This window comes from Actinosynnema sp. ALI-1.44, from assembly GCF_001984155.1.
Classification (GTDB): domain Bacteria; phylum Actinomycetota; class Actinomycetes; order Mycobacteriales; family Pseudonocardiaceae; genus Kibdelosporangium.
The window spans coordinates 1-57,671 of the sequence record NZ_MTQO01000031.1 but is presented as its reverse complement, the minus strand read 5'-3'; the positions used below and the strand labels follow the sequence as shown (position 1 = coordinate 57,671).

Genomic DNA, 57,671 nt, shown 5'->3' with positions numbered 1-57,671 from the left:
TTCACCACTCCGACATCGCTTCCGTACGACCGCGTCTCCTCGCGGGCCCCGCGTTCCGCGGCCCAGGTCCCGTTCGAGCTCGACGAACCGGCCTCGGCGCGGCTCTACGAGTTCGCCAAGCGGCACAGGCTGACGCTGAACACTGTCATCCAAGGCGTCTGGGCGCTGCTGCTGTCGCGGTACAGCGGCCAGCGCGACGTGTGTTTCGGTGCGACCGTGTCCGGGCGTCCGGCGGACCTGCCCGACGGGATCACGGGCATCCTGATCAACACGCTGCCGGTGCGGTCCGGTGTGGACTCCTCGGCGACGGTCGCGGACTGGCTGCGGCAGTTGCAGGAGCAGCAGACCGAGGCACGGCAGTTCGAGCACCTGCCGCTGTCCCGCCTGCAGGCGTGCAGCGGCGTGCCCGGCGGGACGGAGCTGTTCGACAGCATCCTCGTCTTCGAGAACTACCCGGCGGACTCGGTGCACGGTCTGCGGATCACCGACATGACCGCGATCGAGGCGACCAACTACTCGCTCAGCGCGACGATCTACCCGGGCAGGCGGCTGAAGATCGTGCTGGGGTTCGAACGGGACCGCTTCGACGAGAACACCGTCGACCGGATCAGCGAACACCTCGGTGTCCTGCTGGACGACCTGGTCGCCGACCCCGGCCGTCGCCTCGGTGACCTGTCGATCCTCACCGCGACCGAGCGCGCCCAGATCGAGTCGTGGAACGAAACCGGCGACGACGTCCCCGACGTCACGCTGACCGAGATGTTCGAACGTCAGGTCGCGCGGACACCGGACGCGGTGGCCGTGCGGCACACCGACGGAAACCTGACCTACACCCAGTTGAACGCGCGAGCCAACCGGTTGGCGCGCGACCTGATCGCGCAGGGTGTCCGACCGGAGAAGACGGTCGCGCTGTCACTGCCGCGCACCGCCGACATGGTCGTCGCGGCACTCGCGGTCCTCAAGGCAGGCGGTGGATACGTGCCGGTCGATCCCACGTACCCACCCGACCGCAAGGACATGATCCTCGCCGACGTGGAACCCATCTGTGTGCTGACGGAGGTGATCGAAGACACCGCGCTGCCGTGCGAGAACGTGACAGACGAGGAGCGGATCGAGCCACACCGACCCGGCCATCTCGCCTACGTGATCCACACCTCAGGATCGACCGGACGTCCCAAAGGCGTCATGGTGTCGCACCGCAGCGCGGTCAACCTGATGCGCTGGGCGGCCACGAATGTCGGCGACATGTCGCACGTGCTGGCGTCGACGTCGTTGAACTTCGACGTGTCGGTGTTCGAGATCTTCGCGCCGCTGATGTCCGGTGGCAGCATCGAACTGGTCCAGGACCTGCTGGTGCTGGCCGAACGGCCGTGGCAGGGCAGCATGGCCAGTGGTGTGCCGTCGGTGTTCGCCAACCTCCTGGACGGGCCGGGTCTGCGCGTGGACGCGGAAACCCTGGTCCTCGCTGGGGAGGCATTGCCGCAACGGGTGTACACCGCGCTGCGGGAGGCGGTTCCGGGAGCGAGGATCGTGAACGCCTACGGCCCCACCGAGGCCACGGTGTACGCGACCGCGTGGTACTCCGACGGTGCCGACATGCCGACGATCGGCCGCCCGGTGTCCAACGCCAGGGCCTATGTCCTGGACGGCAGGCTCCGCCCGATGCCCGTCGGTGCCGCGGGCGAGCTGTACATCGGGGGTGCGGGCGTCGCGCGGGGCTATCTCGGCAGGCCCGGTCTGACCGCGAACAAGTTCCTGCCCGACCCGTACGGTTCGGACGGCGACCGGATGTACCAGACCGGTGACGTGGTGCGCAGGCGCCCCGACGGGACGATCGAGTACCTCGGCCGATCCGACCACCAGGTCAAGGTCCGTGGCTTCCGGATCGAACCCGGCGAGATCGAGACCGTCCTGACCGGACACCCGAGTGTCGCGTCCGCCGTCGTGGTGGCCCGCTCCGACCAGGGCCGCAAGCAGCTCGTCGGCTACGTCGTCCCGGCGAACGGCCAGGTCGACGTGGACGCGCTGCGTGCGTTGACCGCGAGCACCTTGCCGGACCACATGGTCCCGGCCGCGTTCGTCTCGATCGACCGGCTGCCGCTCAACAACAACGGCAAGCTCGACCGCAACGCCTTGCCCGCGCCGGACTGGAGCCAGACCGCACGAGCCGACCACGTGGCCCCGCGCACCGACACCGAACTCCTCGTCGCGGAGATCTGGTCAGCCGTGCTGGGGGTCGACCGGATCGGCATCGACGACAACTTCTTCGACCTCGGCGGTGACTCCATCCAAAGTGTCCTGATCTCCGCGCGGACCAACTCGGCGTTCGACGTGTCGCTGACACCGAGGGACGTGATGACCGCGCAGACCGTGGCTGCGCTCGCCGAAACGGTCGAGGAGCACATCCTGCGCGAGCTCGAGCGCATCGCCGCGGGCGGGGAGTGAAACCATGACCTCACGATCGGACCGGATCTCCGCGCTGCCCGAGCACCTGCGGGAAGCGCTGCGCAAGAGGCTGGCGGGCAAGGCGTCGTCGGACACCATTCCCCGCGCGAACCGCGACGGGCACCTGCCGTTGTCGTTCTCCCAGCGCCGGCTGTGGTTCCTCAGCGAGTTCCAGCCGGACGAAACCGAGTACAACAGTGCGTTCGCGCTGCGCCTGACCGGCCAGTTGGACGTCGACGCGCTGGCAGCCGCACTTCAGCAGCTGTCACGTCGACACGAGTCCATGCGGACGACGTTCGACGAGGTCGACGGCGAGGGCGTACAGATCGTGCACCCCGCCGTCGACCTCCCTCTCACCATTGTGGACAGCACGCCGGACGACGTGGACGACGTGCTGCGATCCGAGTTCGGCAAGCCGTTCGACATCCGGCGGGGGCCGCTGTTCCGCGCCGCGCTCGTCCGGCTGTCGGGCAGGGAACACATCCTCCTGCTCAGTTCGCACCACATCGTCGTGGACGGTTGGTCGATGGGCGTGCTCGCCGATGAGCTGAGCGTTCTCTACGCGGGCGGGACACTGCCCGAGCCGGAGTTGCAGTACGCGGACTTCGCCGTGTGGCAACGGGAACAGGACCTCGCCACGCACCTCGAATACTGGCGGCAGCACCTCAGCGGGATCACTCCGTTGGAACTGCCGACCGACCGGGCACGGCCAGCGGTGCGCACCTCGGCCGGTGCGACGCACGAGTTCACGATCCCGGCCGAGCTCACCGCCCGGCTGGCCGATCTGGCCAGGGCGTGCGACACGACCCTGTTCTCCGCACTGCTCACGGGATGCCAGGTGCTGTTCGCGAGGTACGCGGGGCAGGAGGACATCGCGCTCGGCACGGTGACCTCCGGTCGGGGCCGCACCGAACTGGAGCGGCTGGTCGGCTTCTTCGTCAACACCGTCGTCGTCAGGTCCACAGTAGACACGGCGCGGAGTTTCGCCGAGTTGCTCGGCGACGCACGTGACACCGTGCTCGACTCCTTCGCCCACGACGCGGTGCCGTTCGACCAGCTCGTGCACGCCGAACGCGATCTGAGCCGCAACCCGCTGTTCGACGTGATGGTGCTGCTGCAGAACGCCGACAAGCCGCTCCCCGCGTTCCCCGGGCTGCGGGTGGAGGAGGTCGGCCTGCCGCGGTGGGCGTCCAACTTCGACATCACCGTGGAGTTCCGGGAGCGCGACGGCCGCGTCGAAGGTGTGCTCGAATACAACACCGACCTGTTCGAGGCGGCCACAGTCGGCCGGATGGCCGCACACCTGGTCGCGCTCCTCGACGCCGCGACGGTCACCCCCGACGTCTCGGTCGGCGACCTCGCTCTCGGTGAGGTGCCGGACGGACACGGGGAAACCGTTGCCGTGCCGGACGTGACGTACCCGGCGTTGTTCGAGGCGCAGACGCAGCGGACACCAACCAAGCGTGCGCTGGTTTTCCAGGACCGCGAGTACACGTACGCCGAGCTGAACTCATGGGCCAACCGCATCGCGCACTGGCTGACCGCGCAGGGCGCGGTACCGGAAAGCGTTGTCGCGCTGGCGTTGCCGCGAACCGCCGAGATGGTCGCGGCGATCCTGGCCGTGTTCAAGACGGGCGCGGTGTACCTCCCGGTCGACCCCAAGCAACCCGCGGACCGGATCGCCGAGATCGTCGAGGACGCGCGCCCGGTGGTCGTGGTGACCGAACTGCCGGACCTGTCCGGCCAACCGGACACCGACCCGGTCAACTCGGCCCGGCCCGACAACGCCGCCTACGTGATCTACACGTCAGGCTCGACCGGCAAGCCGAAGGGCGTCGTCGTCGAACACCGGCAGCTGGTGAACCTGGTGGTCAACCACCGCGCGGAGTTCCCCGCCGACATGCGGGTCGCGCTGACCGCGGTGTTCTCGTTCGACACCTCGCTGGAAGGCCTGGTGTTCCTCGCCGACGGACACGAGCTGCACCTGATCGACGAGACCGTCCGGCTGGATCCCGATGCTCTCGTGGACTACGTGGCCACCCGGCGGATCGACTTCATGGACCTGACGCCGTCGTTCCTGCAGCAGCTCATCCCGGCGGGTTTGCTGGACCACGCCCGGATCCTGATGCTGGGCGGCGAGGCGCTCGGCGAATCGCTCTGGCGGCAGCTCGCCAAGTCGGACGTCCGGGCCTACAACTTCTACGGCCCAACGGAATGCACGGTCGACGCGTTGTCCCGCGAGGTGACGGGCGACCGGCCGGTCATCGGCCAACCACTGCGAAACCTGACCGCGTACGTGCTGGACGACCGCATGCGTCCGCAACCCGTCGGTGTGCCGGGTGAGCTGTACCTGGCGGGCGCACAGGTCGCCCGCGGCTACCTCGACCGGCCGGGGCTCACCGCCGACCGGTTCGTGGCGAACCCGTTCGAACCCGGCACGAGGATGTACCGCACGGGCGACCGCGCCCGGTGGACCGACGCCGGGATGGAGTACCTCGGCCGCACGGACGACCAGGTCAAGATCCGCGGTTTCCGGATCGAGCCGGGCGAGGTCGAGGCCGCGCTGCTGCGTCACCCCGGGGTGGCCGAGGCCGTCGTGGTGGCCAGGGAGGACAAGGGACATAAGCGTTTGGTCGCGTATGTCGTACCGGTCGGTGCGCTGGACCTGCGTGGCTGGTTGAAGGGAATCCTGCCCGACTACATGGTCCCGTCGGTGTTCGTCGAACTCCACGAACTGCCGCTGACACCGAGTGGGAAGGTCGACCGGCGCGCGTTGCCGGTCCCCGAGTTCGGCACGGCCGATCGCGGCGTCGTGGCGCCGCGCACCGAGGTAGAACGGGAACTGGTCCGCATCTGGAGCGAGGTGCTCGGCGTCGGCCCGATCGGTGTCGACGACAACTTCTTCGGCCTCGGCGGCGATTCGATCCTGAGCATCCAGGTGGTGGCCAGGGCACGCCAGTCCGGTATCCGGCTGACGTCACTGGACATCTTCCGCCACCAGACCATCGCCGAACTCGCGACCGGCGTGCGGATCACCGACAACGCCGCCGCGCCAGTGGTGGAACCGGTCGGTCCGGCGCCGCTCGGACCGATCCAGCGCTGGTTCTTCGAGACCCATGGCGAGCTGGCGCACTACACGATGTCGGTCCTGCTCGACCTCACGCCGGACGTGGACATCTCGGCGCTGCGGACGGCGTTCGAAGCTGTCGTCGCCCACCACCCCGCCCTGACCACGTCTTTCGGCGACGGCCAGCAGGTCGCGGGAGCCGGGGCGGGAACGTTCGAGGTCGGCACACCGCTGACCCGGGACGGCCTCGACCTCGCCACCGGCCGGGTGATCAAGGCCGTCCTGGACGGGACGCGGCTGTTCATCACCGCACACCACCTGGTGATGGACGGGGTGTCGTGGCGCATCCTGCTCGCCGACCTGGAGACCGCCTACCAGCAGTCGCGGGCCGGCCAGCCGATCGACCTGCCCCCGGTGAGCACGCCGTTCGGTGGCTGGACTCGCCGCCTGACCGGGCACACGGCCGCGGGCGGGTTCGACGACGCCATCGCCTACTGGCGTACCGACACTGAGCACGCCGCGCTTCCCGTTGACGCGAACGGCCGCAACACAGCCGGTTTGGCGCGCAGCATTCAGGTGAAGCTCGACGCCGCTGACACCGAATCGCTGCTGCACCGCGTCCCCGACACGTATCGCACCCAGGTCAACGAAGTGCTGCTCAGCGCGCTGGGCCGGGTACTCGCGCAGTGGACCGGACGGGACGACGTGGCGATCGCGGTGGAAGGGCACGGCCGCGAGGAGATCTTCGACGACGTCGACCTGTCCCGCACGATCGGCTGGTTCACCACCCAGTTCCCGGTGGCACTGCGGATGCCGGGCGAAGATGGTGACGACCTCTGGGGCGACACGCTCAAGTCTGTCAAGGAACAACTCCGCGCGATCCCGCACCGCGGCCTGAGCTACGAGGCCCTCAAGTACCTCGGTGGGCAGTCCTTCGCCGACCTGCCCCAGATCTGCTTCAACTACCACGGCGCGTTCGACGTGACCGGTGACGCGGGTCTGGTCCGCGGCAGGCTCGACAGCCCGGGCCGGGACATCCCGGCCAACGAGCCGCGGACCTACCTGCTCGACGTCACCGGGCTTGTCGAATCCGGTGAGTTGAGGCTGACCTGGGAGTACTCGCCCGAGGTGCACGACGAGCACACCGTCCGGGCGTTGGCGGAGCGCTACCTCGACGCGTTGCGCGCGATCATCGAACACTGCGCGTCGCCGGGCGCGGGTGGGCGTACGCCGTCGGACTTCCCGCTGGCGAAGCTCACCCAGGACCAGGTGGACCGGCTAGGGCCGAATGTCGACGACGTGTACCCGTTGACGCCGCTGCAGGCCGGGATGTTGTTCCACAGCCTGGTCGAGACGGACTCGTACGTGGACGAGATCCAGATCGTCCTCGACGGCGTCACCGACCCGCGGGCACTCGGTGCGGCGTGGCAACGTGTGGTCGACCGAACTCCCGTGCTGCGCACCAGCGTCCTGTGGGAGGACGTCGACCAGCCCGTGCAGGTCGTGCACCGCGATGTCGTCGTGCCTGTCACGTACGGGAAGCCGGAACCGGGCGGGTTCGACCTCACCCGGCCGCCGCTGACCAGGATCGCGATCGAGCAGACCGCCACCGACCAGGTCACGGTGACCTGGACATCGCACCACATCCTGCTGGACGGGTGGAGCACCGCGCAGGTCTTCGCGGAGGTCTGTGACGAGTACCGCGGTGCCGTGACCACTACCCGGCGGCCGTTCCGTGACTACCTGCGTTGGCTCGGAACACAGGACCATCAGGCGGCGCACCAGTACTGGCGGGATGTGCTGTCCGGAATGGACGGTAAGACGCCGCTGCCGTACGACCGGCGGCCCCAGGGGGCGCACCAGGCCGAGTCGACGGAGTCGGTCAAGCTGACGATCGCGGGCGACGGCCTGCGCCAGATCGCCCAGAGCAACGGGCTGACGATCAACACCATCGTCCAGGGCGCGTGGGCGTTGCTGCTCGGCAAACACAGTGGACAGTCCGATGTGGTCTTCGGGACGACCGTGTCCGGTAGGCCGGCGGAACTGGCGGGCGTCGAGTCGATGGTCGGCATGTTCATCAACACCGTGCCCGCCCGCGTCGACCTCACCACCTCGCAGAACGTGGCGACCTGGCTGCGTGACCTGCAGTCGGCCCAGAGCGAGTCCCGGCGGCACGACTTCGTTTCCCTGGCGCGGATCCAGTCCGGCGGCTCGCTGTTCGACAGCGTCGTCGTGTTCGAGAACTACCCCCTCAGCGACGCCACGACCGAACCACGCGTGGTCGAGGTCCGTGCCAGGGACAACACGACTTTCCCGTTGACGCTCTCGGCTCACGTGGCCGATCAGCTCCACCTGGACCTCGCCTACGACCCGCGGCTGTTCGACCGCGAGACCGTCCAGCGGATGGCCGACCGGCTCGAAGTGATCATCACGGGCCTCGACCCGACGTCCACGCTCGACCAGGTGCCGTGGACGACCTCGCACGAGCAAGAGCTCGTTATGGCACAGGGGGCCGGTGCCCGGATCGAAGTCCCGGACCTGACATATCCGGAGATCTTCCGCGCCCAGGTCACGCGTACACCGCACCGGACGGCCCTGGTTTTCCACGAACACCGGTACACCTACGCCGAGCTGAACGCCGAAGCGAACCGGCTGGCGCACTGGCTGATCGCGCAGGGCGCCGGTCGTGAACAGGTCGTGGCGCTGCGCCTGCCGAGGACCGCGGACATGATCACGGCGATCCTCGCGGTGTTCAAGGCAGGAGCGGTCTACCTGCCGATCGACCGGGAGCTCCCGCAGGCCAGGGTGGACGCGATGACTGCCGACGCTCGCCCGGTCGTCACGTTGGAGGCGTTGCCCGAGCTGGACGGCTGGTCCGATGTGGAACCTGTGCCGCCACAGGGACACCACGCGGCGTACATCATTTACACCTCCGGCTCGACCGGCGTGCCCAAGGGCGTGGTCGTCGAACACCGCAGTCTTGCCAACCTCGTCGCCAACCACCGATCGGTGTTCCCGTCGGACATGCGGGTCGCGTTGACCGCGGCGTTCTCGTTCGACACGTCCCTCGAGGGTTTGGTGTTGATGGCGAGTGGGCATGAGTTGCATCTGATCGACGACGAGGTGCGTCGGGATCCGGACGCTCTGGTCGGTTATGTGGCGGCACATCGCATTGACTTCATGGATTTGACCCCGTCGTATTTGAGGCAGTTGATTCCTGCGGGTTTGTTGGATCACGTGCGGGTGTTGATGCTGGGTGGGGAAGCGCTGGACGAGGCGTTGTGGCGTGAGTTGCAGGGCGTTGAGGCGTACAACTTCTACGGCCCGACTGAGGCCACAGTGGACGCCCTGTCGTGCAGGGTTCGCGGCGACCGGCCCGTGATCGGGCATGCCGTCGCCAACCAGGAGATCTACGTCCTGGACGCCCGGATGTCCCCGGTGCCGCCCGGTGTGCCCGGCGAGCTCTACCTGGCCGGGTCGCAGCTGGCGCGTGGCTACCTCAACCGACCGGGCCTGACCGCGGATCGGTTCGTGGCGAACCCGTTCGAGCCGGGCCGGATGTACCGGACCGGCGACCTGGTCAGGTGGACCGGCTCCGGCATCGAGTACCTCGGCCGCACCGACGACCAGGTCAAGATCCGCGGGTTCCGGATCGAGCCGAGCGAGATCGAGGCACGGCTGGCCCAGCACCCGGACGTGCGGGCCGCCGCCGTGATCGCCCGCGACAGCAGGTTGATCGCTTACGTGGTCGGCCGCACGGATGGCCTGCGCACCTACCTCAGCGGAATCCTGCCCGACTACATGGTCCCGGCGACGTTCGTTTCCTTGGCCGAACTGCCGCTCACCACCAGCGGGAAACTGGACAAACGTGCTCTGCCGGAGCCGGATTTCGCGGTGTCCGACGACTACGTGGCGCCGGTCGGCCGTGTGGCCACGGCGGTGGCCCTGATCTGGGCCGACGTGCTCGGCGTGAGCCGAGTCGGTGCCGAGGACAACTTCTTCGAGCTCGGCGGCGATTCCATCCTGAGCATCACCGTGGTCTCCCGGCTGCGCGCGGAGTTCGGCGTGCAGCTGTCGCCGCGCGTGATCTTCCAGAACCCCACCGTGGCGACACTCGCCGCCACGATTCCGCTGGACGGGCACGTCGAGTCGATCCCGCAGGCACCTCGTGACGTGGTGCCGCTGTCGTTCGCGCAGCAGCGGTTGTGGTTCCTCGACCAGTTCGAACCGGACAGCGCCGAGTACATCACCCCGACCGTGCTGCGGTTGCGGGGAGATTTGGACGTCGCCCGGCTCAACCGGGCGCTGACCGGACTGGTCGCGCGGCACGAGTCACTGCGCACGACGTTCCAGGCAGAGCGCCAGGTGATCCACCCGCCGACGGTCGTCGAGGCCCCGGTGATCGACGTGGCCGAGACGGACCTCGACCGCGTCCTGGCCACCGAGAGCAGGCGGCCGTTCGACCTCGGCGAAGGCCCGCTGTTCCGGGCGACGCTCCTGCGGCTGTCCGATGTGGATCACGTGCTGGTGTTGAGTCTGCACCACATCGTCACCGACGGGTGGTCGACCGGTGTACTCACCCGCGACCTGAGCGCGCTCTACAACGGTTCCCCGCTCGAGGACCTGCCGATCCAGTACGCGGATTTCGCGGCCTGGCAACGGGAAAGGCTGTCCGAACCGGTCATGTCCGGTCAGCTCGACCACTGGCGGCGGACGCTGGACGCGATCGAGCCGCTGCGGTTGCCGACCGACCGGCCACGACCGCCGGTGTTCACGGCCGCGGGCGCGATGGTCGAGTTCGCCGTCCCGGCCGAAGTGGTGGCGCGGCTGCGGGAAGCCGGGCGGGCCAAGGACAGCACGTTGTTCATGACGCTGATCGCCGCGTGCCAGGTGCTGCTGGCCAGGTACACCGGCCAGCACGACATCACGATCGGGACCGTCGCCTCCGGCCGGGAACGCGCCGAACTCGACGAGGTCGTCGGGTTCTTCGTCAACACGCTCGTCCTGCGTTCCACAGTGGACCTCTCGGTCACGTTCGACGAGTTCCTGGGGTCGGTCAGGCAGACCGTGCTGGCGGCGTTCGCCAACCAGGAAGTCCCGTTCGAACGGGTCGTCGACGCCGTCCAACCGGTCCGCGACACCAGCCGCAACCCGTTGTTCGACGTGATGGTCCTGCTCCAGAACACCCCGGCGTCCGCGCCGGAGCTGCACGGTCTGGCCGTGGAGGAAGTGACGGTCCCGGTCGGCTCGGCGGCGTGCGACCTGACGTTCGAGTTCGAAGAGCGCGACGAGCGCCTGCTCGGCGCGATCGAGTACAACACGGATCTCTACGACGAGTCGACCATCCACCGCATGGCCGGTCACCTGGTCGACCTCCTCACCGCGATCGCGAGCCACCGGCGGCTGGCAGAGCTGCTCACCGGGGACGACCGCGTCCCCACCACCACGCACCCGGTGCCCGACGGGACCTACCCGCGGCTGTTCGAAGCGCAGGTGGCGCGGACACCCGACAGGACCGCGCTGGTGTTCCAGGACGAGGTCCTGACCTTCGCCGAGTTGAACGCCCGCGCGAACCGGCTGGCGCACTGGCTGATCGCCCAGGGCGCCGGTCCGGAGCAGGTCGTGGCGCTCGCCTTGCCGCGCACAACGGACATGATCGTGGCCATCCTGGCTGTCTTCAAGGCCGGTGCGGTGTACCTGCCGCTCGACCCGGACCTGCCCGACGACCGCAAGGAGTTCGTCCGCCAGGACGTCAAGCCGTTGCTGGTCCTGGATCATGTGCCGGATTCAGGCGACACGAGCGATCCGGCGACGGCACTGCGGAGCGACCACGCCGCGTACATCATCTACACCTCCGGCTCGACCGGGCAGCCCAAGGGTGTGGTCGTCGAACACCGGCAACTGGTCAACCTGCTGGCCAACCACCAAGCGGAGTTCCCGCCGGACATGCGGGTCGCGTTGACCGCGGCGTTCTCGTTCGACACTTCGCTTGAGGGCCTGGTGTTGTTGGCCAGTGGGCACGAGTTGCACCTGATCGACGACGAGGTACGCCGGGATCCGGACGCCCTGGTCGGCTATGTCGCGTCACATCGCATCGACTTCATGGACTTGACCCCGTCCTACCTGAGGCAGTTGATTCCTGCGGGTTTGTTGGATCACGTGCGGGTGTTGATGCTGGGTGGGGAAGCGCTGGACGAGGCGTTGTGGCGTGAGTTGCAGGGCGTAGAGGCGTACAACTTCTACGGCCCGACTGAGGCCACAGTGGACGCCCTGTCGTGCAGGGTCGCCGGTGACCGGCCGGTCATCGGTCTGCCACTGCGCAATCTGCGGGCGTACATCCTGGACGACTACCTCCAGCCGGTTCCCGAAGGCGTCCCGGGTGAGCTGTACCTGGCCGGAGCGCAGGTCGCGCGTGGCTACCTCAACCGGCCGGGCCTCACGGCGTCCCGGTTCGTGGCCGACCCGTTCGAGCCGGGCCGGATGTACCGGACCGGTGACCGGGTCCGGCTGACCGGTTCGGCCGTCGAGTACCTCGGCCGCACCGACGACCAGGTCAAGATCCGCGGGTTCCGGATCGAGCCGGGTGAGATCGAGGCCCGGCTGCTCGACCACCCGCGGATCGGCGCGGCGGCCGTCGTCGCACGGGACAACCGGCTGGTCGCGTACGTGGTCGGACCGACCGAGGGGCTCAGGGAGTACCTCGGTGCGACGCTGCCGGACTACCTGGTGCCGTCGGTGTTCGTGTCTCTTGCCGAGTTGCCGTTGACCATCAGCGGCAAGCTCGACCGGCGCGCCCTGCCGGACCCGGAGATCACGGTGGACACGGTGCTCGTCGCACCGCGCACCGCGACCGAACGGGTGCTGGCGGACGTCTGGGCCGAGGTGCTCGGGGTTCCCGAGGTCGGCGTGGACGACAACTTCTTCGCACTGGGCGGCGATTCGATCCTGAGCATCCAGGTCGTGTCGCGGGCCCGGCAGGCCGGGCTGAAACTGACGTCCAAGGACGTGTTCCTGCACCAGACGATCGCCCGGCTGGCGGCCGTCACCACGGACGCCGCCCCACGGCGGACGGCCGAGATCTCCGGACCGGCACCGCTCACGCCGATCCAGCACTGGTTCTTCGACCACGGAGCGCCCAGGCACTTCACGATGTCGATGTTCCTGGAACTGGCCGACGACGTCGACGAAACAGCGCTCCGCCAGGCACTGACCGCGATCGTCGAACGCCACGAGGCGTTGCGCACCCGGTTCTTCGTCGACGAGTCCGAGTGGCGTCAGGACGCCGGACCGGTTGCCGAGTTCTTCAGCCACGCCGGGGAAGGATCGTGGGACGACGTCGCGCTCGACGCACAGTCCAGTATGGACTTCGAGCGGGGGTCGATGCTCCGTGCGGTCCTGTTCCCGGGGAACAAGCTGCTCCTGACCGTCCACCACCTCGCGATCGACGGCGTGTCCTGGCGCATCCTGCTCGCCGACCTGGAGACGGCATACGACCAGATCGCGACCGGGCGGCCGGTGGATCTCGGACAGCCCGGCGTCTCCTTCCGCCACTGGGCGCACCGGCTCACCGAGCACGTCCGGTCCGGCGGATTCGCCGACAGCGTCTGGGACCAGGCGCCGACGGGTGTTCCGGTTGACCGTGCGGGCGAGAACACCGCGGCGTCGGCTCGCCACGTCCAAGTCCGGCTCAGCCGCGAGGAGACGTCGGCGTTGTTGCACGACGTGCCCGGCGTCTACCGGACACAGGTCAACGACGTCCTGTTGAGCGCGCTGGGCCGGGCGCTCGCGCGGTGGACCGGCCGGGACGAAGTCGCTGTGACGCTGGAAGGTCACGGCAGGGAGGAACTGTTCGACGACGTCGACCTGTCCCAGACGGTCGGCTGGTTCACCACCCAGTTCCCCGTCACACTGCGGATGCCTGAAGCCGAATGGGGGCACACGCTCAAGTCCGTCAAGGAACAACTCCGCGCGGTCCCGGACCGTGGCCTGAGCTACGAGGCGTTGAAGTACATCGGCGGCCGACCCCTGGGCGACCTGCCCGAGGTGTGTTTCAACTACCACGGCCAATGGGGTGCCGCGGAGGAACAAGGGCTGGTGCGCGGAGCGATCCCCGCGATCGGCGCGGACCTCGCACCGGACCATGATCGCGGTTTCCTCGTGGACATCACAGGCGCGATCGAAGACGGCGAACTGCGCCTGGACTGGGAGTACTCCGACAACATCCACGACAACGCCACCATCCGGGCGGTCGCCGAAGACGCACTGACCGCACTGCGGGAGATCATCGAGCACTGCGCGCAGTCGGCAGGCGGGTACACGCCGTCGGACTTCCCACTGGCCGGGGTGACCCAGGAACAACTGGACCGACTGGGCCCGGACGTCGAAGACGTCTATCCGCTGACGCCGTTGCAGGCGGGCATGGTGTTCCATGGCCTGACCGACACCAACGCGTACTTCAACGAGACCAAGGTGCGGCTCACCGGAGTGACCGACGTCCAGCGGCTCATCGACGCGTGGCAGGCGACGGTCGACGCTCACCCGATCCTGCGTAGTTCGGTGCTGTGGGAGGGAGTGCCCAAACCGCTCCAGGTCGTCCACAAACGAGTCGTGTTGCCGGTCAACACCGATCACCAGTTGGACCTGACCACGGCACCGCTGATGAGCCTGACGATCACGCCGTTGCCGGGTGATCAGGTCGACCTGGTCTGGACCGCGCACCACCTGCTGCTGGACGGGTGGAGCAACGCGCAGGTCTTCACGGAGGTCATCGAGCGGTACACCGGTCAGCACGAAGCGGTGCACCGCCGACCGTTCCGCGACTACCTGGACTGGCTCGACCGGCAGGACACCGACGAAGCCGACCGGTACTGGCGCGGAGTGCTCGCCGGGATCGAGTCCCCGACGCCGCTGCCGTTCGACCGGCCACCGACTGCCTCACACCAAAGCGAATCGACCGCGGCCGTCGCCATCGAGGTGTCCGCCGACAGGCTCAACGACGTCGCCCGCCGACGCGGGCTGACGGTGAACACGTTGGTCCAAGGCGCGTGGTCCTTGCTGCTGTCGCGCTACGGGCGTGTGCGGGACGTGGTGTTCGGCACCACTGTGTCCGGGCGCCCCGCCGAACTGCCCGGTGTCGAGTCGATGATCGGCATGTTCATCAACACCGTCCCGACCAGGATCACGGTCGACGGCAGGCAGCCGCTGGTGCACTGGCTCGGCGCGATCCAGCAGGCGCAGGCGGAATCGCGGCGCTTCGAGTTCAGTGCGCTGAACCGGCTGCACTCGTTGTCCGGCGTGCCGGTCGGCGCGAGCCTGTTCGACAGCATCGTGGCGTTCGAGAACTACCCGATCGGCGAGGAGACCATTCCCGGCGCGCCGGGCGTCGAAGAACTCGACGGCATGGACACGACGAACTTCCCGCTCGCGGTCCGCGCCTACCTGGATGACCGGCTCCACATCGAACTCGCGTACGACCCGCACCTGTTCGACGAGCTGACGATCCAGCGCCTGGCCAAACGACTTCGCCTGCTGATCACGTCCATTCCGGACAATCTGGAACAGCCGGTCGACGACCTGCCGTGGATGGCCGACACCGAGCGGGACCGCGTACTGGCCGAGTGGACCGGCGATGTCACCGACCTGCCGGAAGCGTCCATTCCGGACCTCTTCCGGGCGCAGGTCGCCCGGACACCGGATGCGCTCGCGGTCGACCAGTTGACGTACCGGGAACTCGACGCGCGTGCGAACCGCCTGGCTCACCGCCTGCGGGTCCCACCGGACGGGCGCGTGGGCGTGCTGATGCAACGTTCAGCGGACCTCGTGGTCGCGTTGCTCGGCATCGCCAAGGCGGGCGGTGCCGCACTGCCGCTGGACAGCCGGGCACCGCTGGACAGGCAGCGTTCGCTGCTGACCGAAAGCGGTGCGACGGTCCTGGTCACTGACAGCCAATGGCAGGCAGCGGCCGAACAGATCCACAGCGGAACGATCATGCGGCTCACCGACGACGGCCCCGAGAGCGATCCCGGCGTCGCCGTGCGGCCGGACCAGCTCGCGTACGTCATGTACACGTCAGGTTCGACAGGAAAGCCGAAGGGTGTCGCTGTCCGGCATCGTGACGTTGTCGCCTTGGCGCAGGACAAGCGGTTGCGCGGGCACGAGCGAGTGCTTTTCCACTCACCCCAGGCGTTCGACGCCTCGACATACGAGATCTGGGTCCCGTTGCTCAACGGTGGTTCAGTGGTCGTCGCACCGCCAGGCGAGATCGACACCGCGTTGCTCCGGCGCATGATCACCGATCACGGCGTGACCGCGCTGTGGCTGACGGTCGGGTTGTTCCGGATGGTCGCCGCGGACGACCCGAGCTGCCTCACCGGAGCCCACGAGGTGTGGACAGGCGGCGAAGCCGTGCCCGCGTCGGCGATCCGGCGCATCCGGGCCGCGTGCCCGGATGTCACTGTGGTGGACGGATACGGGCCGACCGAGACCACGACCTTCGCCACGTGCCACCCGGTCGGCGACCTCGGCGACACCGTCCCCATTGGACGGGCTTTGGACAACACCCGCACGTACGTGCTGGACGACCTGCTGCGGCCGGTCCCACCTGGCGTGCCAGGGGAGTTGTACATCGCGGGCGCCGGGCTCGCCCGTGGCTACCTGAACAGGCCTGGCATGACCGCGCAACGGTTCGTCGCAGATCCGTTCTTCCCGTCGGAGCGCATGTACCGGACCGGTGACGTGGTGCGGTGGACCGGTGTGCTCGAGTACCTGGGCCGAAGCGACGACCAGGTGAAGATCCGCGGCTTCCGGATAGAACCGGGTGAGGTGGCCGCCGTGCTGTCGGCGCACCCGAGCGTCACGGACATCGCCGTGATCGCCCGCGACAAGAAGCTGGTCGCTTACGTCGTCCCGGCGGTGGATCCGGCGTTGCCCGACTTCGCCACGAGGATGTTGCCCGACTACCTCGTGCCTTCGGCGTTCATCGGGCTCGACAGGCTTCCGGTGACCCGCAACGGGAAACTGGACCGCCGCGCGTTGCCGGACCCGGCGATCGAGCAGACCGGCTACGTCGAGCCGGAGACCGCGGGCGAGCGCGCCATCGCCGGGATCTGGGCCGAACTGCTCGGCCTGGAGCGTGTCGGTGCGCACGACAACTTCTTCGAGCTCGGCGGTGACTCGATCCTGAGCATCCAGGTCGTGTCCCGCATCCGGGCAGCGCTCGGCGCGGACGTCTCGGCACGCGCGGTGTTCGACACCCCCACGGTCGCGGGGCTCGCGGCGGGCATCGCGCGGGAAGCGACGGCCGCGATCCCGGTGCGCTCCAGGGACGACGTGCTGCCGTTGTCGTACGCCCAGCAGCGGCTGTGGTTCCTGCACGAGTTCGCGCCGGACAGCACCGAGTACGTCACGCCACTCGCGGTGCGACTGCGCGGTGAACTCGACCGGGAAGCGTTGTCACGGGCCCTGAACCGGCTGGTCGACCGGCACGAGTCGCTGCGGACGACCTTCGAGTCCGTGGACGGCAAGGGCGTCCAGGTCGTGCACGGGCACGGGAACACCCCGCTTCCGGTCGCCGACGTGTCCGACGCGGAACAGGCGCTGGCCGAGGAAAGCCACCGGCCGTTCGACCTGACCACGGGACCGCTGCTCCGGGCCAGGTTGCTCCGGGTCGCTCCGGACGAGCATGTGCTCGGCCTGATCATGCACCACATCGTCACCGACGGCTGGTCCGGCGGCGTGCTGATCCGCGACCTCGCCGAGCTGTACCGGGCCGAGCTCACCGAGTCCCCGGCGGACCTGCCGGACCTGCCGATCCAGTACGCCGATTTCGCCGCGTGGCAACGGGAGCAGGACAGCAGCGGGCACCTGGACTACTGGCGTGCGCGCCTGGACGGCGTCGTGCCGGTGGAACTGCCCACGGACCGGCCCCGGCCGCCCGTCCACACCGACAACGGCGACATCGTGGAGTTCGGCGTGTCACGCCAGACCGCCGACAGCCTGAAAATGCCGGACACCACGCTGTTCATGGCGCTCGTGGCGGCGTGCCAGCTGGTGCTGCGGCGGTGGAGCGGCCAGGACGACATCGCCGTCGGAACGGTCACCTCCGGCAGGCTCCGCGCCGAACTGGAACAACTCGTCGGGTTCTTCGTCAACACGCTCGTCCTTCGCTCCACTGTGGATGGCGCAGGCAGCTTCGCGAGCCTGCTCGCCCAGGTCCGGGAGACCGTCCTCGAGGCGTTCGCCCACGAGGACGTGCCGTTCGAGCACGTGGTCGACGCGGTCCAGCCCGACAGGGACACCAGCAGGACGCCGCTGTTCCAGGTCATGGTCGTCCTGCAGAACACGCCGGAAGGCGCGGTCGACATGCCCGGTCTGACCGCCGAGGACGTCGACCTGCCCGTGGTGACCGCGAGCTTCGACATCACGTGCGAGTTCAGGGAAACCTCCGACGGCCTGCACGGTGTCGTCACGTACAACACGGATCTGTTCGACGAGTCCACGATCCGGCGGTTCACCGAACACCTGACCATGGTCCTCGAAGCCGTTGCCGTGCAGCCGGATCGTCCACTCGACGAAATCCCGGCGCTCACACCGGCCGAACAGAACCGGCTGGCGGAGTGGAACGACACCGCGCACCCGGTGGTGCCGGTGACGTTTCCCGAACTGGTCGAGGCGCAGGTGGCCCGCACACCCGACGCGGTCGCGCTGCACTTCGACGGTGGGACCATGACGTACGCGGAGCTCAACGCCCGCGCGAACCGGTTGGCCCGCCACCTTCTCGAGCGCGGCGCCGGGCCGGAGCGGATCGTCGCCGTCATGGTGCCGAGGTCCGTGGAGATCATCGTCGCCGAACTCGCGGTCGCCAAGACCGGTGCGGCGTTCCTGCCCGTGGATCCCGCCTACCCCCAGGCGCGGATCGACTTCATGCTCACCGACGCCGACCCGGTCCTGGTCCTCACCTCGGTGCCGGACGTCGACGGGGATTCCGAAAATCTCGTGGTCGAGCGGCGGCTGGAGCACCCGGCCTACGTGATCTACACGTCCGGGTCGACCGGGCGGCCGAAGGGTGTCGTGGTCAGCCACGCGGGTCTGGCGTCGTTCGCCGCCGCGCAACACGCGCACTTCGACGTACGACCGGGGGATCGGGTGCTTGAGTTCTCGTCACCGAGTTTCGACGCCTCGGTGCTCGAACTCTGCATGTCCCTGCCGCGCGGTGCGAGCCTCGTCGTGCCCCCAGCCGGGCCGCTGCTGGGTGATCACCTGGCGGAGGTGTTGCGGGACAACAGGGTGACGCACGCGCTGATCCCACCGGCCGCGTTGGCGACCGTGCCCGACGTCTCATTGCCGGACTTCCGGTGCCTGATCGTCGGGGGCGACGCGTGCTCCGCCGAACTGGTCGACCGGTGGTCCGGGGGACGGCGGATGATCAACGCCTACGGCCCCACCGAGTCCACTGTGGTCACATCGTGGAGCGCTCCGCTCGTGCCCGGCGGCACACCGCCGATCGGCTGGCCGATCTGGAACACGCGGGTGCACGTGCTGGACGGGCGACTGCGGCCGGTCCCCATCGGTGTCAGCGGCGAGCTGTACGTCTCCGGCCAGGGGCTGGCCCGCGGCTACCTGAACCGACCGGGACTGACCGCCGAGCGGTTCGTGGCGGACCCGTCCGGCGACGGCACCCGGATGTACCGGACCGGGGACCTGGTCAGGTGGACCACGGGTGGCGTGCTGGAGTTCCTGGGCCGCGCCGACGACCAGGTCAAGATCCGTGGTTTCCGGATCGAACTCGGTGAGGTCGAGGCGGCACTGCGCTCGCATCCGTCGGTTCACTCGTGCGTGGCTGTGGTGCGCGAGGACGGCGGCCACAAGCGTCTGGTCGCGTACACCGTGCCCGACGTCCCCGACGGCATCCGGGAGTTCCTCGGCCGGAGCCTGCCGGAGTACCTGGTCCCCGCGGTGTTCGTGCCGCTGGCCGAGTTGCCCGTCAGCCCGAACGGCAAGGTCGACCGGACGGCGTTGCCCGCGCCCGAGGCTGAGGCCGAGCCGGACGGCGGCTACGTCGCGCCCACCGGGCCGGTGGAGACGGCGTTGGCGGCGATCTGGGCCGATGTGCTCGGACTGCCCCGGGTCGGCGCGCACGACAGCTTCTTCAAGCTGGGCGGCGACTCGATCCTGAGCATCCAGGTCGTGGCCAGGGCACGGCAGGCCGGGCTGAAGATCGCGACCAAGGACGTGTTCCTGCACCAGACGATCGCGGCCATGGCGCCGCTGGTGACCGTGATCGAGGCGGCGGAGGACGACCGCGCACCGGTCGTCGGGCCGGTCCCGCTCACCCCGATCCAGCGCTGGTTCTTCGCCGAACGGGAGGGCAACCCGCACCACTTCAACCAGTCGCACTTCGTCGAGCTGACCCCGGACGTCAACCTCGGCGCGTTGCGCGGCGCGTTGCAAGCACTGCTGGTGCACCACGACGCGCTCCGGATGCGGTTCACCGTCACGGACGGCGTGTGGTCACAGGAGAACGCGCCGATCACCTCGGTCGAGGTGCTTGAGGTCGTGACCGGTGGCGACTGGGAGGAAGTCGCTGACTCGGTGCACGCGAGCTTCGACCTGGGCAGCGGCCCGCTGCTGAAGGCCGTGCTGTTCGACGGCCCGGCGCCGCACCTGTTGTTGGTCGCACACCACCTGGTGGTCGACGGGGTGTCGTGGCGTGTGCTGCTCGACGACCTCGACACGGCCTACCAGCAGGCGCTCCGCGGCGATCCGGTCGACCTCGGCCCGAAGACGACCTCGTTCCTCGACTGGTCGCGCAGGCTCACGGAGCACGTCGACAGCGGTGGGCTCGACCAGGAAATCGACTTCTGGTCCGGGGTGCGTGTGATCGACCTGCCCGTGGACCAGGAGATCGACAGTGCCACGGACCCGGTGGACTCGGTCGGGACGCTGCTGAGCGCCGAGGACACCGACGCCCTGCTACGCGGCGCACCAGTCGCGTACCGCACCGGGCTGCACGACGTGTTGCTGGCGGCGTGCGCGTGGGCGTTCGGGGAGAACGGCACGGTGTCGATCGACCTGGAAGGCCACGGCCGGGAGGACGTCCTCGACGACGTGGACCTGTCTCGCACAGTCGGCTGGTTCACCTCGATGTACCCGGTCACCGTGACCGTCCCCGGCGGCAGTTGGCGCGACATCGTCAAGGCCGTGCGCAGGCAGTTGCGCGCGGTGCCCCGCAACGGTTTCGGCTACGGCCCATTGCGTTACCTGACCGACCGGCTGCCGCCCGTGGCCCGCCCGCGCATCTCGTTCAACTACCTCGGCCAGTTCGACTCGGGCAGTGCGGAGAAGGGCGGCGGGGAGCCGGGATCGGGGCTCTACCGGGCGGTGAAGACGTCGATCGGCCGGGATCAGGACGAGGCTGCCCGGCCGGAGCACCTGATCGACGTCGTCGGCGAGATCGGCGACGGCAGGCTGGGCTTCACCTGGTACTTCCGGACCGACGCCTTCCGCCACACCACCGTGACCGACCTGGTCGAACGGTTCACATCCGCACTGCGTGCGATGGCTGAGGAGTGCAGATGACAGTCGTTCCCCTGCGGCGCAACCGGAACTACACCCTGCTGTGGACCGGGCAGGCGGTGTCCGAGGTCGGCTTCAGCACGACCATGATCGCGTTCCCGTTGCTGGTGCTGGCGATCACGGGTTCACCGGCGGCGTCGGGTCTGGTGCTCGGCGCCGACGCGGCCGCGCAACTCGTGGCCGGGCTGCCTGCCGGTGCGCTCGTCGACCGCTGGGACCGCAAGAAGATCATGCTGTGGTGCGAGGCCGTGATGGCACTCGCGGTCGGCAGCCTCGCACTGGCCCTGTGGTGGGACAACGCTTCCTTGGCACACATGGTGCTGGTGGCGGTGGTGCTGGGCGTGTGCCGGGCGTTGTTCGAACCGGCCGAGGACGCGTGCCTGCCCCGGCTGGTGCCGGACGAGCAACTGGCCACGGCGATCTCGTTGAACGCGGCTCGGTCGTCGGTCGGCCAGATGGCCGGGACCGCGCTCGGCGGGGTGCTCTTCGCGATCGGCCGGGTCGTGCCGTTCGTGGTCGACGCGATCACCCACCTGATCTCGTTGGTGTCGCTGGTGTTTCTGCGCGTCCCGCCGCGTAAGGTCGAACGCACGCCGATCGGCAACATCGGCAAGGAGATGGTCGAAGGGCTGCGGTGGGTGTGGAGCCACCGGCACGTCCGGGTGACGGCCTTGTGCGCCGTGAGCCTGAACTTCTTCTTCAACGCCTTCTACATCGTGATCATCGTGCTGGCGGACGGCAAGGGAGTGCCTGCCGGGCAGATCGGCCTGATGGCCGCCATGCTCGGCGTCGGCGGTGTGCTCGGCTCACTGGTCGCGCCGACCCTGCACCGCGTGCTGCACCCCTGGGTGTCCATCATGGCCGTGTTCTGGATGGTCACGGTGCTCACACCGTTGACGCTCCTGGCGCACAACGGATACCTCCTCGGCGCGCTGTTCGCCGGAATGTCGTTCCTCGCGCCGACCGCCAACACGACCATCAACACACACCAGCTGTTGCTCACCCCTGACGAGCTACGCGGGCGACTCAGCGGCGTGATGAACGTCTTCGTCGGCTCCGCGGCCGCCGCCGGGCCCGCCGTGGGCGGTCTGCTCGTCGAATTCGTCGACGGCACGGTCGCGGTGCTCTGGTGCACCGCGGGCATGGCCGCGATATCGCTGCTCGTCACCCTCAGCCCGGTTCTGCGCCGGTTCCCCCGGCACGCGCCGGTTTCCGTCTAGAAAGGACATCCCACGATGGACGAGAACGCCCGTTACCAGGTCCTGCGCAACGACGAGGACCAGTACTCGCTCTGGCTGGCCGACCTGGCGATCCCGGCGGGCTGGCAAGCGGTCGGCAAGGAGGGCACCAAGCAGGAGTGCACCGACTACGTCGACGAGGTCTGGACCGACATGCGCCCGCGTAGCCTGCGCTCCTGACACCTCGCCGTGCCGCCGGCCTACCCATGGCCCAGGATGTGGTCGTGGACGAGATCGAGCTGCCGGGACCGGTGGCGTTCGTGCTGGGTGGCGGCGGCAGCCTCGGTGCGGGCCAGGTCGGGATGCTCCGGGCGCTCGCTGAGCGCTCGATCACACCCGACCTGGTCGTCGGCACCTCGGTCGGCTCGGTGAACGGGGCGTTGCTGGCGCTCGACCCGGAGCACGCGCCTGCCAGGCTCGAGGCGATCTGGCACCGGATGACCAGGGCGAAGGTGTTCCCCGGCGGGCCGCTGGCGCAGTTGCGCACCCTGCGCCAGCACCGCAACCACCTGTTCCGAACACCGGGCTGGCCGAGATCCTCGCGACCGAGCTCGAAGGCGTCGACGACTTCGCGAATCTGACGCTGCCGTTCGGCACGGTCGCGGTGGACGCGATCACCGGCAAGGCGGTCCTGATCAGCGAGGGCCCGCTGACCCCGGCGATCCTCGCGAGCAGTGCGATTCCGGGCATCTACCCGCCGGTGCACCACGACGGGCACGTGCTCTACGACGGGGGAGTGGTCGCCAACGTGCCGATCAGGCAAGCGCTTGCGCTGGGAGCGAAATCGGTCGTGGTCCTGGACTGCGCCTTCCCCGGCCACCTGCCGAGGGTGCCGGAGACACTGGCCGACGCGGTGTTGTTCTGGGCGACGTTGGCCATGCGCAACCAGGCCGAGCTGGAGTCCGAACGCGCGGCGGCCCACGTGCCGGTCCTCTACCTGCCCGGAGCGCCCGTGCGAGCCGTGACCCCGTTGGACTTCGGGCACACCGCGGAACTGATCGCGAACGCGTACACCGGATCCCGGAAGTTCCTGACCGAGATCACGATCACCGGCCCAGGGCTGTACGGGCCGGGATGAGCCGGTGTCACCGGGTCAGTGCCCGCTGCTATGCGGCAGGCGCCCGCAACCTCGGCACACCGCTCGGATTCTCGGCCCAACGCAGCAATCCGGTGATGTCGATGCCATAGGGTGGCTCAACCTCGTACGGCCAGATGTTGTTCACGCCGCGTTCAATCAACGCTTTGGCGCCGGCCTCGTTGCCGCGCGCGGCATGCGTCATCCCCACCGCGATCTGCGCCAATCCCCGCCACAACGCCCGCTCCGGCTCATCGGCCCCCTTCCACGCGTCCTCGAACACCTCATGCGCGTGAAAGGGTTTGCCCTCGTCAAGCAGGTGCTGCGCCTCGACCAGAGTCTGCTGGGGCGTCCGGCTGATGCCCTCCGGCTGCCGCTCGACCCCCTCGGTCCCGTACGGCAAAGGACGCCCCAAACCGTCCCTCGGCCTGGCGTTGCGTGCCCGTCCATCCGGATCCCGGTCTCGACCCATGCGTCAATTCTCTCATTGGCCGGTCGCGTTGCGTCCCACGCACTGAGAAGTCCACCGCCCGGCGCCGACGGCGGTCATCCTGGTGGCGCCATCTTATTGTGTGCCAACGCCAGGAGTGCTCATCATGTCCCTGACCGACGTCATCGAGGCGACGCGTGCGGCAGCCAGCGTCGACCCCAAGAATGTTGCCGTGCAGTTCAGCGTCGACCACGAGCACGTCGCGGGCACGGCCACCGTCGTCGACGTCAAGGTCCGTGACCACCAGTTCACTGTGGACGAGCCGGGTGCGCTCGGTGGCACCGACAAAGCGGCCAACCCGGTCGAGTACGCGCTCGCCTCGCTCGGCTCGTGCCAGGTGATCACCTACCGGTTCTGGGCCGCCAAGCTCGGCATCCCGCTGGACACCGTCAAGGTCACCGTCTCCGGCGACCTCGACCTGCACGGCTTCTTCGGCTTCGACGAGGCCGTACGCCCGGGTTTCGCGGGCGTCCAGGTCCAGGTGGAACTCTCCGGGCCCGCCGACCCGGCGAAGTACGAGGAGCTCAAGCAGCAGGTCGACGAGCACTGCCCGGTGCTCGACCTGTTCCGCAACCCCACGCCCACCTCGACCACCCTCGTGTAGCCACGATCACGTGTGTCAGGCATCGATCCAGGTGACCTGGAGTACGTCCACGCGGTCCTGATCAGCCAGCAGCAAGTAGACGATCAGGCCCTGGTTGCCGAAGACCAGCTGGTAAAGGCCGCCGGTCGGATTGGCGGTGTTGTGCGGGCTGCCTCGTTCCGGAACCAGAGCGAGTACCTCGAACGCCTCGGCCAATGCGGTGAGCGCTGGCGGTGGCAAAGCCGAGATCTGGATGCGTGCGGCATCGTCGATAACAAGCGCGTAGGCCATGAAGAAGGGAAGTCCTGACCTCAGGTCAACGAGATGTTCACAGACCGAGGTCTTTTTTGAGCTCAGTCCACGACACGCTGTCTGGCCGGGGCTGGCCGGTGCGCTGGATCTCGGCGGCGTCGTCGAGCATACGCCGCTGTGTGTCCGGATCCAGTTCGGTCAGCAGCGCCATCCTGCGCCACGTCCGCAGCACCTGGCGTAGTGCGTCCAGCTGTAAGGTCTGCCGGGCGGCCGTGAGCGCTGCGTCGTAGGCGGCATCGAACTCAGCCTTCTGCGCTGGAAGAAGTGCTGCACGGATCGCCTCGGGCGATGCGAACTTCGTCGCTGCTGTGTTGTCGCCTGCCCATTCAGGTGTCGGCTCCAGGACGTCCCCGTCCGTCCCGGCCACCGAGCGGTGGTGAGGCTCCGGGTAGCTCGCGGCGGAGGTCATGAGGCGACGATAGCGCCTCTCCCGGCACCACGCATCTACCATCCCTCAGCGCGACTCAGTGCCGTCTCGATGATCTCCAGTGCGGCGACGGCGGATTCCGGCGCCACCGGCACCGGGCCGCCGTCGCGCAGCGCCGACACCATCGCGGTGTAGAAGTACTGGTACGCGCCCGACTTGGTCGGCACGGGCGTGGTCTCGCCTGCCACGCCCAGCAGTCCCCATGCTTCCTCGGGCTCCTCGCCCCAGCCGGGCGTCCCGGGGCCCTCGCCCGCCTTCAGCGCCGCTTCCTGCACGTCCAGGCCGTACTTCGTGTACGCCGACGCCGAGCCGAGGACGCGGAAACGGGGGCCGGGCTGAGCGGCGAGGGTGCTGGAGGCCAGATGGGACAGTACGCCGTTCTCGTGGCGCAGTGCGAGGAAGAAGTCGTCGTCGACACGGACCCCGTCGCGCTGCTTGTTCACCTCCGCGTACACCGATCGCACCGAGCCGAAGAGCTGCAACGCCTGGTCGATCAAGTGCGCCCCCAGGTCGAAGAGGACGCCGCCTGCCTCCTCCCGGCCCGGCAGCTCCCGCCATCCCTGCCTCGGCGTGGGCCGCCAGCGGTCGAAGTGCGACTCGAACCGGTGCACCTGGCCCAACGCCCCGGACCGCACCAGATCCTTCACGGTCAGGAAATCACCGTCCCACCGGCGGTTCTGGAACACAGTGAGCGGCACGCCCCGCTCGGCGGCGAGATCGGTCAACGCACGGGCCTCGGCCACGGTCGGCGCGAACGGCTTGTCGACCACCACCGGCAGCCCGGCCTCGACCGCCTCGGTGGCCAGCGGGACGTGCGTGCGGTTCGGGGACGCGACCACGATCAGGTCGTGGTCCTCCCACAGTTGGTCGGGCCGGTCCAGCCTGCGCACCCCGTCGGGCACGGCACGGGACGTCACCACCGATCGCAAGGTCAACCCCGGGGTCGCGGTGATCAGCGGCGCGTGGAACACCGCGCCAGCCGTGCCGTATCCGATCAGTCCGACGCGCAAGCTCATGGTGCGAATCTAGCCACCCCGCCGGAGTGCTCTTGAGTCGCGGTCGTCGCTGATCGGTCCTACTCTGCGACTGTCCACACGGGAGGCCGGGATGGCAGAGGCTGAGGCCGCGACCGTCGGCCGCGGGGCGCGCAACGCGATCGTCGCGGCCATCATGCTCGGGATGCTGCTGGCGTCGCTCGACCAGACGATCGTGGCCACGGCGTTGCCGACGATCGTCGGGGACCTGGGTGGCGGGAACCACCTGTCCTGGGTGGTGACGGCGTACCTGCTGGCCGAGACGATCATGACGGCCCTCGTCGGCAAGTTCGGTGACCTCTACGGCCGCAAACGGATGTTCCTGGCCAGCGTCGTGCTGTTCATGATCGGTTCGTTCTTCGCCGGGTGGGCCGACTCGATGACCTGGCTGATCGCGTCACGGGCGGTGCAGGGCCTCGGCGCGGGTGGCCTGCTGGTGACGGCGACCGCGGTGATCGCCGACGTGGTGCCGCTGAGTGAACGCGGCAAGTACCAGGGTGCGCTGGCGTCGGTGTTCGGCGTGTCCACCGTGGTCGGGCCGTTGCTCGGCGGGTTGTTCGTCGACCACCTGAGCTGGCGGTGGGCGTTCTACATCAACCTGCCGCTCGGTGTGTTGGTGCTGGTCGTGGCGGTCGTGTCGATGCCGGCGGTCAAGGCGGCGCTGCGGCCGAGCATCGACTACCTGGGGATCCTGCTGATCGGCCTGGCGGCGTCCGGGCTGACCCTGGTGACCAGCTGGGGCGGGACGGAGTATCCGTGGGGTTCGCCGACGATCATCTGGATGGCGGTGGGCTCGGTCGTCGCACTGGTGCTCTTCGTGGTGGTGGAGACGCGGGCGGCGGAGCCGATGCTGCCGATGCGGCTGTTCCGCGACCCGGTGTTCACCGTGTCCAGTGTGCTCAGCTTCATCGTGGGCTTCGCGATGCTGGGCGGGGTGACGTACCTGCCGACATACCTGCAGTACGTCCAGGGCCAGTCCGCGACCGGCTCGGGTCTGCGGATGCTGCCGCTGGTCTGCGGGCTGCTGGTGGCGGCGATGGTGACAGGGCAGGTGATCAGCAAGACGGGGCGCTACAAGCTGTTCCCGGTGTTCGGGTCCCTGCTGATCTCCGGCGGGTTGGTGCTGTTGTCGCTGATGGAGGCGACCACGTCGTTCTGGACGGTCTCCGGTTACATGCTCGTCCTGGGCCTGGGCGTTGGCCTGGTGATGCCGGTACCGACAGTCGTCGTACAAAGCACAAGCGACTACGCGGACCTCGGCGTGGCAACCTCAGGCGTGAGCTTCCTACGAACACTGGGAAGCTCCTTCGGCGTGGCGATCTTCGGCACGATCTACGCCAACCAACTGCCGAAACACCTGACCCCGGTAACCCCTCCAGGACTCGACCCACGAGTGGTGGTGAACGTGAACGGAGTGCACGCCCTCCCGGAAGCGGTGAAAGGGCCGGTGATCCAAGCCTATGTGGACACCCTGCAGACGATGTTCCTGGCAGCGGCCCCAGTCGGCCTCCTCGCGTTCGTAGTGGCCCTGTTGCTGAAGGAAGTACCACTACGGGACACCGCACGAGTGGTCGCGTCGGGAAACAGCGGAGTGGGCGAAAGCTTCGCGCCACCGGCAACCAGCGACTCCAACGCGGAACTGGAAAAGCTGATCGCGGTCGTGGTGAGCAAACAGGACCACGACCCCCGCCCGGAGATGCTCGCGGCATCGGGAGTGCCGTTGAACTACGCACAGGCATGGATGCTCGTGAGGATCTTCAAGCACAGCGTCGACGACGGTGACGCAACCCTGCAGGAGATAGCCGACTACACGAAGGTACCCGCGGGGATCTTCCAACCCGTTGCCCGCCAACTGGTGGAGGTCGGATACGTGACAGAGGCGGAGGGCCACTACCGGTTCACACCAGCGGGAACCGAGGCGTTCGGACAACTGATCGGCGCTGCCCGTGCCTGGTTGTTGAGCAGACTGGCGGACTGGCACGAGGACGGCGACGAGAAGTTCGCCGTAGCCGTCAACGAAATGGCAGAGAAGCTCATCGCGAGCAGCCGTGACCTGGCAGGAGGACGGCACGCGGCCCGAGTATGACCAGCAGCGGATTCTCGCTGCCGCGCTCACTGTCCTGGACACCGCGACCACACCCGGCGCGGTCGCTCGGATCGCCGAGTCCTATCGGGGCTGATACAGGTCCCGCGCGATGATCGTCCGCTGGATCTCCGATGCGCCCTCGTAGATCCGTGGCGCGCGGACCTCGCGGTAGAGGTGTTCCAGCAGGTGTCCGCGCTGCAGGGCGCGGGCACCGTGGATCTGCACCGACGCGTCGACGACGTACTGCGCGGTCTCGGTCGCGAACAGCTTCGCCATCGCCGAACGCCCGGCGATCCGATCCGCGCCGGAGTCGTAGGCCTGAGCCGCCGAATACACCAGCAACCGCGCCGCCTCGGTACGAGTGGCCATCTCAGCCAATGTATGAGCGACGGTTTGCTGTTCTCGCAACGGCCCACCGAAAGCGACCCGGCTGTCGGCATGCGCAACCGCCGCGTCCAAAGCAGCCTGAGCCATCCCGACCGCGAAAGCGCCGACACTCGGCCGAAACAGGTCCAGCGTGCGCATAGCCACGCGGAAACCTTTGTTCTCCTCGCCCAAAAGCTCGTCACGGTGTACCGCGACGCCGTCGAACGTCAGGTGCCCGATGGGATGCGGGCTGACCATGTCCAGGTGTTCACCCGAAAGCCCGGCGCGATCCCCAGGCACGACGAAAGCACTGACCCCGCGCGCCCCTGTCTCCGCGGTCCGAGCGAACACAGTGTAGAAGTCGGCTTCCGGAGCGTTGGAGATCCAGATCTTCTCACCGGACAACCGCCAACCTGAGCCGTCAGGCACCGCCGTCAACCGCAACGCTGCCGCGTCCGAACCAGCTTCAGGCTCGGTCAACGCGAAAGCGGCGACCGCGTCACCGGAAGCGACCGCGGGAAGCCACCGTCCGACCTGACTGTCCTGACCGGACTGCAAGAGTGGATAAGTTCCCAGGCCCTGCAAAGCCAACGCTGTCTCGGCTTCAGTGCACTGAGTCGCCAGCGCCTCACGAAGCAGGCACAAGTCCAGAGCCGCCGCATCGCGAGCGGGCTTACCCGACTCGACTCCCGGGAACAGCCGGGCGAGCAGGCCGAGTTCACCGAGTGCCTTCACCAGTTCCCGGTTCACCGCCCCCGGTGTACCGGCTTCCGCCAGGGGGACGAGCCAGTCGGCCGCCAACGCCTTGACCTCGTCGGCGAACTCCCGTTGCTCGGCGGTCAGCATCGTCATCCCCTCCAACGCGCGTGCGCGGTGCCGGGTTCGCCGGACCGGATCAGGTCCAGGCGGGGTTTCGGGTCGTCGGTGCGGCCCGCTCGTGGCTTGCGGCTGCCCGCCGCGAACGGCTTCGGCCACTGGACACCGGTGTAGTCCTGGTCCGCGGCGGCGTGCAGTGTCCAGTGCGGATCGTAGAGGTGGGTCCGGCCCAGCGCGCACAGGTCCGCCCGGCCGGCCAGGATGATCGAATTCACGTCGTCGTACGACGAGATCGCGCCGACGGCGATCACGGCCACCCCGTACTTCCGGCCGACCTCGTTGCGGATCCGGTCGGCGTACGGCGTCTGGTAGCTGCGGCCGTACGCGGGTTTCTCCGTGCTCACCACCTGACCGGTCGACACGTCGACACCGTCCACACCGTGCTCGGCGAACGCCCGTGCGACGGCCACGGCGTCGTCCGAGTCGATTCCGCCGTCGTGCCAGTCGGTCGCGGAGATGCGGACGGTCATCGCGCCGGTCCACACGTCACGGATCGCGTCGAACACCTCAAGCGGGTAGCGCAGGCGGTTCTCCAAGCTGCCGCCGTACGCGTCGGTACGCTTGTTGGTCAACGGCGACAGGAACGACGACAGCAGGTAGCCGTGTGCGCAGTGCAGTTCGAGCAGATCGAACCCGGCGCGACCAGCCGACCGAGCCGAGGCCACGAACTGCGCCTTGATCTCCGCCATCTCGTCGAGCGCCAGTTCCCGTGGGACCTGGTTGGCCGCCGCGTACGGGATCGCCGACGGGCCGCAGACCTCCCAGTTGCCGTCGGGCAGCGGCTCGTCGATGCCTTCCCACATCAGCTTCGTCGAGCCCTTGCGACCCGAGTGGCCGAGTTGGATGCCGATCTTCGCCGACGAGCGGGCGTGCACGAAGTCGACCACGCGTTTCCATGATTCCTCGTGCTCCGGCCGGTACATCCCCGTGCAGCCCGGCGTGATCCGGCCCGTGTCGGACACGCACACCATCTCGGTCATCACCAGCCCGGCACCGCCGAGCGCCTTGCTGCCGAGGTGCACCAGGTGGAAATCGCCCGGTACGCCGTCGGTGGCGCTGTACATGTCCATCGGGGACACGACAACGCGGTTCGCCAGCTCCAGGTCTCCGATCCGGAACGGCTGGAACATCGGCGGCCGGACCGCGTCGAAGTCACGGGCGAACCAGGTGTCCAGGTCCGCCACGAACTCGGGGTCGCGCAACCGGAGGTTGTCGTACGTGACCCGGCGGCTGCGGGTGACGATGTTGAACGCGAACTGGTGCGGTTCCTGGTCGGCGTACTGGCCGATGTTCTCGAACCACTCAAGGCTGGCCTGCGCGGCGCGCTGTGTCGAGGTGACAACCGGGCGCCGCTCCTGCTCGTAGGCCGCCAGCGCCGACGGCACGTCCGGCTGCTCGTGCAGGCAGGCCGCCAGCGCGAGCGCGTCCTCCATGGCGAGCTTGGTTCCCGAGCCGATGGAGAAGTGCGCGGTGTGCGCCGCGTCGCCGATCAGCACGGTGTTCCCGTGCTGCCAGGTGGCGCAGCGGACGGTGGCGAAGTTCGTCCACTTGGAATTGTTCCCGACGACCGAGTGCCCGTCGAGGACGTCGGCGCACAGCGCGCGGATCTTCTCGATCGAGACCTCGTCGTTCTCGCCCGGCCTGAGCCCCGGCGCGGCCTCGAAGCCCGCGCGCTCCCACACGTCGTCGTGCATCTCCAGGATGAACGTGCTGGCGTCGCGGCTGTAGGGATAGCCGTGCACCTGCATGATCCCGGCCGGTGTGTCGAGGATGTGGAACTTGAACGCGTCGAACACCAGGTCCGTGCCGAGCCAGATGTACTTGCAGCGTCGCGTCTCCACCTTCGGCTTGAAGACGTCCGCGTGCTGCGCGCGGGTCGCGGAGTTGGCACCGTCCGAGGCGACCACTAGGTCGTAGCCGGTCAGGTCGGGTGCTTCGGTCCGGAAGTGGATCGTCACGCCGAGCTCAAGACACCGCTGCTGCAGGATGTCGAGCAACCGGCGCCTGCTCATCGCGGCGAAGCCGTGCCCGCCCGACGTGAACGTGGTGCCGCGGAAGTGCACGTCGATGTCGTCCCACCGCGCGAACTCCTCGCTCATCGCGGCGAAGACGGCCGTGTCGGCGTGTTCGATGCCGCCGAGGGTCTCGTCGGAGAACACCACGCCGAAGCCGAACGTGTCGTCCGGGGCGTTGCGCTCCCAGACGGTGATCTCGTGGCCAGGGTCGATGGCCTTGGTCAACGCGGCGAAGTAGAGCCCGCCGGGGCCGCCGCCCGCTACCGCGATTCGCACGCGCCCACCTCTTCTGTCGTGCGTCTTACGACCGTCAACGATACAACATATTGCGTCCTGTTGACGACCGTTACGAACATTTGGCACGCTGGCCCGGTGACGACTGGCTCTGCAACCATCAGGAACTGCCTGGTCACGGGCGCCAGCCGGGGGATGGGGAGCGTGATCGCGGGCAGGCTGTCGGCCGCCGGGCACCGCGTCGCACTCACCGCCCGCGGTGCGGACCAGCTCGCTGACGTGGCCGGGAAGCTGCCGGGGCCATCGCTGTGCCTGCCCGCCGACGCGACCGACCCCGTCGCCATGCGGACCGTCTTCTCGACGGTAGAAGAGACGTGGGGGTCGGTGGAAGTCCTCGTCCTCAACGCGGGCGCGGCGGTGGCGAAGCCGATCGTGAAAGTCACCGACGAGGAGTGGCTCGGCCAGTTGGACCTCAACCTCACCGCGCCCTTCCGGGCGATGCGCCGGGCGATCCCGGCGATGACCGCGAACAAGTGGGGCCGGATCGTGGTCATCGCGTCGATCGCGGGCCGGATCGGTGAGCCCAACCTCGCCGCGTACACCGCCAGCAAGCACGGGGTGATCGGCCTGGTCCGGGCCGCGGCCGCCGAACTGGCCAGGACCGGCGTGACCGTCAACGCGGTCTGCCCCGGCTACGTGGACACGCCGATGACCGACGGCTGGGTCGAGCGGATCTCCGAACGGACCGGCAAACCACCGGGGGACATCCGGGCCGAGCTCGAGCGCAAGCAGCCGATCAACCGGCTGATCACCGCGGACGAGGTGGCCGACGCGGTGGACCTCTGCGTGGCCAGTGCGGCCATCACCGGCCAGGCGATCAACGTCGACGGGGGAGCAGTGCACTCATGAGCGAGCGGGTCAACCCACCGGAGCTGGGCAAACCGTCCGGTTTCGCGCACGCCGTCGCGGTCGATCCCGCCAGATGCGAGCGCATCGTGTTCCTGGCCGGGCAGACCGCGCTCGACCGGGACAACAAGATCGTCGGTGACGGCGTCGTCGAGCAGTTCGAGCAGGCCCTCGGCAACCTGCTGACCGCGTTGCGCGCCGCGGGCGGACAGCCGGAAGACCTGGTCAGCGTCACGATCTACATCGTCGACATGGACGACTACAAGGCCAACGCCCGCAAGATCGGCGCGGTCTGGCGCGACCTGGTCGGCACCGAGTACCCGGCGATGGCGGGAATCGGCGTCAACCGGCTCTGGGACGTCGAAGCACTCGTCGAAGTCCAGGGCCACGCCGCGATCCCCAAACCATCCTCGTGAGTGCTAGGACGAGCCGAAGCAGACGAACGGCATCAGCGGCTGGGTGAGCGTCGCGTCGGCCAGCGCACGGGCCGGTCGGCGCCCCTGCACCAAACCTCGGTGGTACGCGGCCATCACGTCCACGGCCGCGTCGTCGTCGACCGATGCCACACTGGACACCACTGTCTTGGTTCCGCTGTACAACAACGCCGCTGTGAAACCCAGGATCTCGTCACCGTCGCGGACCACGGTCTGCCCCACGTCACACGACGACAGCACCACGTGCGCGGGAGCCGACCGGAGCTGGTGGATGTCGTAGGCCATCAGCGGCCCGTCGGTCAGGTCCAGCCGGGAGAACAGCACGTTTTCCCGCTCGTGGTGGCCGTGTGCCGCGAAATGGGCGGTGGTGCACCCGTCCAACGCGCGCAGTGCGGCCTCGACGGTGGCGTCCGGGCCGAGCAGGACGGCCCCGTCGCCGTAGATCTTGGCCAGCTGCAGCACTTCGTCGTTGGCGTGCGCCAGATCCGGCCCGGCCACGAGCAACCACCGCGACGGCTGCGCCAGTTCGGCGCCGCGACCGGACAACCACGTCGACGCGCTCGGCGACACCGTCACCGGGCGCCCAGCCATGTCCGGCAGCAAACCCCAGGGCACGGCGGACAACGCACTGGTCGGGACGATCACCACGTCGGAGTCGCCGAGCAACGGCCGGACCGGCCGGACCAGGTCGTCGGTCAGCGCCGCGAGCCTGCGCTGGATCGACGCCTTGATCACGCGGTCGAGCGCGGCGGGCAACTGCCGTCCGCATGACGCGTCCAAGTCGCTGTGCAGCTTGGCCAGCGACTCGGAAACCGTTGCCAGCGAACCCAAGGGGACCAGCCGGGCCCGTGCGGACGTGATCACCAGCGCCCAGAGCCTGTCGTCGTCGGACGCGTAACTGACCATGGTCGTGCCGCCCAACGCGGCTCGCACCTCGCTGAACGTCGCGTCGGCGGAATGTTCCCCGGTGCCTTCGGCGTGCCAGCCGCGTGCTCGGATCGCACGCTCCAGGTGGGCGCACCGGCGGCGGGCGTCGGCGTCCGGGGTGCCGGCCAGTTCCGCCGCCCGGACCTGGTGGGCCAGCTGGCGCAGTTCGGCGACCGCGTCGATGGTGCTGTCGTCGTCGGGCGGACGCACCTGCTGGAACCGGAACGCCTGCGCCCGTGACCGTTCCAACCAGCCGAAAACCACCGCGGGGGAACCGTTCGCCAACGCGGCGGCCAATCCGGTCCGCGCCAGCTCACGCCCCAGCGAAGTCGTACTCGTGCGCAGGTCCAGGCTGCCCGCGCGACCACGGTGGTCGCGCAGCAGTGCCAAGCCTGCTCGCGCGTGGGTGAAGACGGCCCGGCTGTCCCCCGTGGCCGCGCCGAGCTCGGCCAACGCCAGCCGGCGCGTCAACTTCGTCTCCAGCAACGACTTCGGGCCGCTGCGGGGCCGGATGTGCTGGAGTGCCTCATCGACACGGCCGCGCGCGAGATAGGCCCGCGCGGCCACCAGGTCGGCGGCCTCGGCGTCGTTGTCCAACCCCAGTTCGGCCAGTCGCGCCGCCAGGGTGGCCGCCCGCGTCCCGACGGCGCCCAACTGCCTGCCGCCCTGGAACTCCGCCCGCACCCTGGTCGCCGCCGCCACCGCGGCCCAGGCCTCGTTGCCCCTCCTTCGAAACCGCGTCTCCGCGCGGCTGGCCCACGTCTTGGCCGTTCTCAGGTCACCGGCCGCGAGCGCGACCTGTGCCCTGGTGAGCTGGGCCTCGGCGTGTTCCTGGTCCATCCGGGTGCGGGGGAAGCGGTCCAGCGCGAAGTCCAGTTCGGTCGCCGCGTCGCTGTGCAGTCCCGCGGCCAGCAACGCCCGCGCCCGTTCCACCGCGACCACCGGCAGCATCCCGTCCGCATGCGACTCGTACACCACCCGTGCCCGGTCGAAGTGGCGCAGCGCGGCGGGGATGTTCCCGGCCAGCAGCTGGCACGAGCCACGGCCGTGGATCGCCTTGGCGACCAGCCGGTCGAGACCGAGGTCCCGGGCGAGGCGTTCGCAGCGCTCCAGATCAGCCAGCGCCGCACCGACTCGGCCCGCGGTCTGGTGCAACAAGGCACGGTTGAGCAAGGTGCGCGCGAGCACGGTCGGGTCGCCGCGGAGCACCCCGATCGCCCGGTCGAGACAGCCCAGCGCGTCGTCCATCCGGCCGACCAGCATCAACAACAGGCCCCGCTGCTGAAGCAACAGGCCCTTGGTCGCAGGAGTGGCCAGCGCGTCGGCCCGGTCGAGCAGCAGGAACCCCTGCTCGGTGTTGCCGAGCGCGGCCTCGGCCGCGGCCAGGCTGTTGAGCAGCCGCACGTCGTCCGGCGCGATCCGCAGCCCGTCCCGGAACGCCGTCACCGCCAGCAACGGCCGCCCGCGGTTGAGCGCGTTGAGGCCACGCTGATGCAGGGCGCTTACCCGGTCAAGCCGCGTCACGCACCCCAGTATGGACGTGGATCTACAAGGAGATCGACGGTGTGGTGACCGTCCGGGTGGTGCCGGACGGCCGGACGATCAGCTGGACCAGGCCCGAGCACACCGGGTCGAGGACGAACCGTCCATCCTCATCGGACACCGTCGTGGCCGTGCCGCTGGCCGTGCGCAGTTCGATCGGGTGCCTGCCCGCGGGCGTCAGCCAGCCGTCCACGCGGATCGTGCCGTCCGGGTTCTGCCTGATGCTGACCATGATCGTGACTGTCTCGCTGTCGAACGTGATCAGCCTGGACTGTTCGTCGCCGCGGGCCGCGGCCGGTTGTGCCATCTCGGTCAGCCGCATCACCTCGAGGTCGACGTTCTCGAGGTCGATCGCGAACTTGATCCGGTCGAGCAGGTCGCCGGGAACCGGGTCGGCCTGGCGCCACATGTCGCCGACACCGGCCAGGATCATGTGGTCCAGCTCGTCGAGGGGCTCATCCGGTGAGGTCATTGCCAGCTCTCTTCGGCGAAATCGGCGGACAGCGCGTCGCGCAGCTTGGCCAGGCACCGGCCCCGGGTGGGGCCGATGCTGCCGCGGGGCATGTCGAGTGCCGCGCTGACGGTGTCGTAGTCGGGCCTGCGGGTGAACGCGATGATCCGCAGCAGCCGCTGGCAGCGGTCCGACAACGTGCTGACAGCGCGCCACAGCTGACGGGTGCGTTCGACCTCGACCCGGCGCTCCTCGGGCGTCGGGCCGTGGTCCGGCAACTCGGCGAACAGCACGTCCTTGGCAGGCAGCTCCATCCGGGAGGCGTTGCGCACGCGCCACGCCTCCCGCCGGGTCACGGTCACCAGCCAGCTGGTCAACGCCATCGGGCTGCGGATCTGGTCGAGCGCGCCGAGCAGCTTCAGCCACGCCGTCTGGACGATGTCGCTGCTGGTGTCCCGGTCGAGGCCCTGCGCGCGGGCCACCTGCCACAGCAGCGGGGTCAGCTCGTCGACCAGGCCGGCCAGGCTGCTGTGGTCGCCGTCGCGCGCCGCTTCGAGCAGATCCGCCATTCTGGCGTGGTGTAACGAGGTTTCCGGCATCATCCGCCGGCTTTCGTCAGCGCCGCCCACGCCCGTTTGACCGCCACCTTCCGGTCCACGCCCTTGAGCGCCAGCCCAGGGTCCTCCGCCGAGCACCTGATCATCGCGGCGGTGATCTCCGCCGCGGCCAGCGGTGCCGCGAACGACGTGCCGTCCCAGACCGCGAACCCGGCCCGGAAGTCGTCGGAGTCCAGTGCGCCCCGGCCGGTCGCGGGCATCAGGTTCGCGCTGATCGCGCCCTGCACGTCGGTCGGGAACGTGCTCACCACGCCCGCACCGGTCGCCCATGCCCTGACCCACGGCGCCTCGTTGCTGAACAGGGCCCGGGTCGTGCTCGGGTTCAACGCGCCGACGCTGACCACCTGCGGCGCGATGTCGGGGTTGCTCGGGCGTTCGGCGAGCGCCGCGGGGTAGAACCGCCTGCTGGTCGCGTCGTTGCCCGCGGCGGCGACCACCAGCACGCCCAGTTCGCGCAACTTGTCGATGGCTTCGGCGATCTGCCCGGTGAACGTGCTCGTCGACCCGGCCTCGTCGAAATATCCGAGTGACAACGACACCACGTCGACCATCCGCTCCGGGTCGTGCTCCTGCGCGTCCTGCACCCGCAGGATCAGTCCCCACAACGCTAGCAGGACGTCGCTCTCGTACGCGACGCCGTCGCTGTGCAGCACGCGGATGGCCAGGACGTTGGCCTCCGGGGCGCTTTGCCGGACGATCCCGGCGATGAACGTGCCGTGCCCGGTGTCGCGGTCGAGCATGCCGATCAGCGGGTTGTCGGTCACCGGCGCGTCCCAGTAGTCGAGCAGGACCTGCGTTGTCGTCGTCAGCGCGGCTTCCTCACCCTGTTTTCTGATCGCTTCCTGCAGTTCGGGGAAGACGCTCAGGAAACCGCCCGCCGGCGGCGGTGCCGTGCGGTCGGGCAGGTCGAACCACGGGTGCGGGCCGATCCCACTGTCCACAACGGCGACGACGGGTCTGCGGTCCAACGTGCCGCGCGGCGGTGCGGGAGCGGCCAGCGCCACCGGGATACGGCCGGTGGTACCGCCACGCGCGTAGCCGGAGCCCGGGGTGCCGCTGGCTTCCCACGGCGCGCCGCCGGCCCCGCTGGCCTCCCACGGCGTTCCTCCGATGTCGACAGTGCCGACCAGCAGGTGGTCGACTGACAGCTGGTCCACAAGGTCCTTGGGCAGTTTGCCGTTCAGCGCGGCCACCCGCAGGTGTTGCAACGCGTGCCAGCAGTCCAGCTGGGCCGGTTTCCCCACTTCACCGGTCACGCGCATCGGCACGGGTCGCGGCAGCCGGTCGAGCCGCTCGGTGAGGTTGTCCTGGCGGCGCGGCGGGACCATCTCGACGCCGAGTTCGCTCAGCACGCCGTTGAAGGCCGCCACCACCTTGGGGTCCCGCGCCAGTTCGTTCGGCACCAGCATCGTGGCCGCGCGGTACACAGTGGACCGCGGCGGCGGGTACGGTCCGCCCGCGACCAGGGCGTTGGCCGGGTGCAGCACACGGGCACCGTGCCGTTCCAGCAGCTGCTGGGGTACTTCCGGCACCGCGGTTCGATCATCGTCACCGGACTGCTCGGCCGGCTTCGGGACGAACTTGACCACCATTCGCTCTCCCCTTCGGATCGCTCTGGTACCACAGGTGCGCCTGACCTGCGTGCCAGATACGTCCCTTCGGGTCACGAAGACGTTACGGCGTGCCTTTCGGCAGGTCGGGCCCATTGCGCCTGAAGAGTGAAGAAGAGGTCGGCCGCGCGGATGCCGACCCAGTTGTCCGGCAACAGTTCGGCGGGCAGCCCCGGGTCGAGGTACGGCAGCCTGCGCCAGTCGGTCAGCAGGCGCACGTACTTCACGAACGCGCTCCGGTCGTCCTGATCGTCGGCCGGGGCGTCCTCGGCGGGGCCGTGCGCTCCGACGAACTCGGCGTAGAGCCGTTCCAGTTGGTCGAGGTCCCACCAGCGGCGGACCTTCTCGGCCAGGTCGCCGAACGCGAGGTGCTGGCCGTGGAACAGGTCCGCGTAGCCGTTCAAGTCCAAGCGGCGCAGCATGTCCTCGGTCGCGCCGGACAGGTGCGCGGGCGCGATCCACACACCAGGCGCGGTCGTGCCGAACCCCAGACGGGTCAGCTGGGTGCGCAACGTGTGCCGCTTGTTGCGTTCGGACTCGGGCACGGAGAACACCGCGAGCAGCCAGCCGTCGGCGAGGGTGGCCCGGTCCTGGTTGAAGATCCGCCTGTCGCCTTCCTTGAGGATGGCGAGGCCCTCCTCGGACAGCTCGTAACCGGCCGCGCCGCCCTGGCGCCGGGGCCTCAGCATGCCCCTGCGCTTGAGCCGGGAGATCGACGACCGCACCGCGGCCTGGTCGACGCCCAGATCCGCCATCAGGCTGATCAGGCGCGCCACCGACATCCAGCCGCCCTCGCCGCGCGCGTACAGGCCGTACACCGTGACGATGAGGTGCCGCGGCTGGGCTGATTCCATGGCGACCGTCACGGATAGACAATAACGCCCTTTGTGGATCGTTATCGGGGGATGGGGATCGTGGCGTCGCGGTCGCGCGGGTAGCCGATCTCGTCGGCCAGGTCGTTGGGCAGCGACGCGCGGTCCAGACCGACCCGCAGCAGCAACTCCCGGATCTGCTGCGGTTTCGCGCGCGTCAGGATGTCGATGATCCCCGCCCGCAACCGGCCCAGCCGCCGGACGAACTGCTGCACGTCCTGCTCCCGCCCGGCACGCAGCGCCCCGTAGCTCTCCTTGTACGCACGGGCCCACGTGGTCAGTTGCACCAGGTCGAGCAACGTGGTGCCTTTGCTCTCCCGTTTGATGTCGATGAACTCGCTGCCGTCCAGCACCGGGTGCGGCCAGCCCAGGTGGTAGTCCGCGCCGGACTTGGTGCTGTAGCCCCAGATGAACACCTCGCGGTGCTCCGGCATGGTGCGCACCACGATCGAGGAGTCCGGCAGGCCGAACGCCTTGGCGATCACGTCTGCCGCGTCGATCACAGTCGCCGCGCGCTGCCCGTCGGCCAGCCGCACGTGCCCGCACCAGCCCTGGGGCGTGACCAGCGGGTCGAGCGCCGAACCGGGCAACGGCCCGTCGGCGACGGCGATGGCGTTGTCCCACGTCTCCCGCAACGCCGCGCACTCCTGCCGGTACGTGCTGTCCTCCACGTCCGCGATTATGCCGGTCTGGCAGGCGGTGGCAGGTGCGCGGTGTCCGGGAAGATCGACAACGCCCGCAGCGCCGGCACCAGGACGTTGCGTCCTGACACCGCCGTTCAGGTCAACGCGTTACATCTTTCGGGCGGCTTTCCGGATCGCCTGCCTGATCCGGAAGTACGTACCGCACCGGCAGACGTTCTCGATCCTGTCGATGTCCGCGTCGGTCGGGTTCGGTGTGCGCTTGAGCAACGCCACCGCCGCCATGATCTGACCCGGCTGGCAGTACCCGCACTGCGCCACGTCCTGTTCCAGCCACGCTTCCTGCACCGGGTGCAGGTCCTCGCCGTCGGCGAGGCCTTCGATCGTGGTGACCTCCTTGCCCGCGGCCTGCGCGGCCGGGACGACACACGGCTGGATCTCGTCGCCGTCCAGGTGGCTCGTGCAGGCGCGGCAGACGCCGATGCCGCAGCCGAACTTCGGACCCTTGACGCCCAGCTTGTCGCGCAACACCCACAGCAGCGGCATGTCCGCGGGCACGTCGATGCTGACCGGCTTCCCGTTGACGGAGAAGGTGTACGTAGGCACTGTCGTTCTCCTAGCGGGGGAAGGGGTCGAAGTCGACCGGGAAGGTGATCGGGAAGCTGCGGGGTTTGATCCCGGTCGCCCGCGCGTAGGCGTTGGCGATCGCGCCGACCGCCGCGGGCACACCGAGTTCACCCGCGCCGCCGGGCTCGCCGTTGGCGGGCATCACGTGGATCTCCACCTGTGTCGGGGAATCCTTCTGCCGCGCGTAGTGGAACTGGGAGTAGCTGCCTTCCAGCGGCAGGCCCTTGTCGATGTGCAGGCCCGCGCGCAGGGTCGTGGAGATCGCGTCGGTCAGGCCGCCGAGCATCTGCGCCCGCACTCCGAGCGGGTTGATCGGCCTGCCGACGTCCACCGCGATGACCGCCTTGACCACCCTGGGTTTCCCCGGATCGCGAGCGTCCACTTCGACCAGACAAGCCGTGCAGGACTTGTACTCGTCGTGGAACGCGACACCCTGCGCGAAGCCCTTCGGCATGGTCCGGCCCCAGTCGCCCGCCGACGCGACCTTGTCGAGCACCGCGCGTTGCCGGTCGGATTTCAGCGACTCCCGGCGGAACGCGACCGGGTCCTTGCCGAGTTTCGCGGCCACCTCGTCGACCATGATCTCCTCGGCGCCCCGCGTGTTGGCCGAGTACACCGACCGCCAGCTGCCGGTGTGCATCCGCAGCGGGACCTCGTTGAGCACCTGCGTGACCACGCCGAAGTCGTACGGGACCTTCACCGTTGTCAGGAACACCGTCTCGGCGAACCCGAGGTTGCCCGCCACCGGCAGGTGTGCGGCGGTGGCGGTGAGGATCTCGCCGAGGCCGTGCCGGAAGTCGGTCTCCACCGACGCCACGCGGTGCTCGAACGTCAGCACCCGGCCGAGCGCGAAAGTGGCGCGGATCTTGTGGTGGCTCGCCGCACGGGCCCGGCCGTGCCGCATGTCGTCCACGCGGGTCCACATCAGCTTGACCGGCCTGCGCATGGTCTTGGAGATCTGTGCGGCTTCGAGCGCGGCGTCGAAGAACAGCCTGCGGCCGAACGAACCGCCGCCCTGGGTGACGTGCACGGTGACCTTGTCCTGCGGCAGGCCGAGCGCGGCCGCGATGGTCTGCTTGGCCACGATCGGCGACTTCAGGCCCGCCCAGATCTCCGCGCGGTCCGCGCGCACGTCCGCGATCGCCGAGTTGGTCTCCATCGGCGCGTGGCTGACGAACGCGAAGTCGAACTCGCCGTCCACGTGTCGCGTCAGCAGCGGCGGGACGACGAACGGCAACGCCGCCGCGCGCAGCTTGGCCTTGATGTCCGGGTCGGACAGGTCGTCGACAGTGCCCTTGTTCCACGTCACCCTGAGCGCGTCCTTGGCGGCGATGGCCTGGCCGAACGTCTCCGCCATGACCGCGACACCCGTGGGTACCACCGCGATCGCGAGCACGCCGGGCATCGCCTTGGCCACCGAGTCGTCCACCGTCCGCACCGAGCCGTTGATCGTCGGCGGCCTGCGCACGACCGTCGGCATCGCGCCGGGCACGTCGAGGTCCATGGTGTACTTTAGCTGCCCGGTGACCATCGCCCGAGCGTCTACTCTGGACTGTTCGGTGCCGACGACCCGGTGGTGTGCTTCGGGTTTGGGCTCAGCGGTGACCGCCGCGGTCGAGCGCGCCGCTGTGGCCGTGAGCTCGCCGAACGAGATTTCCCGGCCGTCCGGTGCGTGTACCGCGCCGTTCTTCGTGGTCAGCTCGGCCGTCCGGAGATTCCACTCCTCGCCGGCCGCCGCGACCAGCCGGGCGCGTGCGGCCGCCGCCGTGCGCCGGACCGGCCCGTACAGTGAGCGGATCGTGTTGGAGCCGCCGGTCAACTGGTTGAACAACAGCTCCGGGCGCGCGTCCGAGAGTGACACGCGGACGTTGGCGACGGGCACGTCCATCTCCTCGGCGACCAGCATCGCCACCGCCGTGGTGATGCCCTGGCCCACCTCCGCGCGCGGCAGTCGGAAGTGCACCGCGCCTTCCGGCGTCACCTCGAGGACGAGCATGTTCGACGTGGGCGTGCCCGCGAGGATGAGGACGTCGCCGAGGTCCACGATGTCCGCGGGCGCGGGCAGGCTCGGCAGCGCCGCTTCGGCGGACATGTCCGTGGCGAGGGTCAAGGTCGGCGCGGCGACAAGGAAGGTGAGGAATCCGCGCCTGGTGGTGGGGGTGGCCATCGGAGCCCCTTTCCGGGGTGGGGAACCGACATCACCATAAGGAGCGTTCTGCCCGTATTCAACGTTCCGTAACCGAGTTGCCCCGTTTATGTAAGCGCGTGACAGTGGAGCATGTGCCGCATCACCTCTCGAACCGGATGTCGTGGGTGCATCCAGGCGCGACGAAGTCCAGCAGCGGCTGGCCTTCCTTGGTCAGCGCGTTGAGCTCCTTCTTCAGCAGGTTCCGGTACGGGTGCACGACGAGCACCGCCTTGTCCTTGGTCGTCTCCACGGTCCACCAGCCGGTGGTGTACCCGTCGACGAGCAACAGCCTGGGCAGCATGCCGTTGCGCGGGCGCTGCTGCTTGTAGTCGACGAGCACACGGCTGCGGTCGTCGTGTGACAGCAGCAGGTTGTCGAAGTCGTAGAGGTAACGCACGGGCGCGGGCGTCGATTCGTCCGGCCTCGGCGCGTCCGGCAGGTCGAACAGTTCACGGCCGTTCTCGTCGGTGAACGTCACCAGCTTCGGGCGCAGCCGGTCGAAAACCTCGGCCAGCCTGGTCAGCCCCGACCACACCTGCGCGTCCTTCACCGAGGCCGGTCCGAACGCGGACAGGTAGCGCAACACCAGCCGTTCGATGTCGGGCTCGGTGTCGACCGGCGAGCCCAGCCAGGTCTCCACGGTGGAGTGCACCGCCTGGCCGCTGCCGCCCCACAGGCCGCGCGGCGGGATCTGCACGAGCGGCACCCACGCGCGGACCGAGTACGCCAGCGAGTGCTCGTCGCGTCCCGGCCAGCGCTCCGCCATCCGCTGGCCCAACTCGGTGAAGGTCATCGGCTTCTCGTCGAGCAGCCTGCGGCCCTCGGCGATCAGCTCGTCCTTGTCCAGGTCGGGGATGTTGCGGCCGTAGACGCTCGCGGTCGAGCGTTCGCTGACGATCTGCAGCAACGGCCGCAGCGCGAGGCTGTCGCGGGCGGTGACCAGGTGGATCGTCGACCGCATCAGCACCATCCGGACGACCTCGCGGTCGGCCAGCAGCTTCGACAGCGCGTGCGGGTCGAAGTCGTTCAGCCTGGTCCACAGGCCGTGGTACCAGCTGTGCGTCGTCTGCGCCTGCAGGCCCACCAGGTGCTCGATCGCGTCGAGCACGGGCATGTCGGAGCGCTCAAGGAGCATTTGGCGGGCCAGCGTGGCGCGGTTGAGTGCCCTGCTCGAGATCAATGCGGTCATAGCACGAACAGTATGGCCAATAACGGACAGGTCCTGGCCTCAATACGGAGCGACATGGTAGACACTGTCTACCTGAATCTGAGGTTACTAGGACGTGAATGAGATACCAACGCTTCGTCGCACTGGGTGACAGCTGCACCGAGGGCCTGGACGACCCGTACCCCGGCAACACCGTGTACCGCGGCTGGGCCGACCTGGCCGCCGAGCGGTTCGCGCAGGACGACACCGACTTCCGGTACGCCAACCTTGGCGTACGCGGCCGCAGGCTCGACCAGATCATCGCCGAGCAGATCCCAGCCGCCACCGAGCTGCGCCCCGACCTCGTCGCCCTCTTCGGCGGTGGCAACGACATCATGTCGGGTGGCTACTCCGAGCGGGTCATCGCCCGCCGGGTCGACGACGCGGTGCGGGCGCTGACGGAGCTGGCGCCGACAGTCGTCGTCTTCACGCTCAGCGACATCGCGCGGCGGATGCCGTTCGGCTGGCGGATGGCGCCGCGGATCGAGGCGCTCAACGCGGCCATCCGGGAGGCCGCTGTCAGCTACGGCGCGGTCCTCGTGGACCTGTGGCCCGACCTGGCCGCGCACGACTCGCGGTACTTCGGCCCGGACCGGCTGCACCTGTCCGAGGCGGGGCACCGGCGCCTGGCCGCGCATCTGCTGGCCAGCCTCGGCGTGCCGCACGAGCCCGCGTGGCTGGAGCCGCTGCCCGGCGTGCCGTCACCGCCGAGCATGACCGCCAACGTCCGCTGGGCCTACCAGCAGGTGTGGCCGTTGGTGCGTGGCCGGATCCGCAACCGCCTGATCGGCCGCCAGCCCGGCGACGGCGTGCTGCCCAAGCGCCCGCAGCTGCTCCCGGTGACCGAATGGCACACCGTCCCCGAGACGGCGTGACCCCGGTGGCCGACGGCACGCGCAAGCGGCTGATCGGCTGCGCGCTCGAGGTACTCGCCAGCGAAGGCGTCGACGCGGTGACGGTACGCAGGGTGGCCCGCGACGCCGGGATCTCCCACGGAGCCCCGCTGCGGCACTTCCCGAACCGCACCGCGTTGCTCACGGCCCTCGCGGCGACCGGCTACACGCGGCTGACCGAACGCCTCGGTTCGGTGCCGGACGGCGAACCCCACGAACGGCTGGCCGCCGCGTGCGAATCCTATGTGGACTTCGCCCGGGGCGGGCCCGCGCTGTTCGAGTTGATGTTCCGACCGGACATGACCGCGTTGGGCACAGCGGCCTTCGCGCGGTTCAGGACGTACGTGCCCGGTTCGGACCTGGTCGCGGCCTCCCTGTGGGCGGCGTTGCGTGGCCTGGCGCTACGCCCGGACGCCGCCGCGGTCCTCGCGGCAACCCTCGCCACCTACGCCAGTTAGTGTGCAACCAATGTGGCCTTCGTTGCGCGAAACGCTACGAAGGCCACATTGGTTGCTTCTCAGCCACCTCGGTGGACTTGGAAGGGCGAGAAGCTCTGGGCCACCGGCATCAGCTCGATCGAGTTGATGTTGACGTGCGGGGGCTGGATCGCCGCCCAGTGCACCGACTCGGCGACGTCCTCGGCCGTGAGCGGCTGCATGCCCGCGTACACCGCGTCGGCTTTGCCCTGGTCTCCGGAGAACCGGACAGTGGAGAACTCCGTCCCGCCGACCATGCCGGGGTCGACACACGTCACACGCACGCCGGTGCCGTGCAGGTCGCTGCGCAGGTTGAGGCTGAACTGCTGCACGAACGCCTTGGTCGCGCCGTAGACGTTGCCGCCGGGGTACGGGTAGGTGCCCGCGACCGAACCGATGTTGATCACGTGCCCGCGGCCGCGCTCGACCATCCCCGGCAGGACCGCACGGGTGCAGGTGGCCAGGCCCTTGCAGTTCGTGTCGATCATCCGGTCCCACTCGTCCTGCTCGGCTTGCTGCGCGTGCGCGATGCCCAACGCCAGACCGGCGTTGTTGACCAGCAGGTCGATGTCGGCGAACTCGGCGGGCAGCCCGGCCACGGCCGCGTAGACCGCCGCGCGGTCGGTCACGTCCAGCTCCAGCGGGAGCACCTGGTCGCCCAGGTCAGCCGCGAGCTCCTTGAGCTTGTCGACCCGCCGGGCCGTCGCGATCACGCGCGCGCCTTCCGTCGCGAACCGCCGGGTGATGGCCGCGCCGAACCCGGTGCTGGCCCCCGTCACGAACACGATCCTCTGCTTGCTCATGCCCACACCGTATTCAGCAGCCGCTCGAACGCCGCGTTGAACTCCGCGGGACGTTCGATGTTGGGCATGTGCGCGGCGCCTTCGATGATCGCGAGGTCGGCTCCCGGGATCAACGCCCGCATCCGTTCGGCTTCCTCGACCGGCGTGTACTCGTCCAACCGTCCCACCGCGACGAGCGTCGGCACGGTGATGCCTCGCAGCACGTCGGTGTAGTCGGGGCGCTCGGCCCGTCCGCGCAGTGCGGCTGCGGCCCCTTCCGGCGGGGCGTTCTTCATCATCCGCATGACGTGCTCGGAGTCGTTGCCCGCAGCCACCATCTTCCACTGCACTTCCTCGGCGTACGGGCCCATGCCCTCACGCGACAGCCGGTCGGCCATGTCGTTGCGCGCCCGCACGCCCTCAGGCGTTTCCGCGCCGGGGAAGGTGTCCGCCAGCAGCAGGCCGAGAACGCGTTCGGGGAACTGGCGGTAGAAGTCCATCACGATCTGCCCGCCCATGGACAGCCCGCCCAGCACGAACCGCTCGACGCCGAGCCGGTCGAGCAACTCCGCGATGTCGCGGGCGAAGACGTCCAGCGTCGTCTTGCCGGGCACCACCGTGCTGTCGCCGTAACCGCGCAGGTCGGGGAGGATCAGCCGGTGGCCGGGCGTGAACCGTTCGACCTGCGGCAGCCACATCGTGCGGTCGAACGGGTGACCGTGGACGAGCACGACCGGGTCGCCGGAACCGATGTCTTCATACGCGATAAGCACGGGTTTCACGCTAACCAGCCGACTTGCTCGGTGCAATAGAAAAATTGTACTCGGTGCAATATGGTGCAATCGTGGACGACTACCGGCAGATCGCCGACACCTACGCCGCCGCGATCGCGCAAGGCAGGCTCAAACCCGGCGACCGGCTCCCGCCGCAGCGCGAGTTCGCCCGTGCCCACAGCATCGCGAGTTCGACCGCCGCGCGGGTGTACGGGGAGCTCCGGCGGCGAGGCCTGGTCGTCGGCGAGACCGGGCGCGGCACGTTCGTCCGCGCGATCCCGCCTCCGGAGGCACCGGCGCTGACCGAACCGGCACGGGTCGCCGTCGACCTGGAGCTGAACTTCTCCGTGCTGCCAGGGCAAGCGGAGCTGCAGGCGGAAAGCCTGACGGGACTGCTGCGCGCCGACGTGCTGGAGACGTCGCTGCGGCCGACGAGCGTGACCGGCACTCCGCTGTTGCGCGACGCGGCGTCGAAGATGTTGGCGCGAGCGGGATGGGAGCCGGACCCGGCGGGCATCGTGTTCACCGGCAACGGCAGGCAGGCCATCGCGGTGGCGCTGGACATGCTGGTGCCCAACGGCGGCCGTCTCGGCGTCGAACCGCTGACCTACCCCGTCATCAAGGGCATCGCCGCCAGGCGCGGGATCACGTTGGTGCCGTTGCCGATGGACGAACACGGGCTCAACCCCACCCCGGCGGACCTTGACGGCGTGCACGCGGTCTACATGCAACCGACGCTGCACAACCCCCTCGGCGTCACGATGCCGAGAGCCCGCCGCGACGAACTCGCCGCCGTGCTCGACAAGGCCGACGTCCCCGCGATCGAGGACACCATCTACGGGTTCCTCGCCGAGGACCTCCCGCCAGTTGCGCCACAAAGGACAGTCGTGGTCGACAGCCTGTCCAAGCGGCTCTCGCCGGGGCTCACCGTAGGGTTCATCGCGCCCCCGCCCGCACTGGCCGAGCGCGCCGCCCGCGCGGCACGTGCCATGGGCGTCGGCGCACAGCACTTCGCCATGCAGGCCGCCGCCCGATGGCTCACCGACGGAGTGGTGGAGCGGATCTGCGCGGACAAGCGCGTCGATTCCCGGGTGCGTCAGCAGATCGCGCGTGCCAGCCTGCGGGTCGAGGGGGACCCGGGCGCCTACCACTGCTGGTGGCGGCTTCCCGGGCGCTGGACCGCGGAGGCGTTCGTGGCGGCTGCGGCGCGGCAGGGGATCGCGGTCGCCTCGGCCGCCGCGTTCGCTGTGCGCCAAGGGGATTCCCCGAACGCCGTGCGGCTGTCGCTGTCGGCGCCACCCTTGGAGACCTTGCGCGCCGCCATCGAGACGCTCGCGCGACTGGCTGCGGGCGACCCGTACGAGACGGTGGAGGTGTGAGCTGCCGGGGCCTGCTGGGACCCCGATCCATTTCGCAAACGCTCAGCGATCTCCCAGCCGGTTCACAGCCAGTACCGCGCCGGGACTGGTCTGGTGGGTGTCGTGAACCGAATAGCCCGCCCGGCCCCGATTCTTGCCTTCGCCGCCGTGATCGTGCTGACCTCGCTCGCCGTGCGGCTGGTGATGTTCCCGTTCGAATCACTCGACTACCGGGCGTTCGTCGCCCAGTGGTACGAGTTCATCTCGGCCAACGGCGGGTTTTCCGCGATGCGGTACCAGTTCGCCGACTACAACGTGCCGTACCTGTACCTCCTGGCGATTCTGACCTACCTGCCGGTTCCCGTGCTGGCCGGGGTCAAGGCGATCTCGGTGATCTTCGACGTCGTACTCGCGTATTACGTCTACAAACTGGTCGCGGTGAAATACCCGCGCGGCTGGTGGCCGTTCGTCGCCGCCGTCATGGTCAGCGTGCTTCCGACGGTCATGACGAACGGGGCGTTGTGGGCGCAGTGCGATGCGATCTACGCGGCATTCGGGATCGGCGGCGTGTACTACGCGGTGCGCTCACGGCCGTGGCTGGCGTGTGTGTTCTTCGGCCTCGCGCTGGCTTTCAAACTGCAGGTCGTGTTCCTGTTCCCGCTGCTGCTCGCGCTGGTTCTGCTGCGCAAGGTGCCGTGGCCGGGATTGCTGGTCGTCCCCGGTGTCGTGCTCCTGCTGGACGGCCCCGCGTTGCTCGCCGGGGCGGATCCGGGGCACTTGCTGTCGGTCTACACCGCCCAGGCGCAGAACTACACCGAACTGACCCTCAACGCGCCGAACGCGTACCAGTTCCTGAGCGTCACCACCGGCGAGGACCTGATCCGGACCGCCGGGGTGCTGCTCACGGGTCTGCTCGCACTGGTCGTGGTTTTCGGTTTGGTGGCGGCCAGGGCGCGGCTGACCGTGCCCAGGGTCGTGTTGCTGGCGGCGCTGTTCGCGATCCTGGTGCCGTTCTTCCTGCCGGCCATGCACGAGCGTTACTTCTACCTGGCCGACGTGCTGTCGGTGGTGGTCGCGTTCTACTTCCCGCGCAGGCTCTGGCCGGTGCCGTTGCTCGTGCAGTTCGCGTCCTTCTTGTCCTACACGCCTTTCCTGTTCGGCAAGGCGGGCGTCGACCTGCGCTGGCTCGCGGTGGCCATGCTGGCTGCGCTCGTCATGGTGGCCCGCGAGACGCTGCTGGAGATCCGGCGACCTCTGCCCGTCTAGAGCAGCGAGCTGGGGTCGGCGGGCACGTCGACCGCGTTCTCCCGCAGGGCCGCCAGCGGCACGACCTCCAACGCGCGTGCGTGCGTCGCGGCGAGCACCACCGGCGCCGCGACGCCGGCCTCATAGGACTGCAGCCACCGCGAAGCGCAGACACACCACCGGTCCCCCGGGCGCAGCCCGGGAAAACCCAGGTGCGGCCGCGGTGTCGCCAAGTCGTTGCCGATTTCCCGCTGGTGCTGCAGGAACTCGCCTGTCATCACCGCGCACACGGTGTGATTGCCCACGTCTTCCGGGCCGGTGTCGCAGCAGCCGTCTCGGTAGAAGCCGGTCACCGGGTCAGTGCCGCATTCCTCGAGGGCGCCGCCGAGTACGTTCCGGTCGTCGCTCATACCCCACAGGGTCGCACAGGAGGCCGATCATGCGGGAGAGACAGATCGTGTGTAAGTCTTCAGCGTGATGGCGTTGGCCGACTTCTCGATGCCGCCGAGCATCCTCTTGCGACCGGGCAGGTGCGGCAGCAGCCGCATGAACTGGTTGCGCAGCCAGATGCCCGCGCGGCTGCCCGGCACGAACCCGCTCGAGCCAGGTGGCCGCTTCTGGTTGCGTGTCACGTACTCGCTCATCTCGTTCTGGTACTGGGCGAACGCCTGCTCGTGACCGGCCGTGGACAGCTCACCCGCCAGGACGTAGGCGCCGACGATCGCCATGCTCGTGCCCATGCCGAGCGAGCCGCCGAACGCGGAGTCGCCGAGCAGCACCACGCGCCCGCGTGACCACCGCTGGACGCGGACCTCCGCGGCCCGGTCGAAGAACAGGTCGTCGGTGTCCCGCAGTTGCTCGAGCAGCCCGGGCAGCTCCCAGCCGACGCCGTCGAACATCTTGGCCAGCAGGGCTTTGGGGTCGCGCCGGGCGCCGGGGATCTCGGGCCCGGAGAACGCGAGCATGGCGCGGACCTCACCGCTGGTGCCCACGGGATACACGAGCGTGGCGCGGCGGGGCTCGCAGTACATCAGCTCCCAGCCGTCGAAGTCGATGTCCATCCGGGCGGGGAAGTACGACGTGTAGTACCCGAGGTCCCGCACGTCGGCCTCGAACAGCAGGTCGCGCACGCCTGAGCGGATGCCGTCCGCGCCGACCACGATGTCGAAGTCGCGCGTGCCCGACTTGCCGAACGTCACGGTGACACCGTTGCCGTGCTCGGTCAGCGCGGCGATGGTGTCACCGAAGACGAACTCGACCGACCCGGGCGCCAGCGCGTCGTGCAGGATCCGGACCAGGTCGCCACGCAGGATCTCGAGCTCGGCGACGATCCCGCCGGAGTCACCGAAGTCGTCGCCGCCCATCCTGGCGATCTGCCTGCCCTTGCCGTCGATGATCGCGATGCCGTGGGTGCCGGTGTGGGCGGCTCGGATCTGGTCCATCAGGCCCATCCGGGTGACGACGTCCCGCGCCGCGCCGCGGACGTCGATCGCTTGTCCGCCGGACCGCAGCGCGGTGGCGCGTTCCACGATCGTCACGCGGAAGCCGTGCTCGGTCAGCCAGTAGGCCAGTGAAAGGCCGGCGATGCCGGCGCCGGAGATCAGTGCAGTGCGCATAAGTACACCGTACAGATCGGCTCGTACGCTGTATAGCGAACTAGTGCGTTGGACGCTGTTAAGCTGGCTCTATCCGGCGGCTCACTAGTGCGGTGGAGGGGAAATGGCGGCTGAAGCGCCCTACCTGCGGATCGCGGCGGAGATCAAGGCGCGGATCGCGCGCGGGGACCTGCGGCCCGGCGACCGGGTCCCGTCGACGCGGGAGATCACGCGGCAGTGGGGCGTCGCGATGGCGACCGCCACCAAGGTGATCGCCGCTTTGCGTGACGACGGTGTCGTGGACACGAAACCAGGCGCGGGCACAGTCGTCCGGTCGGCCGCCACTGCCCGCAAGGAGGCCAAGGAACGCGACTTCGGCAGGGAGGCGGTGATCAGGGCCGCGATCGTGATCGCGGACGCGGAGGGCCTGCAGGCGGTCTCGATGCGCCGGATCGCGATGGACCTGGGGGTGGCGACCATGTCGCTGTACCGGCACGTGGCGAGCAAGGAGGACCTGGTCGTGGAGATGGCGGACGTGGCGTTCGCCGAGCAGCCGTTCCCCGAGCGGATACCCGGGGACTGGCGGACCGCCGTGGAGATCGCCGCACGTCTGATGTGGATGGTCTGCAGACGGCACCCCTGGGTCGCCGAGGCGATGTCGATGACACGCCCGCGTGTGTCGCCGAACCTGATCATGTACACCGAGTGGGTGCTCACCGTGCTGCGCCGGCACGGCCTGTCGATGCACGACATGATGTACACGCACCTGAGCGTGTTCGGGCACGTCCGTGGCCTCGCGCTGACCCTGCAGGACGAGACGCGGGCACGCCAGGACTCCGGGATCACCCACGACGAGTGGATAGGCAGCCAGGAGGAGGAACTCGGGCGGTTGCTGGTGACCGGCCGGTACCCGACGATGGCGGAGATCATCACCGACGAGTTCGACTACGACCTGGACAAGGTCTTCGAGTACGGGCTGCGCCTGCTGCTCGACGGGGTGGAACGGCGGTTGGGACGCCGCGAACTACACTGATCGGTCATCCCGTCGGCGACGTGCGCACCGAATCGATACGGGAGAATCGCCCCTGAGGTGACAGCCCTGGGTGACAGCGGCGGGGGACAGCGGCGGGAACAGCACAGAGGACGGAGCGGATGACGAGCCGGGCGCAGCGCAACAGGACGAATCCGGATCTCGGTGTGCTGGCCGGGCGACTGCTCTTCGCGGTGCAGAACGAGCTGTTCGCCGCGCTGGCCGCGAAGGGCTTCGACGACATCCTGCCGAGGCACGGCGCGGTGATGGCCTACATGGACGCGGAAGGCGTCCGCGCGACCGACCTGGCCCGCCTGTCCGGCCAGCACAAGCAGGTGATCGGGACACTCGTGGACGAGTTGGAGCGGCTGGGTTACGTCGAACGGCACCCCGACCCCGCCGATCGCCGCGCGAAACTGGTCTGCCCGACCGAGCGCGGGCTCGACCAGATGCGAGCCGCCGACAAGATCATGAACACCCTGCAGGAGCGGCACGCCCGCAGGCTGGGCCGAGACGCCTTCACCCAGTTCAAGGCCGCTTTCATGGACGTGGTCGAGCATCAGCGCAAGGCGGTCGCGAAGAAGTCGTGAGGCTGCGACCCGGCTTTCGGCGTCGCCGGGACCGCGGCGGTTCGCCCGCGTTGCCGAAGCCCCGCTGCGGACGACAGGCATCCAGTGCGGCGGTTCCTCCCCCGCGGTGAGCATTCGCACGTCGGCGGTTCGGCGCAATGTTGTGTCCGGCAGACAGCGGTAAGCCGTTGTGTTGTCGGGATTGGTCACAACGGCATCGCGGCCAGTGCCCCTGTGGTGCGGCAAACTGTGCCCGCGGGAGGTGGTGCGACTCCTCCATGGCGAGACCGGCGGTTTCCGCGCGCCCGTCGCGGTGGTTGCTTCGACGGTGCCGGGGACCGCTGATTCCTCCTGGGCGCGCTTCGCAATCGTTCTCACGGGTATGACCAGCAGTAGGGCCTTGACGGCCATCAGATCTAGAGGCATCGTGAATGAGAACGATTGCACACTTCAGGAGCGAGGTAGTGATGGCGGCCTTTCCCGCGGACCGTCCCCGGATCGGCTGGATCGGCTGCGGCCGGATGGGTGCCGCGCTGGCCCGGCGTTTGCTGAAAGCCGGTTACGACGTGATGGCCTACAACCGGACCCGGGCCAAGGCCGCGGCCCTTGTCCCGCATGGGGCGAGCGTGGCGGACCGGCCGGCCGACCTCGCCGACCGGGACGTCGTGTTCACGATGGTGGCCGCGTCGGTCGACCTCGAAGAGGTCACCGCGGGCAAGGGTGGCGTGCTGACCAACCCGGACTTCGCGCCGAAGGTCCTCATCGACTCGTCGACGGTGTCCGGGGAAGCGTCCGCGGGTGTCCGCGTGGTCGCCCTCAAGCGGGGCACGGAGTTTCTCGCTGCCCCGGTGAGCGGGAACCCGAAGGTGGTCGACGCGGGCCGCGTGACGCTGGCGGTGTCCGGGCCGCGGCCGGTGTTCGACCAGGTCCAGCCGGTGCTGGCCGCACTCGGGCGTGGCGTGACGTACGTCGGCGACGACGAGGTCGCCCGGCTGGTCAAGATCTGCCACAACGTGTTCCTCGGCGTGGTCATCCAGTCGATGGCCGAGATCACCGTTCTGGCCGAGAAGGGCGGGGTGAGCCGGGCGGCGTTCCTGGAGTTCCTCAACCAGTCGGTGATGGGCTCGGCGTTCAGCCAGTACAAGACACCGGCGCTCGTCCGGCTCGACTTCACCCCCACGTTCACCATGCCGTTGCTGCGCAAGGACTTCGATCTCGGTTTGCAGGCCGCGCGGGCACTGGAGGCGCCGATGCCGCTCGCGTCGACCGCCGCGCAGATCATCGCGTCCGCCGTCGGCACCGGGCACGTCGATGAGGACTTCGCCGCGTTGATCCTCGACCAGGCGCGGCGGGCGGGCTGGGCGCTGGAACCGGAGGACTCGGACCTGACCGACGGGCTGCCCGCCGACGACGAAGGGTAGCTCCGGTTTCCCCGGCGGACACGGAGCTTCCACGCCGGACACAGTGGACTCTGCCCGGCGTGCGCCGATCGTCCGGGCGGGTGGCCGCGGCGCGGCGGGCGACCACGCGCAGTCGGGACCGTTGCGGTGTCCTGGTGATTTCTTCGGCGAGAGCGGTAGGTAGCCACACAGTTACCGCTAGGGTGGCCGCCGTGGAAAAACCACCGACCATCAAGGATGTCGCCAGCCTGGCCAAGGTGCACGCGGCAACAGCCAGTCGTGCCCTCAATCCCCAGACCAGGGGAAAGGTCAGTACCCGGACGGCCAACCGCGTGCTCGAAGCGGCGAAGTCCCTTGGCTACGCGCCGAATTCGGCGGCGCGGATGCTGCGGACCAAGACGTCGTCGGTCGCCGGGGTGATCATTCCCGACCTGAAGAATCCTGTCTTTCCTCCGATCGTCCGAGGAATCGAGGACGGCCTGCGGGAAGCGGGCTACATGGCGCTGATGGGCAACACCGACGGCGACGCCGAGCGTGAACACGAACTGCTGCTGGCGATGCGCGGCAGGCAGACCGACGGCTTCATCCTGGCCACCGGCCGCCGTGAGGACCCGTCACCGGCCGACCACGTGCCGACCGTGCTGGTCAACCGCCGCACGGACGCGGGCGACATCCCGTCGGTGACCAACGACAACAACGCGGGTGTCCACTCCGCGGTGCGGCTGTTGGCCTCGCTCGGGCACACCAGGATCGGCCACGTCGCCGGGCCGAAGGAACTGTCCACGGGCTGGGAGCGCTACCGCGCGTTCGTCGACGCCATGGCCGCCCACAGCTTGGATGTCGATCCCGGGCGGGTCACGTTCGCCACCGCTTTCACCGAGGAAGCCGGGTATGTCGCGGCCCTGCGGCTGCAGCCGGACGTGACCGCGATCATCGCGGGCAACGACCTGATCGCATTGGGGTGCTACTCCGCTTTGGAGGAGCGGGGTTTGTCGTGTCCACAGGACGTGTCGGTGGTCGGGTTCAACGACATGCCGTTCGCCGACCGGCAGCGCCCCGGCCTGACGACGGTGCGGATCCCCCACTACGAAATGGGTTTCGAGGCGGCGCGGCTGCTGCTCGAACGGATCGCCAACCCGGCCACTCCGGCCAAACGCGTGATCCTGCCGGTCGAACTGGTTCGCCGCGGTTCGGTCGCGCCGCTGTGTTAGCCGGCCAGACCGATCCAACCGGTCACAGTGGAACGTCAGAAGTCGCTCGCGATCAGGTCGAGCAACGTCCGCAACGCCCGGCTGGGTGGTTTGCCCGCCGCGGTCACCATCGTCATCGGCCAGGTCATGCCGTCCGACAGGGGCACGCGGACCACGCCGGTCCCGATCGGCATCCCAGGATCCGGGATGACCGCGATACCCAGCCCGGCCCGGATGTACGAGGAAACCGCGAGCAAGTCGGCGACCTCGACCCCGACGCGCCGCGGTGAACCCAGCGCGACGTAGGCGCGGTCGATCGCGACCCGGTTGCCGAACCCGGACGGCGTGTCCACGAAGGACTCGTGCGCCAGGTCGGCCAGTGCCACACCGGCACGCCCGGCCAGCGGGTGGTCGTGCGGCAGCAGCACCGTGTACGGCCAATTGGCCAGCGGTCTGACGGTCAGCCCGGCCAGGTCGGACTCAGGCAGGCCGAGCAGCGCCAGGTCCAGCCTGCCGGTGCGGACGTCGTCGGCCATCCCGCTCGACCCCGTCGCCGAGACGGTGACGTGGATGTCGACGAGGGGATAGTGCCGGTGGAACGACCCGAGCAGCTCCGGCAGGTCGAACACCGTGATGTTGGTCATCGTGCCGACCCTGATGGTGCCGCGCAGCCCCGCTGACGCCTCCTGCGCCGCGGCCATAGCCCGGTCGACGGCCTCCAGTGCGGCCTTGGCCTCCGGCAGGAACGCCGCGCCCGCCGCGGACAGCGTGACGCGCCGAGTGGACCGGTCGAACAACTTCGTGCCCAGCTCGGCCTCCAGTGCCTTGATCGCGGCGGACACCGTGGACTGCACCGCGTGGAGGCGTTGTGCCGCACGGGTGAAGCTGAGTTCCTCGGCGACCGTGACGAACGTTTCCAGCTGCCGGGTCTCCATGCGCCCAATTATCGTCGAAGCCGATAAATCGCGCCAGGATCTTTCGTTGGACTTGATGGATGGCTGGAGTCAACGTGGAGATATGACTCTCACTGCTGCCGCACGCCCGGCCGCGCCCACCTGGCGCGTCAGCCACGGTGGCGGATTCTGGGTGATCGCGGCCGCGTTCACGATCGCGCTCGCCTTCTCCACCGTGCCGACCCCGCTGTACGGCATCTACCAGCACCGTGACGGCTTCCCGACCTGGGTGATCACCGTCATCTACGCCATGTACGCGGTGGGCGTCGTGGCGAGTCTGTACCTCGTCGGCCACGTCAGCGACTGGTTCGGCCGCCGCCGGGTGATCCTGGCGGCCACGCTCGTCGAGGCAGTCTCCGCGTTGATCTTCGTCGTCTGGCCGGACCTAACGGGCCTGATCATCGCGAGGCTGATCGGCGGTGCGGGGATCGGCGCGATGGTCGCGTCGGCCACGGCACACCTGTCCGAGTTGCGCACGATCGCCCGCCCGGACGGCGACCCGGCGCGGTCCGGACTGATCTCGACGGTGGTCAACGCCGGTGGCCTGGCGATCGGCCCGCTGGTGGGCGGGCTGCTGGTGCGGTTCGTCGACTCGCCGCTGACCACCCCGTACCTGATCTTCCTGGGGCTGCTGCTGCTCAGCGCGCTGGCGATCAGCCTGGTGCCGGAGACGGTCGAGCGCGCGGAAGAGCGCCCGGCCTACCGCCCGCAGGCGATGTCGTTGCCGAAGGACGCATTGCCGAGGTTCTTCGGCGCCGCGACCGGGGCGTTCGCCGCGTTCGCCTTGATGGGCCTGTTCACCGCGCTGGCGCCGACGTTGCTCACGCTGGTCTTCGGGCAGCCGTCGAAACTGCTCGGCGGCATCGCCACGTTCGCGCTGATGGGCGCGGCGGCGGCCGCGCAGGTGGTGTTCACCCGGGTGACCACCCGCCCACAGCTCAAGATCGGCTTCGCGTCGATGGCGGCAGGACTGGTCGTGGTCTCGGTCAGCGTGCTGACGGTCAGCATTGTGCTGTTCTTCGTCGGCGCGGTGATCGGCGGTGCAGGGACTGGTCTGGTGTTCCGTTCGTCGGTTGCCACGGCGGCCGCGTTGGCCGAACCCGCTGTCCGGGGTGAGGTTCTGGCCGCCCTGTTCCTCGGTGCGTACGCGGGGTTGTCGATACCCGTACTGGCCATCGGAGTCGCGTTGATCTGGCTGCCAAGCCCGACCGCCGTGGTGTTGTTCTCGGCGCTGGATCTGGTTCTGCTCGGCTGGGCCGCGCGGCGCACGCTGGCCCGTTAGGTCGGCCGGTGGCCGGTAGCGCGCCGGCGCGAGATTGCTCGCGGGTAGCGCGGGGTTTGCGGCCCTGCGCGCCAGCGCAGAGCAGGCGGCGTGCGCGCTAGCGCAGAGTGGGGCTTCGGGGGTGTCTCCTGCCCGTCGGCCTGGGCGAAGCCAACCACGGGCTGTCAAGAGGTCGGCCTACCCCAAGAGCCCCAGCGACAGCCATACCGATCCTCTTGACTGCCCGTGGTTCCCTGGGGCAGGTCGACGGGCAGGGGACGCCCGCGCCCTGAAACCCCGGGT

General features: G+C 69.0%; 39 protein-coding genes and 1 pseudogene (1 of these 40 running past the window's edge). 20 read left to right on the top strand and 20 right to left on the bottom strand.

Annotation, left to right across the window (positions count from 1 at the left end; genetic code table 11):
* The 6 genes and pseudogenes from ALI144C_RS05495 to ALI144C_RS58900 form a co-directional block, all read left to right on the top strand.
* Positions 1-2,445 (top strand): annotated as a pseudogene (locus tag ALI144C_RS05495) (amino acid adenylation domain-containing protein) (its annotated part extends 5,004 nt beyond the left edge of the window); the annotation flags it as partial.
* Positions 2,446-2,449: 4 nt separating this feature from the next.
* Positions 2,450-21,088, top strand: coding sequence for a non-ribosomal peptide synthetase (locus tag ALI144C_RS05490; RefSeq protein WP_076985907.1), 18,639 nt, complete (start codon positions 2,450-2,452; stop codon positions 21,086-21,088).
* Positions 21,085-22,305, top strand: a complete 1,221-nt coding sequence (locus ALI144C_RS05485) for an MFS transporter (protein ID WP_076985906.1) — start codon at positions 21,085-21,087, stop codon at positions 22,303-22,305. The genes ALI144C_RS05490 and ALI144C_RS05485 overlap by 4 nt, the downstream gene beginning before the upstream one ends.
* 15 nt (positions 22,306-22,320) lie before the next feature.
* A complete protein-coding gene (locus ALI144C_RS05480; protein WP_076985905.1) occupies positions 22,321-22,503 on the top strand; it encodes an MbtH family protein in 183 nt (60 codons plus the stop codon).
* A gap of 44 nt (positions 22,504-22,547) precedes the next feature.
* On the top strand, positions 22,548-22,904 hold the full coding sequence (locus tag ALI144C_RS58905) for a patatin-like phospholipase family protein (protein WP_441297534.1): 357 nt from the start codon (positions 22,548-22,550) through the stop codon (positions 22,902-22,904).
* A gap of 23 nt (positions 22,905-22,927) precedes the next feature.
* Positions 22,928-23,401 (top strand): patatin-like phospholipase family protein, encoded by a 474-nt coding sequence (locus ALI144C_RS58900; protein ID WP_441297533.1) that lies wholly within the window; start codon positions 22,928-22,930, stop codon positions 23,399-23,401.
* A gap of 28 nt (positions 23,402-23,429) precedes the next feature.
* On the opposite strand, the gene ALI144C_RS05470 is transcribed toward ALI144C_RS58900, so the two are convergent.
* A complete protein-coding gene (locus ALI144C_RS05470) occupies positions 23,430-23,870 on the bottom strand; it encodes a DUF309 domain-containing protein (RefSeq protein WP_076985904.1) in 441 nt (146 codons plus the stop codon).
* 124 nt (positions 23,871-23,994) lie between these two features.
* On the opposite strand from ALI144C_RS05470, the gene ALI144C_RS05465 reads away from it, so the two are divergent.
* Positions 23,995-24,492, top strand: a complete 498-nt coding sequence (locus ALI144C_RS05465) for an OsmC family protein (protein ID WP_076985903.1) — start codon at positions 23,995-23,997, stop codon at positions 24,490-24,492.
* A 15-nt stretch (positions 24,493-24,507) separates the two neighbouring features.
* Here ALI144C_RS05465 and ALI144C_RS05460 read toward each other — a convergent pair whose 3' ends face one another.
* Genes ALI144C_RS05460 through ALI144C_RS05450 form a run of 3 tightly spaced genes read right to left on the bottom strand, consistent with a single transcriptional unit; the run spans position 24,508 to position 26,226 of the window.
* Positions 24,508-24,762, bottom strand: a complete 255-nt coding sequence (locus tag ALI144C_RS05460; protein WP_076985902.1) for a hypothetical protein — start codon at positions 24,760-24,762, stop codon at positions 24,508-24,510.
* A 37-nt stretch (positions 24,763-24,799) separates the two neighbouring features.
* Complete coding sequence (locus ALI144C_RS05455; protein WP_083752740.1) at positions 24,800-25,192, bottom strand: DUF6247 family protein; 393 nt, start codon at positions 25,190-25,192, stop codon at positions 24,800-24,802.
* A 35-nt stretch (positions 25,193-25,227) separates the two neighbouring features.
* Positions 25,228-26,226: a Gfo/Idh/MocA family protein gene (locus ALI144C_RS05450; RefSeq protein WP_076985901.1), complete on the bottom strand. Its 999-nt coding sequence runs from the start codon at positions 26,224-26,226 to the stop codon at positions 25,228-25,230.
* Between the two features lie 91 nt (positions 26,227-26,317).
* Between ALI144C_RS05450 and ALI144C_RS05445 the strand changes: the two genes are divergently transcribed.
* Together ALI144C_RS05445 and ALI144C_RS58340 are read left to right on the top strand one after the other, a co-directional pair.
* Positions 26,318-28,330 carry an MDR family MFS transporter gene (locus tag ALI144C_RS05445; RefSeq protein WP_076985900.1) on the top strand — a complete coding sequence of 671 codons (2,013 nt, stop codon included), beginning with the start codon at positions 26,318-26,320 and terminating at the stop codon, positions 28,328-28,330.
* Positions 28,293-28,424, top strand: coding sequence for a hypothetical protein (locus ALI144C_RS58340; RefSeq protein ID WP_269086653.1), 132 nt, complete (start codon positions 28,293-28,295; stop codon positions 28,422-28,424). Before ALI144C_RS05445 ends, ALI144C_RS58340 begins: the two co-directional genes overlap by 38 nt.
* Here ALI144C_RS58340 and ALI144C_RS05440 read toward each other — a convergent pair.
* Complete coding sequence (locus ALI144C_RS05440; protein ID WP_076985899.1) at positions 28,412-29,548, bottom strand: acyl-CoA dehydrogenase family protein; 1,137 nt, start codon at positions 29,546-29,548, stop codon at positions 28,412-28,414. The genes ALI144C_RS58340 and ALI144C_RS05440 overlap by 13 nt on opposite strands.
* On the bottom strand, positions 29,545-31,863 hold the full coding sequence (locus ALI144C_RS05435) for a bifunctional salicylyl-CoA 5-hydroxylase/oxidoreductase (protein WP_076985898.1): 2,319 nt from the start codon (positions 31,861-31,863) through the stop codon (positions 29,545-29,547). Before ALI144C_RS05435 ends, ALI144C_RS05440 begins: the two co-directional genes overlap by 4 nt.
* 96 nt (positions 31,864-31,959) lie before the next feature.
* Between ALI144C_RS05435 and ALI144C_RS05430 the strand changes: the two genes are divergently transcribed.
* Both ALI144C_RS05430 and ALI144C_RS05425 read left to right on the top strand, forming a co-directional pair.
* Positions 31,960-32,730, top strand: coding sequence for an SDR family NAD(P)-dependent oxidoreductase (locus tag ALI144C_RS05430; RefSeq protein WP_237773997.1), 771 nt, complete (start codon positions 31,960-31,962; stop codon positions 32,728-32,730).
* Entirely contained in the window at positions 32,727-33,143 is a 417-nt protein-coding gene (locus tag ALI144C_RS05425; protein WP_076985897.1) for a RidA family protein, read from the top strand. Before ALI144C_RS05430 ends, ALI144C_RS05425 begins: the two co-directional genes overlap by 4 nt.
* Before the next feature lie 3 nt (positions 33,144-33,146).
* Here ALI144C_RS05425 and ALI144C_RS05420 read toward each other — a convergent pair whose 3' ends face one another.
* From ALI144C_RS05420 to ALI144C_RS05380, 9 genes are all read right to left on the bottom strand, one after another.
* Positions 33,147-35,612: a CHAT domain-containing protein gene (locus ALI144C_RS05420; RefSeq protein ID WP_237773996.1), complete on the bottom strand. Its 2,466-nt coding sequence runs from the start codon at positions 35,610-35,612 to the stop codon at positions 33,147-33,149.
* Between the two features lie 22 nt (positions 35,613-35,634).
* Complete coding sequence (locus ALI144C_RS05415; protein ID WP_076985895.1) at positions 35,635-36,102, bottom strand: hypothetical protein; 468 nt, start codon at positions 36,100-36,102, stop codon at positions 35,635-35,637.
* Positions 36,099-36,650, bottom strand: a complete 552-nt coding sequence (locus tag ALI144C_RS05410; protein WP_237773995.1) for an RNA polymerase sigma factor — start codon at positions 36,648-36,650, stop codon at positions 36,099-36,101. The genes ALI144C_RS05415 and ALI144C_RS05410 overlap by 4 nt, the downstream gene beginning before the upstream one ends.
* Positions 36,651-36,679: 29 nt before the next feature.
* The gene (locus tag ALI144C_RS05405; protein ID WP_076985894.1) at positions 36,680-38,290 is read right to left on the bottom strand and encodes a S8 family serine peptidase; all 1,611 of its coding nucleotides are present in this window, start codon (positions 38,288-38,290) and stop codon (positions 36,680-36,682) included.
* Positions 38,291-38,361: 71 nt separating this feature from the next.
* Positions 38,362-39,162, bottom strand: coding sequence for a PaaX family transcriptional regulator (locus ALI144C_RS05400; RefSeq protein WP_076985987.1), 801 nt, complete (start codon positions 39,160-39,162; stop codon positions 38,362-38,364).
* 41 nt (positions 39,163-39,203) lie between these two features.
* Positions 39,204-39,851 carry a hypothetical protein gene (locus ALI144C_RS05395; protein WP_076985893.1) on the bottom strand — a complete coding sequence of 216 codons (648 nt, stop codon included), beginning with the start codon at positions 39,849-39,851 and terminating at the stop codon, positions 39,204-39,206.
* Positions 39,852-39,971: 120 nt separating this feature from the next.
* Positions 39,972-40,427: a (2Fe-2S)-binding protein gene (locus ALI144C_RS05390; RefSeq protein WP_076985892.1), complete on the bottom strand. Its 456-nt coding sequence runs from the start codon at positions 40,425-40,427 to the stop codon at positions 39,972-39,974.
* A gap of 10 nt (positions 40,428-40,437) precedes the next feature.
* Entirely contained in the window at positions 40,438-42,615 is a 2,178-nt protein-coding gene (locus ALI144C_RS05385) for a xanthine dehydrogenase family protein molybdopterin-binding subunit (RefSeq protein WP_076985891.1), read from the bottom strand.
* Positions 42,616-42,736: 121 nt separating this feature from the next.
* Complete coding sequence (locus tag ALI144C_RS05380; protein ID WP_076985890.1) at positions 42,737-43,825, bottom strand: winged helix DNA-binding domain-containing protein; 1,089 nt, start codon at positions 43,823-43,825, stop codon at positions 42,737-42,739.
* 98 nt (positions 43,826-43,923) lie between these two features.
* Between ALI144C_RS05380 and ALI144C_RS05375 the strand changes: the two genes are divergently transcribed.
* Positions 43,924-44,718 (top strand): SGNH/GDSL hydrolase family protein, encoded by a 795-nt coding sequence (locus ALI144C_RS05375; protein ID WP_076985889.1) that lies wholly within the window; start codon positions 43,924-43,926, stop codon positions 44,716-44,718.
* The gene (locus ALI144C_RS05370; RefSeq protein ID WP_083752739.1) at positions 44,691-45,194 is read left to right on the top strand and encodes a TetR/AcrR family transcriptional regulator; all 504 of its coding nucleotides are present in this window, start codon (positions 44,691-44,693) and stop codon (positions 45,192-45,194) included. Before ALI144C_RS05375 ends, ALI144C_RS05370 begins: the two co-directional genes overlap by 28 nt.
* Positions 45,195-45,253: 59 nt before the next feature.
* On the opposite strand, the gene ALI144C_RS05365 is transcribed toward ALI144C_RS05370, so the two are convergent.
* Both ALI144C_RS05365 and ALI144C_RS05360 read right to left on the bottom strand, forming a co-directional pair.
* On the bottom strand, positions 45,254-46,015 hold the full coding sequence (locus ALI144C_RS05365) for an SDR family oxidoreductase (RefSeq protein ID WP_076985985.1): 762 nt from the start codon (positions 46,013-46,015) through the stop codon (positions 45,254-45,256).
* Positions 46,012-46,767 (bottom strand): alpha/beta fold hydrolase, encoded by a 756-nt coding sequence (locus tag ALI144C_RS05360; protein WP_202818856.1) that lies wholly within the window; start codon positions 46,765-46,767, stop codon positions 46,012-46,014. The genes ALI144C_RS05365 and ALI144C_RS05360 overlap by 4 nt, the downstream gene beginning before the upstream one ends.
* 71 nt (positions 46,768-46,838) lie before the next feature.
* Here ALI144C_RS05360 and ALI144C_RS05355 point away from each other — a divergent pair, with 71 nt between their 5' ends.
* Both ALI144C_RS05355 and ALI144C_RS05350 read left to right on the top strand, forming a co-directional pair.
* Positions 46,839-48,146 (top strand): aminotransferase-like domain-containing protein, encoded by a 1,308-nt coding sequence (locus tag ALI144C_RS05355; RefSeq protein WP_076985888.1) that lies wholly within the window; start codon positions 46,839-46,841, stop codon positions 48,144-48,146.
* Positions 48,147-48,248: 102 nt separating this feature from the next.
* On the top strand, positions 48,249-49,391 hold the full coding sequence (locus tag ALI144C_RS05350) for a hypothetical protein (RefSeq protein WP_143230424.1): 1,143 nt from the start codon (positions 48,249-48,251) through the stop codon (positions 49,389-49,391).
* Here ALI144C_RS05350 and ALI144C_RS05345 read toward each other — a convergent pair.
* Positions 49,388-49,780, bottom strand: coding sequence for a DUF2237 family protein (locus tag ALI144C_RS05345; RefSeq protein ID WP_076985886.1), 393 nt, complete (start codon positions 49,778-49,780; stop codon positions 49,388-49,390). The two genes, ALI144C_RS05350 and ALI144C_RS05345, sit on opposite strands and share 4 nt — an antisense overlap.
* A gap of 27 nt (positions 49,781-49,807) precedes the next feature.
* Positions 49,808-50,986, bottom strand: a complete 1,179-nt coding sequence (locus ALI144C_RS05340; RefSeq protein WP_076985885.1) for an FAD-dependent monooxygenase — start codon at positions 50,984-50,986, stop codon at positions 49,808-49,810.
* A 103-nt stretch (positions 50,987-51,089) separates the two neighbouring features.
* Here ALI144C_RS05340 and ALI144C_RS05335 point away from each other — a divergent pair, with 103 nt between their 5' ends.
* The 4 genes from ALI144C_RS05335 to ALI144C_RS05320 all read left to right on the top strand — a co-directional run bounded on the left by ALI144C_RS05335 (position 51,090) and on the right by ALI144C_RS05320 (position 55,175).
* The gene (locus tag ALI144C_RS05335) at positions 51,090-51,998 is read left to right on the top strand and encodes a TetR/AcrR family transcriptional regulator C-terminal domain-containing protein (protein WP_076985884.1); all 909 of its coding nucleotides are present in this window, start codon (positions 51,090-51,092) and stop codon (positions 51,996-51,998) included.
* 119 nt (positions 51,999-52,117) lie between these two features.
* Complete coding sequence (locus ALI144C_RS05330) at positions 52,118-52,585, top strand: MarR family winged helix-turn-helix transcriptional regulator (RefSeq protein ID WP_076985883.1); 468 nt, start codon at positions 52,118-52,120, stop codon at positions 52,583-52,585.
* A 446-nt stretch (positions 52,586-53,031) separates the two neighbouring features.
* Positions 53,032-53,985: an NAD(P)-dependent oxidoreductase gene (locus ALI144C_RS05325; protein ID WP_076985882.1), complete on the top strand. Its 954-nt coding sequence runs from the start codon at positions 53,032-53,034 to the stop codon at positions 53,983-53,985.
* A 191-nt stretch (positions 53,986-54,176) separates the two neighbouring features.
* Positions 54,177-55,175: a LacI family DNA-binding transcriptional regulator gene (locus ALI144C_RS05320; protein ID WP_076985983.1), complete on the top strand. Its 999-nt coding sequence runs from the start codon at positions 54,177-54,179 to the stop codon at positions 55,173-55,175.
* A gap of 35 nt (positions 55,176-55,210) precedes the next feature.
* Here ALI144C_RS05320 and ALI144C_RS05315 read toward each other — a convergent pair whose 3' ends face one another.
* Positions 55,211-56,089 carry a LysR family transcriptional regulator gene (locus ALI144C_RS05315; protein WP_076985881.1) on the bottom strand — a complete coding sequence of 293 codons (879 nt, stop codon included), beginning with the start codon at positions 56,087-56,089 and terminating at the stop codon, positions 55,211-55,213.
* An 82-nt stretch (positions 56,090-56,171) separates the two neighbouring features.
* Here ALI144C_RS05315 and ALI144C_RS05310 point away from each other — a divergent pair, with 82 nt between their 5' ends.
* Positions 56,172-57,389 (top strand): MFS transporter, encoded by a 1,218-nt coding sequence (locus tag ALI144C_RS05310; RefSeq protein ID WP_076985880.1) that lies wholly within the window; start codon positions 56,172-56,174, stop codon positions 57,387-57,389.
* Positions 57,390-57,671: the final 282 nt, after the last annotated feature.

Bases quoted from the DNA above. Each gene is read 5' to 3' on its own strand.
- ALI144C_RS05490 (WP_076985907.1), top strand. From the start codon at position 2,450: ATGACCTCACGATCGGACCGGATCTCCGCGCTGCCCGAGCACCTGCGG.
- ALI144C_RS05485 (WP_076985906.1), top strand. From the start codon at position 21,085: ATGACAGTCGTTCCCCTGCGGCGCAACCGGAACTACACCCTGCTGTGG.
- ALI144C_RS05480 (WP_076985905.1), top strand. From the start codon at position 22,321: ATGGACGAGAACGCCCGTTACCAGGTCCTGCGCAACGACGAGGACCAG.
- ALI144C_RS05470 (WP_076985904.1), bottom strand. From the start codon at position 23,870: ATGGGTCGAGACCGGGATCCGGATGGACGGGCACGCAACGCCAGGCCG.
- ALI144C_RS05465 (WP_076985903.1), top strand. From the start codon at position 23,995: ATGTCCCTGACCGACGTCATCGAGGCGACGCGTGCGGCAGCCAGCGTC.
- ALI144C_RS05460 (WP_076985902.1), bottom strand. From the start codon at position 24,762: ATGGCCTACGCGCTTGTTATCGACGATGCCGCACGCATCCAGATCTCG.
- ALI144C_RS05455 (WP_083752740.1), bottom strand. From the start codon at position 25,192: ATGACCTCCGCCGCGAGCTACCCGGAGCCTCACCACCGCTCGGTGGCC.
- ALI144C_RS05450 (WP_076985901.1), bottom strand. From the start codon at position 26,226: ATGAGCTTGCGCGTCGGACTGATCGGATACGGCACGGCTGGCGCGGTG.
- ALI144C_RS05445 (WP_076985900.1), top strand. From the start codon at position 26,318: ATGGCAGAGGCTGAGGCCGCGACCGTCGGCCGCGGGGCGCGCAACGCG.
- ALI144C_RS05440 (WP_076985899.1), bottom strand. From the start codon at position 29,548: ATGACGATGCTGACCGCCGAGCAACGGGAGTTCGCCGACGAGGTCAAG.
- ALI144C_RS05425 (WP_076985897.1), top strand. From the start codon at position 32,727: ATGAGCGAGCGGGTCAACCCACCGGAGCTGGGCAAACCGTCCGGTTTC.
- ALI144C_RS05415 (WP_076985895.1), bottom strand. From the start codon at position 36,102: ATGACCTCACCGGATGAGCCCCTCGACGAGCTGGACCACATGATCCTG.
- ALI144C_RS05410 (WP_237773995.1), bottom strand. From the start codon at position 36,650: ATGGCGGATCTGCTCGAAGCGGCGCGCGACGGCGACCACAGCAGCCTG.
- ALI144C_RS05405 (WP_076985894.1), bottom strand. From the start codon at position 38,290: ATGGTGGTCAAGTTCGTCCCGAAGCCGGCCGAGCAGTCCGGTGACGAT.
- ALI144C_RS05400 (WP_076985987.1), bottom strand. From the start codon at position 39,162: ATGGAATCAGCCCAGCCGCGGCACCTCATCGTCACGGTGTACGGCCTG.
- ALI144C_RS05385 (WP_076985891.1), bottom strand. From the start codon at position 42,615: ATGGCCACCCCCACCACCAGGCGCGGATTCCTCACCTTCCTTGTCGCC.
- ALI144C_RS05380 (WP_076985890.1), bottom strand. From the start codon at position 43,825: ATGACCGCATTGATCTCGAGCAGGGCACTCAACCGCGCCACGCTGGCC.
- ALI144C_RS05375 (WP_076985889.1), top strand. From the start codon at position 43,924: ATGAGATACCAACGCTTCGTCGCACTGGGTGACAGCTGCACCGAGGGC.
- ALI144C_RS05370 (WP_083752739.1), top strand. From the start codon at position 44,691: ATGGCACACCGTCCCCGAGACGGCGTGACCCCGGTGGCCGACGGCACG.
- ALI144C_RS05365 (WP_076985985.1), bottom strand. From the start codon at position 46,015: ATGAGCAAGCAGAGGATCGTGTTCGTGACGGGGGCCAGCACCGGGTTC.
- ALI144C_RS05345 (WP_076985886.1), bottom strand. From the start codon at position 49,780: ATGAGCGACGACCGGAACGTACTCGGCGGCGCCCTCGAGGAATGCGGC.
- ALI144C_RS05340 (WP_076985885.1), bottom strand. From the start codon at position 50,986: ATGCGCACTGCACTGATCTCCGGCGCCGGCATCGCCGGCCTTTCACTG.
- ALI144C_RS05335 (WP_076985884.1), top strand. From the start codon at position 51,090: ATGGCGGCTGAAGCGCCCTACCTGCGGATCGCGGCGGAGATCAAGGCG.
- ALI144C_RS05330 (WP_076985883.1), top strand. From the start codon at position 52,118: ATGACGAGCCGGGCGCAGCGCAACAGGACGAATCCGGATCTCGGTGTG.
- ALI144C_RS05325 (WP_076985882.1), top strand. From the start codon at position 53,032: ATGGCGGCCTTTCCCGCGGACCGTCCCCGGATCGGCTGGATCGGCTGC.
- ALI144C_RS05315 (WP_076985881.1), bottom strand. From the start codon at position 56,089: ATGGAGACCCGGCAGCTGGAAACGTTCGTCACGGTCGCCGAGGAACTC.
- ALI144C_RS05310 (WP_076985880.1), top strand. From the start codon at position 56,172: ATGACTCTCACTGCTGCCGCACGCCCGGCCGCGCCCACCTGGCGCGTC.